Origin of the sequence: Paenibacillus antri (assembly GCF_005765165.1) — a bacterium.
Lineage (GTDB): Bacteria > Bacillota > Bacilli > Paenibacillales > YIM-B00363 > Paenibacillus_AE > Paenibacillus_AE antri.
Map to the genome: position 1 here is coordinate 112,281 of NZ_VCIW01000018.1, position 57,671 is coordinate 169,951.

52 protein-coding genes (2 of these 52 cut by a window edge) are annotated in these 57,671 nt (G+C 62.1%); 7 read left to right on the forward strand and 45 right to left on the reverse strand.

Annotated elements, in window-relative coordinates; all coding sequences use genetic code 11:
• The 4 genes in view from recG to FE782_RS23210 are tightly spaced (at most 31 nt apart) and all read right to left on the reverse strand, a layout consistent with a single transcriptional unit that may run on beyond the window.
• Positions 1-1,150: the 5' portion of an ATP-dependent DNA helicase RecG gene (gene recG, locus FE782_RS23195; RefSeq protein ID WP_138196729.1), read on the reverse strand. 902 nt of this gene lie to the left of the window's left edge; 1,150 of the gene's 2,052 nt are visible here — the first part of the coding sequence; it begins with the start codon at positions 1,148-1,150; its stop codon lies off the left edge, out of view.
• A complete protein-coding gene (locus tag FE782_RS23200) occupies positions 1,147-2,007 on the reverse strand; it encodes a DegV family protein (RefSeq protein ID WP_138196730.1) in 861 nt (286 codons plus the stop codon). Before FE782_RS23200 ends, recG begins: the two co-directional genes overlap by 4 nt.
• Positions 2,008-2,038: 31 nt before the next feature.
• Positions 2,039-3,790 (reverse strand): DAK2 domain-containing protein, encoded by a 1,752-nt coding sequence (locus FE782_RS23205; protein ID WP_138196731.1) that lies wholly within the window; start codon positions 3,788-3,790, stop codon positions 2,039-2,041.
• Positions 3,791-3,807: 17 nt separating this feature from the next.
• Positions 3,808-4,167, reverse strand: a complete 360-nt coding sequence (locus FE782_RS23210; protein ID WP_138196732.1) for an Asp23/Gls24 family envelope stress response protein — start codon at positions 4,165-4,167, stop codon at positions 3,808-3,810.
• 163 nt (positions 4,168-4,330) lie between these two features.
• Between FE782_RS23210 and rpmB the strand changes: the two genes are divergently transcribed.
• Complete coding sequence (rpmB, locus tag FE782_RS23215; RefSeq protein WP_138196733.1) at positions 4,331-4,519, forward strand: 50S ribosomal protein L28; 189 nt, start codon at positions 4,331-4,333, stop codon at positions 4,517-4,519.
• A 151-nt stretch (positions 4,520-4,670) separates the two neighbouring features.
• On the opposite strand, the gene spoVM is transcribed toward rpmB, so the two are convergent.
• The 17 genes from spoVM to FE782_RS23300 form a co-directional block, all read right to left on the reverse strand.
• Positions 4,671-4,751 carry a stage V sporulation protein SpoVM gene (gene spoVM, locus FE782_RS23220; RefSeq protein ID WP_138196790.1) on the reverse strand — a complete coding sequence of 27 codons (81 nt, stop codon included), beginning with the start codon at positions 4,749-4,751 and terminating at the stop codon, positions 4,671-4,673.
• Between the two features lie 129 nt (positions 4,752-4,880).
• Positions 4,881-5,543 (reverse strand): ribulose-phosphate 3-epimerase, encoded by a 663-nt coding sequence (gene rpe / locus FE782_RS23225; protein WP_138196734.1) that lies wholly within the window; start codon positions 5,541-5,543, stop codon positions 4,881-4,883.
• 1 nt (position 5,544) lies between these two features.
• Positions 5,545-6,453 (reverse strand): ribosome small subunit-dependent GTPase A, encoded by a 909-nt coding sequence (rsgA, locus tag FE782_RS23230; RefSeq protein WP_138196735.1) that lies wholly within the window; start codon positions 6,451-6,453, stop codon positions 5,545-5,547.
• A gap of 33 nt (positions 6,454-6,486) precedes the next feature.
• Positions 6,487-8,646 (reverse strand): Stk1 family PASTA domain-containing Ser/Thr kinase, encoded by a 2,160-nt coding sequence (gene pknB, locus FE782_RS23235; RefSeq protein WP_138196736.1) that lies wholly within the window; start codon positions 8,644-8,646, stop codon positions 6,487-6,489.
• A 27-nt stretch (positions 8,647-8,673) separates the two neighbouring features.
• Positions 8,674-9,411 carry a Stp1/IreP family PP2C-type Ser/Thr phosphatase gene (locus FE782_RS23240; RefSeq protein WP_138196737.1) on the reverse strand — a complete coding sequence of 246 codons (738 nt, stop codon included), beginning with the start codon at positions 9,409-9,411 and terminating at the stop codon, positions 8,674-8,676.
• Positions 9,412-9,416: 5 nt separating this feature from the next.
• Entirely contained in the window at positions 9,417-10,487 is a 1,071-nt protein-coding gene (gene rlmN, locus FE782_RS23245; RefSeq protein WP_138196738.1) for a dual-specificity RNA methyltransferase RlmN, read from the reverse strand.
• A 117-nt stretch (positions 10,488-10,604) separates the two neighbouring features.
• Positions 10,605-12,146: a 16S rRNA (cytosine(967)-C(5))-methyltransferase RsmB gene (rsmB, locus tag FE782_RS23250; RefSeq protein WP_238392626.1), complete on the reverse strand. Its 1,542-nt coding sequence runs from the start codon at positions 12,144-12,146 to the stop codon at positions 10,605-10,607.
• Positions 12,143-13,123: a methionyl-tRNA formyltransferase gene (fmt, locus tag FE782_RS32995; RefSeq protein ID WP_138196740.1), complete on the reverse strand. Its 981-nt coding sequence runs from the start codon at positions 13,121-13,123 to the stop codon at positions 12,143-12,145. Before fmt ends, rsmB begins: the two co-directional genes overlap by 4 nt.
• Positions 13,120-13,614 carry a peptide deformylase gene (gene def, locus FE782_RS23260; protein WP_138196741.1) on the reverse strand — a complete coding sequence of 165 codons (495 nt, stop codon included), beginning with the start codon at positions 13,612-13,614 and terminating at the stop codon, positions 13,120-13,122. Before def ends, fmt begins: the two co-directional genes overlap by 4 nt.
• 466 nt (positions 13,615-14,080) lie before the next feature.
• A complete protein-coding gene (gene priA, locus FE782_RS23265) occupies positions 14,081-16,543 on the reverse strand; it encodes a primosomal protein N' (RefSeq protein WP_138196742.1) in 2,463 nt (820 codons plus the stop codon).
• A complete protein-coding gene (coaBC, locus tag FE782_RS23270; protein WP_138196743.1) occupies positions 16,540-17,772 on the reverse strand; it encodes a bifunctional phosphopantothenoylcysteine decarboxylase/phosphopantothenate--cysteine ligase CoaBC in 1,233 nt (410 codons plus the stop codon). The genes priA and coaBC overlap by 4 nt, the downstream gene beginning before the upstream one ends.
• 35 nt (positions 17,773-17,807) lie before the next feature.
• Complete coding sequence (gene rpoZ, locus FE782_RS23275; RefSeq protein ID WP_138196744.1) at positions 17,808-18,041, reverse strand: DNA-directed RNA polymerase subunit omega; 234 nt, start codon at positions 18,039-18,041, stop codon at positions 17,808-17,810.
• 8 nt (positions 18,042-18,049) lie between these two features.
• Entirely contained in the window at positions 18,050-18,706 is a 657-nt protein-coding gene (gene gmk, locus FE782_RS23280) for a guanylate kinase (RefSeq protein ID WP_238392627.1), read from the reverse strand.
• A gap of 5 nt (positions 18,707-18,711) precedes the next feature.
• Positions 18,712-18,972: an extracellular matrix/biofilm regulator RemA gene (gene remA / locus FE782_RS23285; protein WP_138196745.1), complete on the reverse strand. Its 261-nt coding sequence runs from the start codon at positions 18,970-18,972 to the stop codon at positions 18,712-18,714.
• A 107-nt stretch (positions 18,973-19,079) separates the two neighbouring features.
• A complete protein-coding gene (locus FE782_RS23290) occupies positions 19,080-19,958 on the reverse strand; it encodes a YicC/YloC family endoribonuclease (protein ID WP_238392628.1) in 879 nt (292 codons plus the stop codon).
• Positions 19,959-19,984: 26 nt separating this feature from the next.
• Positions 19,985-21,901 (reverse strand): bifunctional homocysteine S-methyltransferase/methylenetetrahydrofolate reductase, encoded by a 1,917-nt coding sequence (locus tag FE782_RS23295; protein WP_138196746.1) that lies wholly within the window; start codon positions 21,899-21,901, stop codon positions 19,985-19,987.
• Positions 21,902-22,009: 108 nt separating this feature from the next.
• Positions 22,010-24,790 carry a calcium-translocating P-type ATPase, SERCA-type gene (locus FE782_RS23300; RefSeq protein ID WP_138196747.1) on the reverse strand — a complete coding sequence of 927 codons (2,781 nt, stop codon included), beginning with the start codon at positions 24,788-24,790 and terminating at the stop codon, positions 22,010-22,012.
• Between the two features lie 208 nt (positions 24,791-24,998).
• Here FE782_RS23300 and FE782_RS23305 point away from each other — a divergent pair, with 208 nt between their 5' ends.
• Positions 24,999-26,723 carry an Rqc2 family fibronectin-binding protein gene (locus FE782_RS23305; RefSeq protein ID WP_138196748.1) on the forward strand — a complete coding sequence of 575 codons (1,725 nt, stop codon included), beginning with the start codon at positions 24,999-25,001 and terminating at the stop codon, positions 26,721-26,723.
• 85 nt (positions 26,724-26,808) lie between these two features.
• Here FE782_RS23305 and FE782_RS23310 read toward each other — a convergent pair whose 3' ends face one another.
• The 7 genes from FE782_RS23310 to FE782_RS23340 all read right to left on the reverse strand — a co-directional run bounded on the left by FE782_RS23310 (position 26,809) and on the right by FE782_RS23340 (position 32,814).
• Complete coding sequence (locus FE782_RS23310; RefSeq protein WP_138196749.1) at positions 26,809-27,753, reverse strand: MerR family transcriptional regulator; 945 nt, start codon at positions 27,751-27,753, stop codon at positions 26,809-26,811.
• A 124-nt stretch (positions 27,754-27,877) separates the two neighbouring features.
• Entirely contained in the window at positions 27,878-29,185 is a 1,308-nt protein-coding gene (locus FE782_RS23315; protein ID WP_138196750.1) for a UDP-glucose dehydrogenase family protein, read from the reverse strand.
• Positions 29,186-29,189: 4 nt separating this feature from the next.
• Complete coding sequence (galU, locus tag FE782_RS23320) at positions 29,190-30,071, reverse strand: UTP--glucose-1-phosphate uridylyltransferase GalU (protein ID WP_138196751.1); 882 nt, start codon at positions 30,069-30,071, stop codon at positions 29,190-29,192.
• Entirely contained in the window at positions 30,061-30,951 is an 891-nt protein-coding gene (locus FE782_RS23325) for a PHP domain-containing protein (protein ID WP_138196752.1), read from the reverse strand. Before FE782_RS23325 ends, galU begins: the two co-directional genes overlap by 11 nt.
• A complete protein-coding gene (locus FE782_RS23330) occupies positions 30,942-31,853 on the reverse strand; it encodes a selenium metabolism-associated LysR family transcriptional regulator (protein ID WP_138196753.1) in 912 nt (303 codons plus the stop codon). The genes FE782_RS23325 and FE782_RS23330 overlap by 10 nt, the downstream gene beginning before the upstream one ends.
• A gap of 103 nt (positions 31,854-31,956) precedes the next feature.
• Positions 31,957-32,394 (reverse strand): hypothetical protein, encoded by a 438-nt coding sequence (locus FE782_RS23335; protein WP_138196754.1) that lies wholly within the window; start codon positions 32,392-32,394, stop codon positions 31,957-31,959.
• A 156-nt stretch (positions 32,395-32,550) separates the two neighbouring features.
• Positions 32,551-32,814, reverse strand: a complete 264-nt coding sequence (locus tag FE782_RS23340) for a YlbG family protein (RefSeq protein ID WP_138196755.1) — start codon at positions 32,812-32,814, stop codon at positions 32,551-32,553.
• 32 nt (positions 32,815-32,846) lie between these two features.
• Between FE782_RS23340 and FE782_RS23345 the strand changes: the two genes are divergently transcribed.
• Complete coding sequence (locus FE782_RS23345) at positions 32,847-33,854, forward strand: asparaginase (protein ID WP_138196756.1); 1,008 nt, start codon at positions 32,847-32,849, stop codon at positions 33,852-33,854.
• A gap of 85 nt (positions 33,855-33,939) precedes the next feature.
• On the opposite strand, the gene FE782_RS23350 is transcribed toward FE782_RS23345, so the two are convergent.
• The 5 genes from FE782_RS23350 to FE782_RS23370 all read right to left on the reverse strand — a co-directional run bounded on the left by FE782_RS23350 (position 33,940) and on the right by FE782_RS23370 (position 39,711).
• Complete coding sequence (locus FE782_RS23350) at positions 33,940-34,383, reverse strand: YlbF/YmcA family competence regulator (protein WP_138196757.1); 444 nt, start codon at positions 34,381-34,383, stop codon at positions 33,940-33,942.
• Positions 34,384-34,452: 69 nt separating this feature from the next.
• Positions 34,453-36,252 carry a helicase-associated domain-containing protein gene (locus FE782_RS23355; RefSeq protein ID WP_138196758.1) on the reverse strand — a complete coding sequence of 600 codons (1,800 nt, stop codon included), beginning with the start codon at positions 36,250-36,252 and terminating at the stop codon, positions 34,453-34,455.
• Positions 36,249-37,973 carry a DNA repair helicase XPB gene (locus tag FE782_RS23360; protein WP_138196759.1) on the reverse strand — a complete coding sequence of 575 codons (1,725 nt, stop codon included), beginning with the start codon at positions 37,971-37,973 and terminating at the stop codon, positions 36,249-36,251. Before FE782_RS23360 ends, FE782_RS23355 begins: the two co-directional genes overlap by 4 nt.
• A gap of 80 nt (positions 37,974-38,053) precedes the next feature.
• Positions 38,054-38,512 (reverse strand): CBS domain-containing protein, encoded by a 459-nt coding sequence (locus FE782_RS23365; protein WP_202914590.1) that lies wholly within the window; start codon positions 38,510-38,512, stop codon positions 38,054-38,056.
• A gap of 47 nt (positions 38,513-38,559) precedes the next feature.
• Positions 38,560-39,711: a M20 metallopeptidase family protein gene (locus tag FE782_RS23370; RefSeq protein WP_138196760.1), complete on the reverse strand. Its 1,152-nt coding sequence runs from the start codon at positions 39,709-39,711 to the stop codon at positions 38,560-38,562.
• Positions 39,712-39,878: 167 nt separating this feature from the next.
• Between FE782_RS23370 and FE782_RS23375 the strand changes: the two genes are divergently transcribed.
• Both FE782_RS23375 and ftsW read left to right on the forward strand, forming a co-directional pair.
• Positions 39,879-40,223 (forward strand): YugN family protein, encoded by a 345-nt coding sequence (locus FE782_RS23375; RefSeq protein ID WP_138196761.1) that lies wholly within the window; start codon positions 39,879-39,881, stop codon positions 40,221-40,223.
• A 12-nt stretch (positions 40,224-40,235) separates the two neighbouring features.
• Entirely contained in the window at positions 40,236-41,453 is a 1,218-nt protein-coding gene (ftsW, locus tag FE782_RS23380) for a putative lipid II flippase FtsW (RefSeq protein WP_138196762.1), read from the forward strand.
• Positions 41,454-41,539: 86 nt separating this feature from the next.
• Here ftsW and FE782_RS23385 read toward each other — a convergent pair whose 3' ends face one another.
• The 5 genes from FE782_RS23385 to FE782_RS23405 all read right to left on the reverse strand — a co-directional run bounded on the left by FE782_RS23385 (position 41,540) and on the right by FE782_RS23405 (position 45,447).
• The gene (locus FE782_RS23385; protein ID WP_138196763.1) at positions 41,540-41,920 is read right to left on the reverse strand and encodes an Asp23/Gls24 family envelope stress response protein; all 381 of its coding nucleotides are present in this window, start codon (positions 41,918-41,920) and stop codon (positions 41,540-41,542) included.
• Between the two features lie 111 nt (positions 41,921-42,031).
• Positions 42,032-42,331 carry an Fpa/YlaN family protein gene (locus FE782_RS23390; protein WP_138196764.1) on the reverse strand — a complete coding sequence of 100 codons (300 nt, stop codon included), beginning with the start codon at positions 42,329-42,331 and terminating at the stop codon, positions 42,032-42,034.
• A gap of 155 nt (positions 42,332-42,486) precedes the next feature.
• Positions 42,487-42,726 carry an HPr family phosphocarrier protein gene (locus FE782_RS23395; RefSeq protein ID WP_138196765.1) on the reverse strand — a complete coding sequence of 80 codons (240 nt, stop codon included), beginning with the start codon at positions 42,724-42,726 and terminating at the stop codon, positions 42,487-42,489.
• Positions 42,727-42,796: 70 nt separating this feature from the next.
• Positions 42,797-43,912, reverse strand: coding sequence for an aminopeptidase (locus FE782_RS23400; RefSeq protein WP_138196766.1), 1,116 nt, complete (start codon positions 43,910-43,912; stop codon positions 42,797-42,799).
• A gap of 116 nt (positions 43,913-44,028) precedes the next feature.
• Positions 44,029-45,447 carry a sensor domain-containing diguanylate cyclase gene (locus tag FE782_RS23405; protein WP_138196767.1) on the reverse strand — a complete coding sequence of 473 codons (1,419 nt, stop codon included), beginning with the start codon at positions 45,445-45,447 and terminating at the stop codon, positions 44,029-44,031.
• Positions 45,448-45,813: 366 nt separating this feature from the next.
• Between FE782_RS23405 and rpsD the strand changes: the two genes are divergently transcribed.
• Both rpsD and FE782_RS23415 read left to right on the forward strand, forming a co-directional pair.
• A complete protein-coding gene (gene rpsD / locus FE782_RS23410; RefSeq protein WP_138196768.1) occupies positions 45,814-46,413 on the forward strand; it encodes a 30S ribosomal protein S4 in 600 nt (199 codons plus the stop codon).
• 265 nt (positions 46,414-46,678) lie between these two features.
• Entirely contained in the window at positions 46,679-49,765 is a 3,087-nt protein-coding gene (locus FE782_RS23415) for a transglycosylase domain-containing protein (RefSeq protein ID WP_138196769.1), read from the forward strand.
• A 473-nt stretch (positions 49,766-50,238) separates the two neighbouring features.
• Here FE782_RS23415 and FE782_RS23420 read toward each other — a convergent pair whose 3' ends face one another.
• The 7 genes from FE782_RS23420 to FE782_RS23450 all read right to left on the reverse strand — a co-directional run.
• Positions 50,239-50,940, reverse strand: coding sequence for a 5'-methylthioadenosine/adenosylhomocysteine nucleosidase (locus FE782_RS23420; RefSeq protein WP_138196770.1), 702 nt, complete (start codon positions 50,938-50,940; stop codon positions 50,239-50,241).
• A 36-nt stretch (positions 50,941-50,976) separates the two neighbouring features.
• Complete coding sequence (ccpA, locus tag FE782_RS23425; RefSeq protein ID WP_138196771.1) at positions 50,977-51,978, reverse strand: catabolite control protein A; 1,002 nt, start codon at positions 51,976-51,978, stop codon at positions 50,977-50,979.
• A gap of 215 nt (positions 51,979-52,193) precedes the next feature.
• Positions 52,194-52,601 (reverse strand): hypothetical protein, encoded by a 408-nt coding sequence (locus FE782_RS23430; RefSeq protein WP_138196772.1) that lies wholly within the window; start codon positions 52,599-52,601, stop codon positions 52,194-52,196.
• A 127-nt stretch (positions 52,602-52,728) separates the two neighbouring features.
• Positions 52,729-53,253, reverse strand: coding sequence for a type 1 glutamine amidotransferase domain-containing protein (locus FE782_RS23435; protein WP_202914591.1), 525 nt, complete (start codon positions 53,251-53,253; stop codon positions 52,729-52,731).
• A 38-nt stretch (positions 53,254-53,291) separates the two neighbouring features.
• On the reverse strand, positions 53,292-55,040 hold the full coding sequence (gene ptsP, locus FE782_RS23440) for a phosphoenolpyruvate--protein phosphotransferase (protein ID WP_138196773.1): 1,749 nt from the start codon (positions 55,038-55,040) through the stop codon (positions 53,292-53,294).
• Complete coding sequence (locus FE782_RS23445; protein WP_138196774.1) at positions 55,024-56,910, reverse strand: glucose PTS transporter subunit IIA; 1,887 nt, start codon at positions 56,908-56,910, stop codon at positions 55,024-55,026. Before FE782_RS23445 ends, ptsP begins: the two co-directional genes overlap by 17 nt.
• A gap of 109 nt (positions 56,911-57,019) precedes the next feature.
• Positions 57,020-57,671 carry the 3' portion of a hypothetical protein gene (locus FE782_RS23450; RefSeq protein WP_138196775.1) on the reverse strand. The gene runs 50 nt beyond the window's last position, so only the last 652 of its 702 coding nucleotides appear in the window; the start codon falls outside the window, past its right edge; its stop codon occupies positions 57,020-57,022.

Below are 57,671 nucleotides of genomic sequence, written 5' to 3' on the forward strand. Positions count from 1 at the left end.
CGAGCCCGAGTCCCCTAAAATACACGTCCTCCTGGATGAGCGCGTGCGTGCCGACGACGATGTCGACGAGTCCGCTCTGCAGGCTCGCGAGCACGTCGCGGCGCTCCCGCTCGCGGAGCGAGCCGATCAGGAGCCCGACCTCGATGCCGTACGGCTCGAATAAGCGCCGCAGCGACTTCGCGTGCTGCTCGGCCAAAATTTCGGTCGGCACCATCAAGGCTCCCTGCAAGCCGCCGCGAACGCAAGCGTACAGCGCCACGGCGGCGACGATCGTCTTGCCCGCGCCGACGTCGCCCTGCAGCAATCGGTTCATGCTGTGCGGCGACTCCAGATCCTTCAAAATTTCGGCGATAACCTTCTTCTGCGAATCGGTCAACTCGAACGGCAGCGCCCGCACGAAGCGCCGCACCTCCTCGCGGTCGAATCGGTGCGGGACGCCTTCCTTGCGCCGATTCGCCCAGGCGCGGTACGCCTGAATCTTGAGCTGGAACAAAAACAGCTCCTCGTAGACGAGGCGCCGCCGCGCGTCCGCGCCCGACACGGCGCCGCCCGGCTGGTGGATGCCGCGGACCGCGTCGCGCCGCGGCAGCAGCCGGTACTTCCGGACGAGCTCCGGCGGCAGCAGCTCCGGCATCGCGTCCCCGAACTGGTCGAGGGCCGTCGCAATCGTCTTGCGCATCCAAGGCTGCGTAATTTCGCCGCCGACGGCGTAGACCGGAATGACGGAGCCGGCCTTCTGCACCCGCGAATTCGGAAACTCCGTGCCGGATACCGTCAGCTGTTTGCGGGCCTTGTCCCATTTGCCGGTCAGCACCGCCTCCCCGCCGTACGGAAGCCGATCCTTCAGGTAATGCTGATTGAACCATACGGCGGTGAACAAAATCGAGCCGGAAGCCGCCTTGCACACCATGCGCGTCTTCTTGCCGAACCGCTGCACGTTCGGCTCGCTCATGACGACGGCGGACACCGTCGCCTTCTCCCCGTCCGGCGTCTCCTCCAGCGGGCGGATGCGGAAGTCTTCGTACCGGATCGGGAACGAATCGAGCAGCGCGCCGACGGAAAAAATCCCGAAGGAAGCAAGCTCTCGCGCCTTGGCTTCGCCAACGCCGCGCACTTGTTCCACCGGGATCGCGTACAAATCTTGCGTCATGCTTCCGCAGGCGTGACGAACAGTCCGAGCGTGCCCGGACCGACATGCGTGCCGATGACGGGACCGAGCTCGAAATACGACACGTCTTTCACGTCGAACCGCTCCTTCAGCACGCCCTCGAACTCCTCCGCCCCGGCGCGCGCGTTCGCGTGCACGAACATCACGTCGATCGACTTGCCGTCGAACTTCTCTTGCAGCAGCTCGACGATCCGCCCCATCGCCTTCCGGCTGCCCCGCACCTTGTCGACCGGGAAGATGACGCCTTCCTCCGGATCTATCGACAAGATCGGCTTAATGTTAAGCAGCGAGCCGAACACGGCGGACGCCTTCCCGATCCGGCCGTTCCGGTGCAGGTACTCCAGCGTGTCCACGAGGAAGTACAGCTGCGTCTGCTCCTTCAAGCTCCGGATGCGAGCGAGGATGGCCTCGACGTCCGCTCCGTTCGCGGCCGCCTCCGCCGCCGCGATCGCGAGCATGCCGAAGCCGAGCGACGCGCTCTTCGAATCGACGATATGAATGTTCGGGTCCCCGCCGAGCAGCGACTTCGCGAGCACGGCGGACTGGTACGTCCCGCTGAAGGCCGAAGACAAATGGATGGAGATGATGACGGTACCCGGCTCCTCCAGCAGTTTCTTATAGACGTCTACGAAGTCGACCGGCGACGGCTGAGACGTCGTCGGCATCTCTTTCGTACCGGCCAGCTTCACGAAGAAGTCGCTCGACGCGAGGGTCACCGAATCCAAGAACGTCTCGTTGCCGAAGTGCACCTTCAGCGGCACCATCTCGATGCCGAGCCGCTCCCGGACGTCTTTCGGCAAATCGGACGTGCTGTCCACGACGATGCGCACTTTGCCCATACAGATCACCTCGTTTAAAAATTGGATACCGTTATTCCGCGGAGAAGAGGTATGCGTACACGGGCTGTCCGCCCGGAAGCAGTTCGACTTCTACGTCGGGGTACTGTTCTTCGAAAAAGCCGCGAAGACGGTTCGTCACCGCGTCGTCCGCCGATTCGCCGACGTAGACGGAGACGATCTCCTCCCCGTCGCTCAGCATGGAGCGCAGCAGCTCGGTGCACGTCTCGTACGGGTCGTCGTTCGACGCGACGATCTTGCCGTCCAAGATGCCGATATGATCGCCTTCCTTGATGTCGACGCCGTCGATGGACGTATCGCGCACGGCGAACGTCACCTGGCCGGACTTCACGCGCTTCGCGGCGGAGGACATCGCCTCGCCGTTCCGTTCGAAGTCGGCGCCCTCTTGGAATGCGAGCACCGCGGCGATGCCCTGCTGGATCGTCTTCGTCGGCACGACGATCACTTGCTTCTCGGCGATGTCTTTCGCCTGGTTCGCCGCCATCACGATATTGGAGTTGTTCGGCAGCACGAACACGCGGTCCGACGGCACGCTGTCGATCGCGTTCAAGATGTCTTCCGTGCTCGGGTTCATCGTCTGCCCGCCGGACAATACGAAGTCGACGCCGAGACTCGCGAAGATGTCGCTTAGTCCTTCGCCCGCCGCGACGGCGATCATGGCGAACGGCTTGCGCGGCGTCTCGACCGCGGCCATCGCCGGCTCGGCGTCCGTGATGACGTCGGTTTCGTAATCCTGCGACAAAATATGGCTGTGCTGCTCGCGCATGTTCTCGATCTTAATGCGCGTCAGATCGCCGAATTGCTGCGCGTACGTCATGACCTCGCCCGGATGCTCCGCGTGAATATGAATCTTTACGAGGTCGTCGTCCGCGACGACGAGCAGCGAATCGCCCATGCCTTCGAGCTTCTCGCGGAACCCGGGCTCTTCGAAGACGACGCCCGGAATTTTCCCGCCCGGCGTCAGCCGCACGATAAATTCCGTACAGTAGCCGTGTTCGATCGATTCCGTCTCGATGTGCGCCTGAACCGGGGCATGCTTCTCCGCGGCGCGACGCGCCTGCTCGATCGACTCCGGCGGAATGACGGAGTAATCGGTCTTCGGCCCCCCGGCCGCGACCGGCTCGACGATCGAGGCCGCCGCCGGAACTTCGCCGGACAGGACGGCATAGAAGCCCTCGTATACGAATACGAGACCTTGGCCGCCGGAATCGACGACGCCGACCTGCTTCAGCACCGGAAGCAAGTCCGGCGTGCGGGCGAGGGCGAGCTTCGCCGCCTCCAGCGTGTCCCGCATGACGGCGACGACGTCTCCGCCGCGGCGCGCGCTTTGGATCGCCGCCTTCGCGGCTTCCTTCGACACGGTCAGAATCGTGCCTTCGACAGGCCGTACGACGGCGGCGTACGCCGTCTCCACGCCTTGCTGCAGCGCTTGCGCGAATTGCGCGGCATCCGCCTTCTCGAGCGTAGCGACGCTCTTCGAGAAGCCGCGGAACAGCTGCGACAGGATGACGCCCGAATTGCCGCGCGCGCCCATCAGCAGCCCCTTGGCCATGACCTCGGCCGATCGGCCGAGGTGAGGAGAAGTCCTCTTCTTGAGTTCGTCCACTCCGGAGGTGAGAGTTAGATTCATGTTGGTGCCTGTGTCCCCGTCGGGAACGGGGAAGACGTTCAGGGCGTTCACTCGCTGCACGTTCGCGTGTAATCGTTCGGCTGCGGCCAACGCCATGGACGTAAACTCCGCTCCGTCAATAAAGCGCTTACTCAATTCGACATTCTCCTTCCTTATGATGAAACGCGAACTCCTTGAACGAAAATGTTGACGAAGTCGACATGCAGGCCGACGATATCGTTCAACACGTATTTCACTTTCGATTGAATGTTATGCGCCACTTCGGAAATCTTCGTACCGTAACTGACGATAATATACAAGTCGATATGCACGACATCCGCTTCGCGTCGCACGTCGACGCCTCGTCCGAGATTGTCGCGGCGAAGCAGTTCGGCGATGCCGTCTTTCAGCTTGTTCTTGGAGGCCATTCCTACAAGTCCATAACATTCCAGAGCCGCGGAGCCGGCGATCGTCGCGATGACTTCGTCGGTGACGTACACTTTCCCTCTTTCCGTGTCCAATTGAATGGGCATCTATAACCTCTCCTTCATGGTATGTAATATTATGGACTAAACCTCATTGTACTATATTAGACCAAAGAAATAAATGCAATCCCCCAACAACTTCGCGTTGACTGGCGCCCATGCCATATGCTATATTAATAACTATGTTTGCCACGGAAGGGTGGTGTCTGCAATGTCCAGAGTATGCTATATTACCGGCAAGAAGCCGGGGTCCGGCAACCACGTATCGCACGCGAACAACCGCAACCGCCGTTCGTGGGGCGTGAACGTCCAGAAGGTACGGATTCTTGTGAACGGGAAGCCGAAGCGCGTGTACGTGAGCACTCGTGCGCTGAAATCGGGGTTAATCACCCGCGTATAATTTCAAACACGCCGCTGACAAGAGGAGGATGCTTACGCATCCTCCTCTTCTTGTCGTATGTATCGCTGCTTGTTTCTTTTCGAAAAGGACAAAAAGCACCGTTCAGGTGCTTTCATCGATGTTCCCCAAATGGCGCCCACGGAAACCCTTGTCAGTTTTTGTTAAAAGCGTTTAACAAAGTTTTCACGAATCCGCCTAAGAATTTAGGTAGTTTGATTGTATAAAACTTCATCTCTACCCCTCCTCGCAAAGTTTCCGCCGCTCACGATTCCGTACGTTCCCCACTACAAGCCTTATAGCCCTATTGTATTCAGGGATTCCGGAAATGTGCCTACTTTCCTTCCGAGGGACAAAAATTTGTTCAGAGGGCCGCGTCGGCGCGCAGCTCGGCCATCGCCTTCGCGCGATCGCGCACGCCGAAGACGGAGCTTCCCGCGACGAGCACCGAGGCTCCCGCCTCCGTGACGAGGCGCGCCGTGCCTTGCGCGATGCCGCCGTCTACTTGAATGGCTACGCGGCCGTCCAAGCCGTCCTCGCGGATCCATTCGCGGAGCGCCGCGATCTTCTTCAGCGTCGAAGGGATGAACGCCTGACCGCCGAAGCCGGGATTCACCGTCATGACGAGCACGAGATCGATGTCCGCCAATACCGGCCGCACCCATTCCGCGGGCGTCGCCGGGTTCAATGCGACGCCGGCCTTCACGCCGCGCGCCTTGATCGTTTGAATCGTCCGATGCAGATGCGCGCATGCCTCGACATGCACGGTCACGCCGTCCGCGCCCGCGTCCACGAACGCGTCGACGTACGCTTCGGGCTTCTCGATCATCAGATGCACGTCCATGAACAGCGACGTGCGCGGCCGAAGCGCTTCGACCACGAGCGGGCCGAACGTAATGTTCGGCACGAATTTGCCGTCCATTACGTCCAGATGCAGCCAATCCGCGCCGCCTTGCTCGATATCCCGCACTTCCTCCGCGAGCGTCGCGAAGTTGGCGGCGAGCAGCGATGGAGCGATGATCGCCATATCAATACCTCCGTTTTCTATCCCGGATCTCGACCGCGAACGCAGCGTAATGCTCGTACCGCCGCTTGTCCGCTTCGCCGGACGCTACCGCTTCCAGGACGCGGCAGCCCGGTTCTTTCAGGTGGAGGCAGCCGCGGAACTTGCAGCCGTTCGACAGCTCCGCGAACTCCGGGAACGCCTCCGTCAACGCCTCGGGCTCCATCTCGGGAAACTCGAGCGTCGAAAATCCGGGCGTGTCCGCGAGCATGCCGCGCGCTCCGACGCGGAACAGCTCCACGTGGCGGGTCGTATGCTTGCCTCGTCCCAGCTTCTCGCTGATCTCGTTCGTCGCGAGCAGCAGCCCCGGCGCGAGCCGATTGAGCAGCGAAGACTTGCCGACGCCGGACTGACCCGCGATGACCGTGATGCGGCCTTCCAGCTCGCCGAGCAGGCCCGCGATCCCCTCGCCTCCGCGAGAGCTCGTCAAATAGACGGGATAGCCGATGCGCTCGTACGTCGCCCGCAGCTCGGCGATCTCCGCCTTGAGATCGGCCGCCTCCGGCTTCTCCAATAAATCCGCCTTCGTGAAACAGAGGATCGAACGCAAGCCGGCCAGCTCGGACAACGCTAAAAATTTGTCGAGCAGCGACCGGTTGATGTCCGGCCGCGTCACCGCGAAGACGATCAGCGCCGTGTCCACGTTGGCGATCGGCGGGCGCACGAGCTCCGTCGACCGAGGCGCAAGCTCGACGACCGTGCCTTCGCCGGAGCCGTCGACCTTCGCCTCGAAGCGGACGCGGTCGCCGACGAGCGGCGACACCCCCTGCTTCTTAAACAACCCCCGCGCCCGGCAGGCGACGACGTCGCCGCCGTCGTCCGGCTGCACGTAATAAAATCCGCTGAGCGCCTTCACAATCAAGCCATCCTGCATGCGTTCCGCTTGCCTCCCGCTAGAAACTTAAGTTTATAGGCCTTCGACGGTCTGTTCCGTCCCGTCCGACGGGCTCTGGCCTTCCTCGTCTCCCGGTTCGCCGTCGACCGGCTCCGCGGGTTCCTCCTCGAACGCCTCCGGCTCTTCCTGACGCGGCGCGTTCGCCGAACCGCCGCTTTCTTCCGCTTGCCTGTGCGTCCAAGTATATTGATCGAGCTTCGCATCGTCCAGGAACACTTCGATCGATGCGTTCTTGCTCGGCGACGTAACGACCTCGAAGGTGAACGACTGTTCGGACGACACCTTCTGATTTACCGCCTCGACGCGTTCGCCCATAGCGTCGGTGACGAGAATGCGAACGGCGCTCTCGGCGCCTTGCTCCTTCGGTCCGATGACGACGGTATACGTCGTCGCGCGAGCCTCCTTCGGCAGCCCATCGCTGATATAAATCATGATGCCTTCGCCCGGCGGCTTCACCGGGTCGCCCGGCTGATACGGGAATTGCTTGAACACGCGGCCCTTCTCGAAGTAGGCGGGCTCGCGGACGATGTTTTTCTCCAGCAGTTCAAGGCCCGCGCGCTCCAGCATCGCCTGCGCTTCTTGCGCGGTCAGTCCGAGCAGCTCCGGCATGTCGGTCTCTTCGCGCCCCCGGCTGACGACGACGCGCACCGACGTATCGAGCGGATCGATCGGCTGCAGCGCCGGCGGGAATTGCTCGATGATGCCGCCCGCGCCTTCCTTGTCGCTGAAGTCAGCGTCGAATTGGACGCTCTCGTCGGGAATGCCGAGCTCCTCGAGGGCGGCTCTCGCCTCCGCCTCCGTCAGGCCGACGAGCGCCGGCATCTCGACCATCTCGATCCCCTTGCTGACGTACAAGCGGATCGGCATCGTTCCCTTCACCTTCTCGCCCGCCTTCGTCTGCGAGATAACGTAATCGAGCGGCACTTCGCGATTGTATTCGTAGACGATCGGATCCTCTACGACGAGTCCGGCCGCCTCGATCTCGGTTATCGCCCGCTCGAGCGGCAGCCCTTCGACGAGCGGCACCTCGACGGTCGGGATGACGAAGATCTCCTGTACCTTGTTCACGCCCCACCATGCGCCGCCGAGCAGCACGAGCAGGATGCCGAACCAGACGAGCGGCTTCACCCAAGGATTCCCTCTGCGCTCCTCTTCCTCTTCGTCCACGTAGCTGCCGTCCCGCCATACCGGCGCGCCGGACGCGCTTTGAGAGGCTTCGCCGCTTCCGGCTCCGTCCAGCGCTCCCGGACGACCCGCAGGCTTCATGTCGCCGCGGATGGCCGGAATGACCCGCGTCGCCTCCGCGTCGTCTTCCGCGTCGCTGGCGTATGTCCACTTCGGCTCGTCCCTACGCTCGGGCGCGAGGCACGTTTCCAAGTCCCGCAGCATCTCTCCGGCCGAGACGTATCGCTCTTCCGGCCGTTTGCGAAGCGACTTAAGGATCACGTTTTCCACGCTTTGGGGAATCATCGGATTGACGGCCCGCGGTTCCTCGACGGGCTCCTGCAGATGCTTCAACGCGACGCTGATCGGGCTTTCTCCGATGAACGGAAGTCTCGCCGTCAGCATCTGGTACAAGACGATACCGAGGGAATACAAGTCCGACTTCTCCCCCGCGGTCACGCCCTTGGCGTGCTCCGGCGAGAAATAGTGAACCGAACCGATGACGGAGCCCGTCTGCGTAATCGTCGACGTCGTGATCGCCCGCGCGATGCCGAAGTCGGTCACCTTCACGCGGCCGTTCTTGCCGATCAATATGTTATGAGGCTTAATGTCCCGATGGATAATGCCGTTCGCATGCGCATGCTCGAGTGCGTCGCAAATTTGCGTCGCGATATGTACGGCTTCCGCGGTTTGCAGCGGAGCCTGCGCCTTGATGATATCGTTCAGGTTGGAGCCTTCGATATACTCCATAACGATGAAATGCGTCTCTTCGTCTTGCCCGACGTCGTAGATGCTTACGACGTTCGGATGGGACAACGACGCGGCGGATTGCGCCTCTCTCCGGAAGCGACGGATGAACTCCTCGTCGTGTACGTATTGCTGACGGAGCACCTTGACCGCCACGTGCCGATTCAGCAGCGTGTCCCTCGCCTTGTACACCAAGGCCATGCCCCCGCCTCCGACGCGTTCGATCAATTCGTATCGCCCCGATAAAGTCGTTCCGTTCATCCGCTTCTCTCCCCTTTCGTCTCGGCGTTATGAACCATTTTCGATCAGCACCACCGATATATTATCGTCTCCGCCCGCGTTCAGCGCGTACTCGACGAGGCGGTCCACCTTCTCGCTCAGCGTTCCTTCTCCGCGCACCGTGCGCGTCATCTCCGATTCCGGCACCAGATTCGAGAGCCCGTCGCTGCACAGCAGCAACAGATCCCCCGCCGACCACGGCAAAAAGACAAGGTCGACGTCCACGTCCGCCTCCGTGCCGAGCGCTCTCGTAATCACGTTGCGGCGCGGATGTACCGCGGCCTCGTCCGGCGTCAGCTGTCCGGTCTTCACGAGCTCGTTGACGAGCGTATGGTCTTCGGTGATTTGCGAAACCGTCTCATGATTTATGTAGTAAGCCCTTGAATCGCCGATATGACCGATCAATACGCGGGAGGCGTCGGCGAGCGCCGCCGTGACCGTCGTGCCCATCCCCCGATAATGCTCTTTCCCCGAAGCGACTTCGAATACTTTGGCGTTCGCCTCGCGAATCGCGTCGACGAGACGCGCCTTCCGTTCGGCGTCGTCGAGCTCGCCCGAGACGCGTACGAGCGCGCTCTCCAATAGCTCGATCGTAATTTGGCTGGCCGTGTCTCCGGCTTGATGGCCGCCCATGCCGTCGGCGACGATGGCGAGCGTGCAGCCCGCCACCCCGTCCTTCACGACGATCCGATCTTCGTTGACCGACCGCACGCGGCCGACATCGGTTTTATACGCTGTTTTCAACATCAGATTCACCTCGCGGTCGACTCCATATGCTTCGCCCGCAGCTGGCCGCAGGCGGCTGCGATATCGTGCCCCTGCTCCCTGCGGATCGTCGTGTTCACCTGTTTCGACTCCAGAATGCGTTTGAATTCGAAAATGTGCTCCTTCGGCGTACGAACGTAATCGCGCTCCGGCACGTAGTTGACCGGAATGAGGTTGACGTGGCACAACATTCCCTTCAGCACGGCGCCCAATTCCTCGGCGTGTTCCGGCTGATCGTTGACGCCGTTGATAAGCGCGTACTCGAACGTAATGCGGCGGCCCGTCTTCTCGATGTAATACCGGCAGGCGTCCATGACGTCCGCGAACGGGAACCGCCGGTTGACCGGCATCAACTTCGAACGCAGCGCGTCGTTCGGCGCGTGAATCGAAATCGCGAGGTTGATCTGCGTATTCCAATCGGCGAACTCGCGAATTTGCGGCACGATGCCGCTCGTCGACACGGTGACGTGACGTTGGCCGATCTTCATGCCTTTGTCGTGCACCATGAGCGCGAGGAACGTCTTCGTAGCTTCGTAGTTTTCGAACGGCTCGCCCGAACCCATCACGACGATGCTGCTGATTCGCTCGTTCGTCGCGTCGAGCAGTCGCTGGGCGTACACGACCTGCGCCACGATCTCGCCCGCGTACAGATTGCGCTTCAGCCCGCCGAGCGTCGACGCGCAGAACGTGCAGCCGATCCGGCAGCCGACCTGCGTCGTCACGCAGATGCTGATGCCGTAATTATGCCGCATGACGACCGTCTCGATCGCATGATTGTCGTAGAGGCCGAACAGAAACTTAATCGTGCCGTCCTTCGACTCCAGCTTCGTGATTTCGTTCAGCGTGACGAATTGGTAACTCGCCTTCAGCTTCTCCCGAAGCTCCTTCGATAGATTCGACATGTCGTCGAAGTCGACGACCCGCTTGCCGTAGAGCCAGTCGAAAATTTGTCCCGCGCGGAACGCCGGCTCGCCCTGCGATTTCAACCAGTCCTGCAACGCTTCCAGCGTCAGGTCGTAGATGAAAGGTTTCTCCGGCAGCTGTATCTCTTTTTTCATAGGTATCCCTGCTTTCTGCCGTCTCGGGCCGACGGGCGCCAGCCTATTCCGCGGCGCCCTCCGCCGAAACTCTTCTTTCTATTGTAAACGTTCGTCCGCCTTTTTAACACATCTCTTCTAGGACGAGCGAGAGGATGATCGGATCAGCCTAGCCATAAAGAACCCGTCGGAGCCGAAATCGGCGGGAGTCACGAGCAGCCGTCCGGGACCCGCGGCGCATCTGACGGCCGTCTCCCTTGCGATGCCCGGCGGCATCGTCGGATCCGGCGCATAATCCGGATGCGCGGCGAGAAACGCGTCGATCTGCGCTTCGTTCTCGCTCGGCTCCAGCGTGCACGTGCTGTAGACGAGAATGCCGCCCGGCTTCAGCAGCTTCGAGACGGAGGCGAGAATCGCGCGCTGCGTCTCGACGATGCTCGCGACGTCCTCCGGCGTCTTCGTCCACTTAATGTCCGGCTTGCGCCTTATGACGCCGAAGCCGGAGCAAGGCGCATCGAGCAGGATGCGGTCGAACGAGCCTTCCTCGAACCGCTCGTGCAATTTGGCGGCGTCCGCGACGACCGTATGGACGCTGGCGAGCCCTAACCGGCTCGCCGCTCCGTCGATGAGCTCCTTCTTATGCGGATGGATGTCGCAGGCGACGATCTCGCCCTTATCCTCCATCCGTTCCGCGAGCTGCGTCGTCTTCCCGCCGGGCGCCGCGCAGCAGTCGAGCACGCGCATGCCCGGCGCCGGATCGAGAAGCGCGGCGACGAGCATCGAGCTTTCGTCCTGCACGGTGCACAGTCCGGCCTTGAACGCTTCGGTGAACGCCAGGTTGCCGCCGTTCGCCGAGACGACGCCGTCTTCGCTCACCAGGGACGGCACCGCTTCGACGCCTTCCGCCGCCAGCTTCGCGATCAAGCCGTCGCGATCGATCCGAAGCGGGTTCACCCGCGCGCTCGCCTTCGGCGGCTCGTTGTTCGCCGCGGCGATGCGTTCGGCGGTCTCCTCGCCGAACGCGCGAACCCATTCGCGCACGAGCCATTCCGGATGCGAATGCTCGAACGCGATGCGCTCGACCGCGCTCGCGCCGGTCGGCGGTGTCGGCCGCCCGGGGTTCGCAGCGAGCTTGCGCAGCACGGCGTTCACCAGGCCGGATACGCCTTGGTGGCCCCGCCGCTTCGCGATGGCGACCGCCTCGCTCACGGCGGCATGCGGCGGCACGCGGTCGAGGAAGAGCAATTGGTACGCGCTGAGCCGCAGCAAGCTGCGGACCCAAGGCTGCAGCTTTTTCGCGCCTTTGGCAAGATGAGTATCGAGCACCGTATCGATCGTGTTTCGGCGCTGGATCGTGCCGTACACGAGCTCCGTGGCGAGACCCGCCTCCCGGGGATCGAGCTTCGTACGATTGAGCGCCGCATTAAGCGCCAGATTGCTGTACGCGCCTTCCTGTTCGACGGCGGTCAGCGCTTCGAGCGCCAGCTCGCGGGCGCCGAGCGGCTTCCGGCCGGACGGCGGCTTGGCGCGTGGGCCGGGCTTCGAGCCGGGTTTGGATCCAGGCTTCGTTCCGGGTTTCGCCCCTGCTTTCGATCCCGTTGCCGATGCCGTTCCGCTTCCCGCTCCGGCGTTCGCCCCGGCGCGAACGCCGGCGGTCGGTCCCGTCTTCGGCCCGGTCATCGAGCCGCCTCCCCTTGCGACGCTTCCGGCGATTCGCCGAGCGTATCGCCCTTCTTCATCTGGCCGTTCCGCGCGAACTCGGACACCGGCAGCGCCTTCTTGCCCGCCGGCTGCACCTCGGTGGCGACGAACACGCCGTCGCCGGTCGCGATCGCGAGGCCGTCCGCGCCGACGCCGATCACCGTGCCGGGCGCCGCGCCGGCGGCTCGTCCCGGATCCGGACGCGCCGCCTTCCATACCTTAAAGACGTCGCCGTTCCAGAACGTGAAGGCGCCCGGACGCGGCGACAGACCGCGAAGCTGATCGTAGATCGCCGAGGCGGGGCGCGTCCAGTCGATACGCTCGTCTTCGCGCGACAAGTTCGGCGAATACGTCGCTTCGGCCTCGTTCTGCGGCGTGCGGGGAGCGGTCCCGTCCAAAACCGCCGGCACCGTCTCGAGCAGCAGCTTCGCGCCGACGACGCTCAAGCGCTCGAAGACGAGACCTGCGTCATCGTCCGGCCCGATCGACAGCTCGGCCTTCGAGATCATGTCTCCGGTATCCAAGCCCTCGGCCATGTACATGATCGTCACGCCGGTGACGGTCTCGCCGTTCATGATCGCCCGCTGGATCGGCGCGCCGCCCCGGTATTTCGGCAGCAGCGAGCCGTGTACGTTGATGCAGCCGAAGCGCGGCATCGACAGCACCGACTTCGGCAAAATTTGCCCGTACGCGGCCGTCACGATCAGGTCCGGCGCGTACGCCGCCAGCTCCGCGACGGCTTCCGGCGCCCGCAGCTTCGCCGGCTGCAGCACGGGCAAGCCGAGGCGAAGCGCTTCTTCCTTCACGGGCGTCGGCGTCATCGTCTTCTTGCGCCCGACCGGCCGGTCGGGCTGCGTGACGACCGCCTTGACGTTATATCCTGCATCGATTAACGCACGAAGGGACGGCACGGCAAAGTCCGGCGTCCCCATAAATACGATATTCGCGTTCTTCATACGACGTCGTCATCCTCTTCGTCTTCGTCCGGCTTCGGCTCGTAGACGCGCTCGGCGATGTCGATGTACAAGACGCCGTTCAGGTGGTCGATCTCGTGTTGGAACGCGCGAGAAAGGAAGCCGTCCGCCTCGATCGCGATCTCGTTCCCGTTGCGGTCGAGTCCCTTGACCTTCAGGCGGTCCTTGCGCCGAACGTCGCCCTGCAGGCCGGGAATGCTGAGGCAGCCTTCCGGACCGAGCTGCTCGCCGCCCGCCTCGACGATCTCCGGATTGACCATTTCGATCAATCCATGATCGTCGCCGACGTCGATGACGATAACGCGCTTGGAGATGCCGATCTGCGGCGCCGCGAGACCGACGCCGGGCGCGTCGTACATCGTCTCGGCCATGTCGGTCAACAGTTTCTGAATATTCGGCGTTACCTTCGGCACCGGCTTCGCGACTTCGCGAAGGACCGGGTCCGGATGCTTGACGATGATGCGAATCGCCATATAGGTTCGTACCCCTTTCGATGAAACCCCGTCTGATGTGTGACCGATGATCCGGCTCGCGCCGCCCTATCGGTTTGTACTTTCTATATCGAAAACACCCGTCTCGACACGCGACTCCGAACGCCATGCCGTTGCGAACAGCGGCTCAGCCGTTGTCGGAGGTTCTACGACTATCCACGCTCTCACGGCCACCCGCGGCGCTGCAGTCGGAGGTTCTCCGACTATCCATGCTCTCACGGCCACCCGCGGCGCTGCAGTCGGAGGTTCTCCGACTATCCACGCTCGCGCGGCCACCCGCGGCGCTGCAGTCGGAGGTTCTCCGACTATCCACGCTCGCGCGGCCACCCCCGGAGCTGCAGTCGGAGGTTCTACGACTATCCACGCTCGCGCGGCCACCTGCGGCGCTGCAGTCGGAGGTTCTCCGACTATCCACGCTCTCACGGCCTCCGACGTCGACATATCCCCCTTATAACAGAACTTGAGGATCCACGTCGAGCTGGATGCTTAATTTAGACTTGCGGACGTCGTCCGAGAGCGCGTCCGCCGACGCGCGCAACGCATCGGCCACGTTCGTTTCTCCCCGATATTTTACCATGCATTGGAACCGATATCTATCTTTCAGTTTCGGGATCGGCGACGGCACGGGACCGAGCAGCTCCGGCTCCTCGCCGGCGCCCCGAAGCTCCGCGAAGCGCTTCTTCAGCTCGCCCGCGAACCGTTCGCTCGATGTCACGAGCCGCGAGATGTCCTCATGCGCCAGCGTCGCGAGCGCGAGCCGGCAATACGGCGGATAACCGAGCTCCCGACGCGAGATGAGCTCGCGTCGAGCGAAGCCGCGGAAGTCGTGATGCTGGGCGAACTGAATGCTGTAATGCTCCGGGGTATACGTCTGTACGACGACCTCGCCCGGCAGCTGATGCCGCCCGGCGCGGCCCGCCACCTGCGTCAGCAGCTGGAACGTCCGCTCCGCCGCCCGGAAGTCCGGCAGCCGCAGTACCGTATCCGCGCTGATGACGCCGACGAGCGTCACGAACGGGAAGTCGAGCCCCTTCGCCACCATTTGCGTGCCGAGCAGCACGTCCGCCTTCCGTTCGCGGAAGTCCGCGAGCAGCTTCTCGTGCGCGCCTTTGGTCGAGGTCGTGTCGACGTCCATCCGGATCGTGCGAATGCCCGGGAACAGCTTCGCGAGCTCCTCCTCGACGCGTTGCGTGCCCGCCCCGAAGTGGCGGATGTGCTCGCTCTCGCAGCTCGGGCAGCGCGTCGCCTCTCGTTCCGTGTACCCGCAGTAGTGACAGCGGGAATGCCTTCCGGAACGGTGGTACGTCAGTGTAATGTCGCAATGCGGACACTGCGCCGTGAACCCGCAGGAGCGGCACATGACGAACGTCGAGTAACCGCGGCGGTTCAGCAGCAGCACCGATTGCTCGCCGCGTTCGAGTCGCGTCGCGAGCGCTTCGCGAAGCCTCGCGCTGAACATCGAACGGTTACCGTCCCGCAGCTCTTGCCGCATATCGACGATGTCGACGCGCGGCATCGCTTGCCCGAAGGCGCGGTCCGGCATCTCAAGCAGCGTATAGACGCCGCGATGCGCGGCGAGATACGTCTCGAGCGCCGGCGTCGCCGAGCCGAGCACGACGGCCGCGCCGTGACGCGAAGCGCGCTCGAGCGCGACGTCGCGGGCGTGGTATTTCGGCGATTCCTCTTGTTTATAGGAAGATTCATGTTCTTCGTCGATAATAATGAGGCCGACGTTCGTGAACGGGGCGAAGATGGCCGACCGCGCGCCGATGGCGATCTTCACGCGGCGGCGAGCGATCTTGCGCCACTCGTCGTAGCGCTCTCCGGCCGACAGCCGGCTGTGCATGACGGCGACCTCGTCGCCGAACCGCCCCTTGAACGCGTTCACCGTCTGCGGCGTCAACGATATTTCCGGCACGAGCAGAATCGCCTCGCGGCCGGCTTCCAGACACGCCTGCATCGCCTGCAGGTACACCTCGGTCTTCCCGCTGCCGGTGACGCCGTGCAGCAGGAACGGCGCATACGTCTTCGCTTCGATCGCGCGCCGAATCGGCGACAGCGCCGCCGCCTGCGTCTCCGTCAGAGGCAGCGGCCGGGACGCCTCGAACCGGCGATCCGCATACGGATCTCGCGACAGCTCTTTCGCTTCGACGACGCAAAACCCCTTCGACTCAAGCGCCTTCACCGCTGCGGGACCGATGCCGCTATCGCGCGCCAGCTCCGCGAGCAGCGGCGGTTCCCCGCCTTCGTCCGCGAGCGACGCCAATCTGTCGAGCAGCTCCGCCTGCTTCGGCGCGCGCCGCCTCGCCGCGTCCGCGGCGGCCGTCAACGCTTCCGCGGAAGCGGACGGGCGCACGCACAGCTGCACCTTCATGCCTAAGCGGTCCTTCACTTCCTTCGATTCCGTCAGCAGCCCGAGCAGGATGGCCGACGTCAGCAGCTCCGCCCGGTCGGCGAACGCCTGCAGCAGCGACTTCTCCGGAACGCGTCCGCGCCGATCGACGTAAGCGAGAAGCTCCCGCAGCGATTCCGGCACGTCCGGAGACGACGGCGGGACGGCCGCTTCGAACACGGTTTCCGTCTTCGTCTTGAGCGCGCTAGGCAGCAACGCCGTAAGCGCCGTATATTGCGGACACAAGTACTTCCGGCTGAGCCAGCCGGCCAAATCCAACAATTCTTCCGTCACGACCGGGGCCGCGTCCAACACGCTCTTCAGCGGCTTCAGCCGCGAAGGGTCCATATCGGACGTCTCTTCGACGGCCAAGACGAAGCCGTTCAGCGTGCGCGGGCCGAACGGCACCGCGGCGCGCACCCCGGGCCGCACGAGAGGCGCGAGCTTGTCCGGCACCGCATAATCGAAAGGCCGGTCCGTATCCCGGGCCGGCGCATCGACGATCACTTTAGCTATCATAGTCCCGTCCCCCGCGCTTCCGCGCGAGCCTTATACGCGTCGTACGCGATCGCAAGCAGCCGATCGGCCACCGCCCGCTTCGATTGCAGCGGCAGGTCCTCGACGAGTCCTTCCGCCGTATAGACGGACACCGCGTTCGTATCGTGGCCGAAGCCGACGTTCGGCTTCGACACGTCGTTCCCCGCGATGAAGTCCGCCTGCTTCCTTGCGGCTTTCCCCATCGCGTGCTTCGCGAGGTCGTTCGTCTCCGCGGCGAAGCCGACGAGCACTTGGCCCGGCGCTTTGCGTTCGCCGAGCGCCTTCAAGATGTCGGGCGTCCGTTCGAGCTCGAGCGACAGCGTCGCTTCGGTCTTCTTCAGCTTGCGCGCCGCCGTCTGCGCCGGCCGGTAATCCGCCACCGCGGCCGCCTTCACGACGATGTCCGCCTCCGCGAACCGCGACAGGACGGCATCGTACATCTGCTGCGCGGATTCGACCCGGACGAGCTCGACGCCCCCCGGCGGCGCGACGTCCGCGCGTCCCGCGACGAGCGTCACCTTCGCTCCGAGGTCCCGAGCCGCCTCCGCCACGGCGAAGCCCATCTTGCCGGACGAATCGTTCGTCAGGTAGCGGACCGGATCGATCCGCTCCACCGTGGCGCCGGCCGTGACGAGCACGCGCACGCCTTCCATCGCCCGGCGACGGCCGAGCCGCTCGATCAGCCGATCCACGATTTCCTCCGGCTCCGCCATGCGTCCCTTGCCCGTGTATCCGCAGGCGAGAAACCCTTCGCCCGGCTCCACGAACGTGAAGCCTCGCGCCCGCAGCGTCTCCATATGCGATTGCACGACCGGATTCGCGTACATATGCACGTTCATCGCCGGAGCGATCAAGACGGGCGCTCGGTTCCCGATCGCCAGCAGCGTCGTCGACAGCATGTCATCGCCGAGGCCGAGCGCCAGCTTCGCCAGGCTGTTCGCCGTCGCGGGCGCGATGACGACCGCGTCGGCGCGATCGGCAAGGTCGATGTGCGAGATGACCGAAGCGTCGTCTTCGTCGAACGTATCGACGATGACCCGATTTCTCGTAATCGCCTGGAACGTCAACGGCGCGATGAATTTCGCGGCGGACGCGGTCAGCACGACGTGCGTCTTCGCGCCGGCCTGCGTGAGCTTGCTGGCGACCGCCGCCGCTTTATATGCCGCGATGCCTCCCGTAACGCCGAGGAGGACCGTCTTCCCCTGTAGCATGCCGTTCCCCTCCGTAAAGAAAAAAATAACAACCGCTAGGGTTGTTGTTTTGAATCGTCGAGAGCCGTTTCTTTAGAAGTCTTCTCGTATGTGATGTACTCGTTATGAATCTCTTCGAGGGCGACGCCCACCTGCTTATGCGACTTCGGATTGCGAAGGTCGGACTTCGCTCCTTCGCGCAGCGCTCTCGCGCGCTTCGACGCGGCGACGACGAGCAAGTACTTGCTGCCGGCTTTCTCGACCAGCTTGTCTATAGACGGATATAACATGTGTAGGTTTACACTCCATTCAGCCATTTTTGAATTGCGGGGAACAACCGCTCCCGCTTGCAGTGCTCCGCCGCGATGATGCTCTGGACGCGATTGCACGCGGTCTCGAGCACGTCGTTCACGACGGCGTAATCGTAATGCTCCATCAGCTTAAGCTCTTCGGCGGCCGCCGCCATGCGGGAACGGATCGAGCTTTCGCTCTCCGTGCCGCGGCCGACGATGCGCTTCTGCAGCTCTTCGAGCGAAGGCGGCAGAACGAAGATGAAGATGGCTTCCGGGAACCGTTCCTTCACCTGCATCGCGCCCTGCACGTCGATCTCGAGGATGATGTCCTTCCCTTGATCGATCGTCTGCTGCACGAACGACTTCGGCGTGCCGTAATAGTTGCCGACGTATTCGGCCCACTCCAACAATTCCCCGGCTTCGATCATCGCCCGGAACTGTTCGTGGGTTTTGAAAAAGTAATTGACTCCGTCGATCTCGCCTTCCCGAGGCTTCCGGGTCGTGGCAGAGACGGAGTAGACGAGCTCCGGCGACAATGCGCGAAGCCGATTGCACAGCGTTCCCTTGCCTACGCCGGACGGGCCGGATAGGACGAGAAGCAAGCCCTTGGTCATGAAGCGTTCCTCGACTTTGGTTAGGGTGGTCGTTACGGTATGGGTCATCGCGTTCACTCGTCGTTGTCTTCGTCTTTGTTGGACAACCGATGCGCGACCGTCTCCGGCTGCACCGCGGACAAGATGACGTGATCGCTGTCCGTGATGATGACGGCGCGCGTTCGGCGGCCGTACGTCGCGTCGATCAGCATATGCCGGTCACGCGCCTCTTGGATGATGCGCTTGATCGGTGCCGATTCGGGACTGACGATGGAGATGATGCGATTGGCGGAGACGATGTTGCCGAATCCGATGTTGATGAGTTTGATTGCCATACTGTGGTTTCCCCCTAGCGCCTCTTAATAGGCATTGTAACCCTCGCCGCTCCCCGCCATACGGCATGCCGAAGACGGGACGATATCTATATGTATGATAAAACGGATTACTCGAAATTTTGCGATTGCTCCCGGAGCTTCTCTAGCTCGGCTTTCACGTCGACGGCGAGCGCCGACAACGCGGCGTGGTTCGCCTTGGACCCGATCGTGTTCGCCTCGCGGTTCATCTCTTGCAGCAGAAAATCCAGTTTCCTTCCGACGGGCTCGCCGGAGGTCAGCAGCTCGGCGAATTGCGCCGCGTGGCTGCCAAGCCGGGTCAGCTCCTCGTCGATCGCGCTTCGCTCCGCGAAATACGCGATCTCCGCGGCCAGCCGCTGCTCGTCGACGGGCGCAGCCCCGAGCGCCGACGCGATGCGCTCGCGCAGCCGCTCGCGGTACTCGTCCGCGACGGCCGGAGCCAAGGCGCGCATCCGTTCGACCGCCGCTCCTACCGCGGTCAGCTTGCCCGCGGCGTCTTCGGCCAAGTAGCGTCCTTCCGCCTCGCGCATGGCGACGAGCTGCGCGAGCGCGCTCTCGGCGCATTCGAGCAGCCGGTCGCCGGCGTCGTCCGGCGGCGCGTCCTCCGCCACCCTCCAGACGCCCGGCGCCGCGAGCAGCTCGCGCGCGGACGGACGGCCGTCCGAAAGGCTGAACCGTTCCGCCAGCTGCCGGGCGGCGTCGACGTAAGCGGAGGCGAGCGCCCAATCGACGGCCGCTTGCCGCGGCGCGTCCGCGGCCCGCTCCACCGTCACGCTGACGTCCACGCGGCCGCGCTTGACGCGGGCGAGAACGAGACGCCGCAGGCGATCCTCCATATGGGACCACTCCCGCGGCAGTCGGCACGCCACTTCCGAATATCGATGGTTCACGGATCTCATATCGACCGTGAACGTAAGGTTTCCTGCGCTTCTGGAATCGTGTCCATAGCCGGTCATGCTTCGCAACACAGCTTCGCACGCTCCGTTTCTCTATATTACTTCATTTCCCTAGTGGGTACAAGTGGAAAACGGCTCTCCGCCCGCTCCCGCACGTACTTCGTCAGTTCGACCGTCATCTCGTACGCCATGAACGGCGTTATGAGATAGATGCCCTGGAACCGCTCCATCGCGACGTCGAGCAGCTCCTTCGAGATGCCGAGCGACGCCTGCCGCCCCGCCTCGCCTTCGAGCCCCGCCATCCGGCGGCGGACGTCGTCGGACAACGTGATGCCGGGCACCTCGTTATGCAAATATTCGGCGTTGCGGCCGCTCGTGAACGGCATAATGCCCAGGAAGATCGGGAAGTCGAGATGCTTCGTCGCTTCGTGCAGCTTCACGATCAGCTCCGGATCGTACACCGGCTGCGTCATCGCGTAATCGGCGCCGGCCTCGATTTTCTTCTCGAGCCGCTCGACCGCCTTATGCAGATGCTTCACGTTCGGATTGAGCGCCGTGCCGACGAGGAAGTTCGCCTTCTCCTTCATCGGCTTGCCGGAGAACGCAAGTCCGTCGTTCATTTGTTTAATCATCTTAATAATTTGAAAACTCGTCACGTCGTATACCGAGCTGGCGCCCGGAAGGTCGCCGAATCGCGCCGGGTCGCCCGTAATGGCGAGCACGTGATCGATGCCGGTCGCGTGAAGCCCCATCAAGTGCGACTGCGTGCCGATCAGGTTGCGGTCGCGGCAGGCGATGTGGACGAGCGGACGCGCGCCGAGGCGTTCCTTGATCAAGAACGCGAGCGCGCTGTTGCTCATTCGCGTCATCGCGAGCGAGTTGTCCGCCATCGTAATCGCGTCCGCGCCGGCGCTATGGAGCGCTTCCGCGCCTTTCATGAACTTGTCGATGTTCAGGTCCCGCGGCGGATCGAGCTCGACGATGACCGTATGGCGCTCCTTCACCATGTCCAGGATCGTCGGTTCGCGGCGCGGCGGCTCCGGCGGCTCCGCAGGCTCCCGCACCGACACTGTCTCCCGCGCGGGCGGCGCGGCTTCGGCCGACGTCTCGTCCGAAGGCGAGAACGTCGCAAGCGCCTTCGCCACGGCGGCGATATGCGCCGGCGTCGTGCCGCAGCAGCCGCCTACGATGCGTGCGCCGAGCCGCGCGAGCGTCAGCGCGCTCTCCCCGAAATAGTCCGGCCCCGCCGGATACGAGAACGTGCCGTCGACATACGCCGGCAGCCCCGCATTCGGGAAAATCGACAACGGGACGTCCCCGCGCCGCGTAAGCCGCTCGAGCGCTCGGATGATGCCGTACGGACCGCTGTGGCAATTGAGGCCCACGACGTCCGCCCCGGCGCCCTGCAATCTGGCGAACGCGTCGTCGAGCGATCGGCCGTCAGGGGCCGAGCCGCCGGCTTCGATCGCGAGCTGGCAGATGACGGGCTTGTCCGTCAGCCGTCTCGCGACGAGAACGGCCATCTCCGCGTCGTTCGCGTCGGAGAACGTCTCGAGCAGCAGCGCGTCGACCCCTTCCGTCAGCAGCGCGGACATCTGCTCCGCGTACGCCGCTTCCGCTTCCTCGTCCGTCACCGGCACGCGGTGCGCGGGTCTCGCGGAGCCGACGGAGCCCGCGACGTACGCGTCGGCGCCGACCGCGCCTCTCGCAAGGGCGACGCCGGCGCGGTTCAGCGCCTCGACGTCGCCTTCGAGACCGTGGCGCGCAAGCTTGTACCGATTCGCCGCGAACGTGTTCGTCTCGATGAGCCGAGCGCCCGCCTCGTAATATTGCCGGTGCACGTCCCGGATGACCTCGGGCCGCGTGTCGTTCAGCTCCTCCGCGCAGACGCCGATCGGCACGCCGAGCTGATACAAATACGTGCCCATCGCGCCGTCGCCGACGATCGCTTGCTTTATGAGAATATCGCGAAGGTCCGGCTTCCCGCCGTCCCCGCGTCGTTCGTTACGAAACATGACATCTCTCTCCCCCGTTGCAGCCCATAAAGAAAAAGCCCCTCTTCGAGGCATGAAATTGGTTAGCCAATATCATACCGCAAAAAGGGGCTCCGCGCACCGTTTTTATCAAGCGGCGGATCGAGCGCCTCCGTCGTATCGGATCGTGCGCTTCTTCTTCGGCGCCGAAATCAGGCTGCCGATGCCGAAGAACAGCGTCGGGATCGCCGCGAAGACGAGCACGAGAATCCAATCCGTCAGGCCGAGCGCCATCGTCTTGAAGATCGGCTGCAGCGGCTCGACATAGAGCACGCCGAGCATCAGGACGATGGACGAAACGACCGCCAGCACGAGCGCTTTATTTTCGAACAGATTTCTGTGGAAGATGGACCGAGAGCTCCGGCAGTCGAACACGTGAATGAGCTGCGCCATGACGAGCGTCGCGAACGCGACCGTCTGCGCGTGCGTGAGCGTCGCCGCGTCGTCGCCTTGCTGCAGCACGAGCCAGAACGGTATGAGCGTGCAGACGCCGATCAGGAAGCCGCGAGAGATGATTTTCCAACCGAGCCTTCTTGCGAAAATGTTCTCCGACCTGCCGCGCGGCTTGTGCTCCATCAAATCCCGCTCCGGCTGGTCGACGCCGAGCGCCATCGCCGGCAGTCCGTCCGTGACGAGGTTGACCCACAAAATCATGATCGGAAGCAGCGGCAGCGGCATGCCGAGCATCATCGCGATGAACATGACGAGAATTTCGCCGACGTTCGACGCGAGCAGGTAGCGGATAAACTTGCGAATATTTTCGTAGATGCCCCGCCCTTCCTCGATCGCCGCGACGATCGTCGCGAAGTTGTCGTCGGAGAGGATGAGCGCGGACGCCTCCTTCGACACGTCCGTGCCGGAGATGCCCATCGCGATGCCGATGTCGGCCGCCTTGATCGCCGGCGCGTCGTTGACGCCGTCGCCCGTCATCGCCACGACGTGGCCGCGCTCCTGAAGCGCCTTGACGATGCGAAGCTTATGCTCCGGCGACACGCGGGCGTACACGTAAATATCGTCGACGACCTTCAGCAGCTGTTGGTCGCTCATCGCCGCGAGCTGCATGCCGGTCACGGTGCGGCCGCCCTTCGGAAGCATCCCGAGCTGCCCCGCGATCGCTTCGGCGGTCGTCAGATGGTCGCCCGTGATCATCACCGTCTTGATGCCCGCCTTGCGGCACTTCTGAATCGCTTCGCGCACTTCCTTGCGCGGCGGATCGATCATGCCGGTCAAACCCGCGAACACGAGCCCGCGCTCCGCCTCCTCCGCGCTGTCCGCCGTCTCGTTCGGCTTCAGATCGCGGTACGCGAGGCCGAGCACGCGCAGCGCGTCGCCGGCGAACGCTTCGTTCGCCTCCATCACCTTCTGCTTCAGCGTCGAGGTGAAGGGCACGAGCTTGCCGTCCCACAGAATGTAGCTGCAGCGCTCGATCAGTACGTCCGGCGCGCCCTTCGCGCAGACGAGCCGGCCGCCCTGATGCTCGACGACGACGGACATGCGCTTGCGCTCCGAATCGAACGGGTATTCCGAGATACGTCTGTACAAGCCCGCGAGGCTGGCGCGGGTCATGCCGGCCTTCGCGCCCAGCACGGTGAGCGCCCCTTCCGTCGGATCGCCCTTGATCGACCAGATCGGCTTCGCCGGCTCCTTCGAACGCTTCTTCTTCCCTTGCGGCTCCGCCTCCTCCTGCACGAGATCCGCGTCGTTGCACAGCACCCCGACTTGGAGCAGACGGCGCAGCGCTTGATCGTCCTTCACGCCCGTCTTCGCGCCGCGCTCGACGATATCCCCCGCCGGCTCGTAGCCTTCGCCCGACACGTCGAGCAGCCGGCCGCCGACCCATAGGCGCGTGACGGTCATCTTGTTTTGCGTCAGCGTGCCCGTCTTGTCGGAGCAGATGACCGACGCGCAGCCGAGCGTCTCGACCGACGGAAGCTTGCGGACGATCGCCTTGCGCTTGATCATGCGTTGGACGCCGAGCGCGAGCGCGACGGTCACGATCGCGGGCAGCCCCTCCGGAATCGCCGCCACCGCGAGCGACACGCCGGCGAGGAACATGCCGTACATCGGTTGACCGTGCATAATGCCGGCGACGACGACGAGCACGGTCAGGACGAGCGCGACGCCGATCAAAATTTTCCCGAACTGCTCGAGGCGGCGCTGCAGCGGCGTCTCCGCTTCCTCGGTGTTGTTGATCAGGTCCGCGATCTTGCCCATCTCGGTGCGCATGCCCGTGCGGACGACGACGCCGCGGGCGGTGCCCATCGTTATCATCGTGCCGAGGAAGCCCATGTTGCGCTGGTCGCCGAGCGGCACGTCGTCTTCCGGGATCGCCGCGGCCGACTTCGAGACCGGTACCGATTCGCCGGTCAGCGCGGACTCTTCCGCGTACACGCTGTTCGCTTCAAGGAAGCGGACGTCCGCCGGCACGCGGTCCCCGCTCTCGAGGGCGACGATGTCGCCGGGCACGAGCTCCTTCGCCGGCACGACGACCCATTCCCCGTCGCGCAGCGTCTTCGCCGTCGGGGCGGACAGCTCCTTCAAGGCACGCAAGGATCGCTCGGCGCGGAATTCTTGGATGAAGCCGAGCACGCCGTTGATGACGATAATGGCCAGAATCGTGACCGCGTCCAAATATTCGCCCAGCAAACCGGAAATGAGCGTCGCCCCCATCAGGACGAGTACCATGAAATCCTTGAACTGGTTCAGAAACAGCGTCAGCGGCGACAGTCTCGCCCCTTCGCTCAACTCGTTGGGGCCGGCCTCCTCCAGCCGCCGTTTCGCTTCGCTCTCGGATAACCCTCGTTCCGGGTCGAGGCCGTGGGCTTCCAGCAGCGCTTCCGTCTCCAGTTGATACCACGATTGTTGACTCATACCCCCGTTTTCCCTCCCTCGCAATGAAAGACTTGTACTAGGTACAATGTATTCGGGGAGGGACGAGAATATCCCACTTGTCCGCGAGTTCGACGCGGCGCCGCCTCGGAACGAACCGAGATTGCCTTCGCGGCCCGGAAAAACATATAATTTCTATGGATGACTTCATGCGATGTTCTTAGCGCAAGTAGAGGAGAGAACTTACCCAATGGCTTTCGACGGACTCGTCGTACGGGCGGTCGTGCAGCAATTGCAGCCGTTCGTCGGCGGCAGAATTCATAAAATTCATCAGCCGAACGAGCATGACCTCGTCTTTACGATTCGCGGCCAAGGCGTGACGCGGAAGCTGCTGCTGTCGGCCAATCCGACCTACCCCCGCTTCCACTTGACCGATCGTTCGTACCAAAACCCGCTCGAGGCGCCGATGTTCTGCATGCTGCTTCGCAAGTATTGCGAGAACGGCGTCGTCGAAGCGATCGAGCAGCTCGGCATGGAGCGGATCGTGCACTTCCGCGTCCGGCAGCGCGACGAGCTCGGAGATTTGAGCGTCAAGCGGATCGTGTTCGAGCTTATGGGCCGCCACAGCAACATCATTCTGATGGATCCGGAGACGAATACGGTGCTTGAAGCCGCCCATCGCGTGACGCCGGCCATCAGCGCGCACCGCATCGTCGCCCCCGGCAGCGCGTACGTTCCGCCGCCGGAGCAGGAGAAGCGCGATCCGCTCGCGGACGGCGTTTCGGACGTCGCGGCGGCGCTCGCGGAAGCGGCCGGACATCCGGAAGCCGCGGCGAAGCGGCTCGTGGAGACGTATTCGGGCATCAGTCCGATCGCCGCGCGAGCGATCGTCGGCGGCGCCCCGAATCCGGCGGCGGCGTTCGCGGAGGCGATGGCGCGCATCGGACGGCACGAATACGAGCCGAATATCGTGGAAGATGCGGTTCGAGGCAAGTCGTCGTTCTCGGTCGTGCCGCTGCCCGTCCCCGAAGGCGGAACGCGCGAGACGTTCGACGACGTCAGCGGTTGCCTGGACCGGTTTTACGGCGATAAGGCGGAGCGGGACCTCGTCAAGCAGCGAACGCACGACCTGATGCGACTGCTCGTTAACGAGCGAAACAAAAACGAGAAGAAGCTAGAGAAGCTGCAAGAGACGATCGACGAGGCGCGGGACGCCGACAAATACCGCATCTACGGCGAGCTGCTGAACGCGTATATGCACACCTTCGAGAAGGGCGACGCCTCCGTCGAGGTAGCGAACTACTACGACGAGGATCAGCGAACCGTCGCCGTCCCGCTCGATCCGCTGCTCACGCCTTCGGAGAATGCGCAGCGGTATTTCCGCAAGTACCAGAAGATGAAAAACTCGCTCGGCGTCGTCGAGGAACAGATGGCGCAGGCGCGCGAAGAAATCCGGTACATGGACATCTTGCTGCAGCAGCTCGAAGGCGCGTCGATCGCGGACATCGAGGAGATCCGCTCCGAGCTCGTCGAAGGGGGCTACTTGCGCCGCCGCGGCGGCGCCGGCAAGGATGGCAAGCGCGGGCGCAAGAACGATAAGCCGGCGATCCACGCGTACCGCTCGTCCGAAGGCATTCCCTTATACGTCGGACGGAACAACATGCAGAACGATTACATTACGAACCGGCTCGCGCACCCGAACGACACGTGGCTCCACGCGAAGGATATGCCCGGGTCCCACGTCGTCATCCGGTCCGATGCGTTCGGCGACGCCACCTTGGCCGAGGCGGCCAATCTCGCGGCGTATTACAGCAAGGGCAAGCAATCGTCCCTCGTGCCGGTCGACTATACGCTCGTGCGCCACGTGAAGAAGCCGTCCGGCGCGAAGCCCGGCTTCGTCATTTACGAAAAGCAGAAGACGCTTTTCGTTACGCCGGACGAGCGGAAGCTCCGCGAGCTCCCGCCGCTGAAGTAACCCGCTGCGCCCGCATCATCGAAGAAGGCTGTCCCGTCGCCGTCGAACCGAAATTCGACAAGCGCGAGACAGCCTTCTTTTTGGATTATGTCGGGAGCATCGCCCGGATTTTGGCTGCGGTTTCCTTGGCGTCGCCCGCCAATAAATATACGTTGCGCGTTCCCGACAGGACGGCGTCCTCCTCGATCGCGCGCCCGCCGACGAACACCTTCGTTTGCCGGTTCCCCGCCGAGATGTCTTCGTCCAACTGCCGGAAGAACGGGAGCGAGTCGTTAAAGACGTGCGGCGTGGACACCCCGAACGCGAACGCTCGAGGCGCGGACTCGCGCAAACAGTCGAGAATGCCCTTCTCGGACGGGGCCGCTCCCAAGTACACGTTCCGGAACCCTTGCTGCATGGCGTAAAATCCGAAATACAAAACGCCGATTTCGTGCCGCTCGTACGGAGCGCAAGCGGTCACGACAAGCGGCTGGATCGGCGATGCGTTGTACAAATTCTTCATGGCGAGCAGTCGGTCGCGAACGAAGTGGCTGCCGAAATGCTCTTGAAATTCCGACGCCCGCCCGCGTTCCCACATCTCGCCGAGCTCGACGAGGGTCGGCTGCAGCACCTGAAGCAGGACATAGTCGACCTGATGCAGCGCCATCAACTGATCGAACAGCTGTTGGCTGGACCGATAATCCATCTGAAGGAAATACGACAGAAATTGCCGGCGATACGCTTCGGACCGCAACCCGGAAGTAGACGGCGCGGCGGCTTGCGGTCCCGCTTCGGCGACGTCGCCCCACGGTACCGCGAGCAGACCGGTCGACTGGAACTCCTGAACGGCGAGACCGATGGGCACGCCCGCATCGACGCGGCTCTTCAACCAGAGGAACGTATCCACATGCTCCTTGGTATACCCCCGATATCCGTTCGGAAAACGAGCCGGCGAAACGACCCCGTACCGTTCCTCCCACTTGCGAATCAACTGCGTGGACAAGCCCGTCCGCAAGGATACTTCTTTAATTGTATGCAGCCGCTTGTTCATACGCCCCTCCGGAGTGCTTAGTGCCGGCTTCAGCCTCCGTAAACCGGAATTGCCCTATGACATTATAAAAATTGTCAAACGTTATACAACTTGTCCATTTCGCCCGAAGGACATACCCTTCGGACTACGATTTTCCGATGCCGAAGTACCGGAAGCCCTGTGCGCGCATCGCCGCGGCGTCGAAGACGTTCCGCCCGTCGAAGACGAGCGGACGGCGGAGCGCCGCCTTCGCGCGATCGAGATCGAGCGTCTTCACCTGCGCCCACTCGGTCACGACCAGCATGGCGTCGGCGTCCCGCAGCGCCTCGTACGGATCGTCCGCGATCGGCACGCCGGGCAGCAGCTTCGCCGCCTTCGGGCCGCTGACGGGATCGTACGCCCGAATCGACGCCCCGTATTGCCGCAGCATGGCGATAATATCGAGCGACGGCGCGTCTCGAAGATCGTCCGTGTTCGGCTTGAAGCTGAGTCCCATGACGGCTAACGTCTTTCCGGCGAGCTCCCCGTCGAACGCGGCCCGCACCTTGCGCACGAACCGCTGCCGCTGCAGCTGATTCACTTCGACGACCGCGCGCATGATCTTGAAGTCGTAGTCGACGTTCTCCGCGATGAACAGCTGCGCCCGGGTGTCCTTCGGCAGGCAGAAGCCGCCGTACCCGATGCCCGCGTTCAGGAAGGAGGGGCCGATCCGCTTATCCATTCCCATGCCCTGCGCGACCATGCCGATGTCGGCGCCGACCTTCTCGCATAAATTCGCCATCTCGTTAATGAACGAAATTTTCGTCGCGAGGAACGAATTCGACGCGTACTTGATCAGCTCGGCGCTCTCGCGATTCGTCATCAGCACGGGCGCGTCGAACGGCGCGAGCGCCTCGCGGAGCCGCTCCCCCGCCGCCGGGGACGCCGCCCCGATCACGATTCGATCCATATGGAACGTATCATGTACGGCGGACCCTTCGCGCAGAAATTCCGGATTCGAGACGACGTCGAACCGGACGCCGCTTCGCGCCTTCGAGCGAAGCAGCGCCTCGGCCATCGCGCCGGTGCCGACGGGCACCGTGCTCTTGATGACGACGATCTTGTCGTCCGCCGACGACTCGGCGATGGCCTCCATCGCCGACTTGATCTGCGACATGTCGACGTCGCCGTTATCGAGCGAGGGCGTGCCGACCGCGACGAACAACAGCTCGCACGCGCTCGCGGCGGCCGCCGTCTCCGTCTCGAACGTCAGCCGCCCCGCGGCGGCGTTGCGGCGGACGAGGTCCTCGAGTCCTGCCTCGTAGATGGGCATTTCGCCGCGGCGAAGCGCGGCGATCTTGCGCTCGTCCCGGTCCACGCAGACGACGCGATGCCCGACCTCGGCGAAGCAGGCGGCCGAGACGAGCCCGACGTACCCGGCGCCGAGAACGCCGACAGCGATCGGCTCTCCCATGACGTTACGCCTCCCAGCCGCGAACGAGATCGATCAAATACGACTTGACCTCGGGTCCCAAATCGGGGCGCCGCAGCGCGAATTCGATCGTCGCCTCGATATAACCGAACTTGTCGCCGACGTCGTACCGCTTGCCCTGTACCGTGTACGCCATCATGCGCTTCCGGCGGTTCAACTCGCGGAGCGCGTCCGTCAGCTGAATTTCCCCGCCGCGGCCCGGCGGCTGCTTCTCGAGAATGTCGAAGATGCCCGGCTCGATGACGTAGCGTCCGATCACCGCGAGATTCGACGGCGCCTGGTCCCGATCCGGCTTCTCGACCAAATCCGCGATATGCGACGTGTGCGGCGAGCCGGCCACGCCCCCGTCCGGCGACACGATGCCGTACTTCTCGACCTCTTCCCACGGCACCTCCTGCACCGCCAGCACCGAAGCCTGATGCTCCTCGTACAGATGCAGCATCTGCCTTAGCGCAAGCGGATCCGACTCGATGATGTCGTCGCCGAGCAGCACCGCGAACGGCTCGTCGCCGATGAACGTCCGGGCGCACAGCACCGCGTGCCCGAGTCCGAGCGGCTGCTTCTGTCTTATGTAATGAATATCGACCATCTGCGAGATGTCGCGCACTTGGCGGAGCATCTCTTCCTTGCCTTGCTCCTCTAACATGAGCTCCAGCTCGACCGACTTGTCGAAGTGGTCCTCGATCGCCCGCTTGTTGCGTCCGGTCACGATAATAATGTCCGTAATGCCGGCCTCGATCGCTTCCTCGACGATGTATTGAATCGCGGGCTTATCCACGATCGGAAGCATCTCCTTCGGCTGAGCCTTCGTCGCGGGTAGAAATCGGGTGCCGAGCCCCGCCGCCGGAATGATTGCCTTACGAATCATTGCGATTCCCTCTCTTCTCCTTGATCTGCTGCAGCCGTTCGACGACGTCTTTCGGAGTTCTCCGGTCGCCGAGCATCGCATGGAACGGAACGCCGTCCCGTACGCCGTGAAAATCCGAGCCTCCCGTGCAGGGCAGGCCGTACCTCCGAGCCAATCCTCGGAAAAAGTTCTCCTGCGCTTCGTCATGATCGGCATGCGCCGCTTCGATGCCGTCCAGCGCGCCGATCCGGACCAGCCGGTCGATCAACGCTTCGGCGTCGCGGTACAGCCCGGGATGCGCCAAGACGACGACGCCTCCGGCGTCCCGAATCCACGCCGCGGCCGTCTCCGGCGCGACCCGCTCCGCCGTGACGTACGCTTTCCCGCCTTCGCCGATCCAGACGTCGAACGCTTCCTTGACGTCGGCGACGTAGCCCTTGCGAACGAGCAGCTCCGCGATATGCGGCCGGGCGACGGTCGCGTCGCCGCTAGACCGCCGCGACGCGGCGAGCTTCTCGGCTTCCGCGAGCGTCACGTCGAAGCCGTGACGCCTAAGCGCTTCCATCATCGCTTCGTTGCGGCCGCGCCGAACGTCCCGGTTCGAGGCCAGCCTCGCGGCGAACGCCGCGTCGGCCGGATCGACCCATAACCCCAACACATGGACGTCTCCGCCGTCTCCTTGCGCGCTGATCTCCACGCCGACGACGACGTCGACGCCCCGCTCCCGCCCGGCCGCCGCGGCTTCGGCCGCGCCCGCGACCGTGTCGTGATCCGTCACCGCGACGCCCGCCAGCCCCTGCGCGGCGGCGAGCGCGACGCTCTCCGCAGGGGTCAGCATGCCGTCGGAAGCCGTCGTGTGCGTATGAAGATCGTAGCCTGACTCCCTTCCCGTTACAGCCATTGGCTCAAATCCTTTTCCCGTAAAAATGATAAGAACGTCACCGCCGAGATCGGGAGCAGATTCGACTTCGAATACGTCGCGTAAAACTGGCGTTCGAAGCGAATGCCCCGGATCGGCACGAGCCGGAGCACGCCGAGCGTCAGCTCGTGCTTCACCGACGTCTGGGATAAGAACGTAATGCCGAGCCCCGCCTCGACCGCCGACTTCACGGCGCCCGTGCTGCCGAGCTCCATGACGATCTTCATATTCTCTTCGTTAATCCCCTTGCGCGACAGTTCTTCCTCCATCACCTGCCTCGTGCCGGAGCCTCGTTCCCGTAATATAAATGGATGCCGCAATACATCTTCCATCGTGACGTCTTCCGACTCCGTCAGCGGATGGCCGTTCGGAACGATCAGCTTCAGCTCGTCGCTTAGCACCGGCTCCGTATGGACGTCGGGATGCACGACCTGCGCTTCGATCAAGCCGAACGTCAGCTGATGCTTCAAAATTTCCTCCAAGATTTGCGTCGAGTTCATGACCTTCAGCTGGATCGCGATGTTCGGATACGCTTGATTGAACGGTCCGAGAAGACGCGGCAAGATGTATTCCCCGACCGTGAGACTCGCGCCGAGCAGCAGTCGTCCTTGGAGCATGTGCGTGAAGCGCGACATCGCTTGATCGGTTTCCTTAACTAAGTCTATGCTCCGCTTCGCATAAACCATGAGCGCTTTGCCCGCTTCGGTCAGTTCGATTTTTTTCGTCGAACGGACGAAGAGCTTCGTGCCGAAGTATTCCTCGAGCGCTTGAATTTGCATCGTTACCGCAGGCTGCGTCATATGCAGCGCCTGCGCCGCGGCGGAAAAACTTCCACGGTCGGCCACCGTGTAGAAAATATGCAATTGGTGGAAGTTAAGCGCCATTGTGCGATGGACCCCCGTGCCTGAAATTCAATCATTTCCCATTATACACGAAAAGAGCGCGGCGTTCCTACGCCTCGCTCTTCCGCATCTCGATTCGATTCGATTATCGCCGCTTCCGGCTGTTCTTGATCAAGGTCATCCGGCGCGAATGCCGCAGCCATGAATAATACGTACGCAGATCGCGGAGCTCCATCGTCTCCGACATGCGCCCGAGGAACGTCACTACGATCATCTTATGGAGCGGGTTGCCGACGAGGTCCCGATGCTTGTCGGATTGCGAAAATTCCGCCACGAATACGAGGTCGTCCTCCACCGTATAGACGTCTTGCTCGTTGCGGTAATACGATTTAACCGTGCCGTTCTTCAGGTGCTCCCAAAGAAACGCGCAGATGTCGTCGGTGCCTGTTTTTTCGGACTCGACACGATCCAGCCAACGCGCCTTGGCATGGTTGGTGACGATGATATCCGCGACTTTTTTATCCGCCAGCTGTACGTAGAACGATTCATAGGTGCTGTAACGATCCATCTTTTTGTCTTTCATCCGTCATTCCCTCCATTCCATGGGCCGCCGAGCAAATGTTAACGACGTTTATATCTTTATATTACAGTACCTTACGGGAATTTCCAGACATTTTGAAACGCATAAAAAAATGCCCTCCAACGGAAAGAGGGCATTGCAAAAATTTCAAAAATATGTCTAGTAAGAGTAAAACCTCGTTTTATCCGGCATATTACTGTTGTATTCCGTTCGAATCTCGCTCCGGTACGACCTCTCCACTTTCTTAACGTAGGGCAGACGTTGTATACTTTTCATCGTCTCCTCCGCGCGATCGCTGTTCACGTAGATGACCGCATAGTTCATTTTGCGAGAAACATAGTGGAGCGAGCCGTATTTATCCAGGTTTCTGGCCGGTTTGGCGTCGTGGAGCCAGACGATATATCCAGTGCGTTCAGCGATCAAGAGGATCCCTCTTTCGTAAGGAGAATTGACGTATGCATACTCAATCGATTCCGCTCGTATCCGTCACCCGAGGCGGCCTCGTCGAATGCGTCCATCGCGGGCACGTCGCCGTCGTCGACGACGGCGGACGTCTGCTCCGGTCGGCGGGCGACCCGCGGCACCTCACGTACGCCCGCTCTTCCGCCAAGCTGCTTCAGGCGATTCCGGTCGTCGCCTCCGGCGCCGTCGACCGCTACGGGCTCGACGCCCGGGAGATCGCGCTGCTCTGCGCTTCTCACAGCGGAGAAGAAGCTCACGTCGAAGCGGTGTACCGCATTCTCGGCAAGCTCGGCATCGGCGAAGACGCGCTGCTCTGCGGCGCGCATCCGCCGTACCATAAGCCGTCCGCGAACGCGCTGCGCCGCGCGGGCGTCTCGCCGAAGGCTGTGCATAACAACTGCTCCGGCAAGCACGCCGGCATGTTGACGCTGGCGAAGCATCTCGGCGCGACGCTGCACGACTACAAGTCGCCGGACCATCCGGTGCAGCGGGCGATGCTTGCCTCGTACGCGGCGTTCGCCGGCGTGCCCGCGGCGTCCGTCGCGCTGGGCGTCGACGGCTGCGGCGTGCCGGTGTACGGCGCGCCGCTGTCGGCGCTGGCGCTCGCGTACGCGCGGCTTGCGGCGCCGACCGGCGCCGCCCCCGAAGCGGACGCCCGCCGGACGGTCGTCGAAGCGGTACGGGCGCATCCGGAGATGCTCGCCGGCACCGACCGGTACGACACGGCGCTCATCCGCGTCACGAACGGCCGCGTCGTCGGCAAGATGGGCGCCGAGGGCGTCTTCGCCGTCGCCGCGCCGGGCGAAGGGCTCGGCCTCGCCGTCAAGATCGAGGATGGGGCGCAGCGCGCCTTGTACCCGGCCGTCACCGAAGCGCTGCTCCAGCTCGGTTGGATCGACGCCGCGGCCGGAGCCGAGCTCGCCGAGTACCATACGCCGGCGATCCGCAACTGGGGCGGCGACGTAGTCGGCGCGGTCCTGCCGTCGTTCCGCCTCGAGTAGGCAAGCTCCCCGCTATGTAGACGGGCGCCTCAAGCAAGTGGCTTGGGGCGCCTTCCGTCGTTAGGTTCGGACCTCCGGAGCGACCTTACCCGCAGCCGCAGCTGCCGCCCGAACCGCAGCTCCCGCCGTGCTTCGGGAGCGGGTCGTTGCTCGGCACCTTGATCGACTCCGACACGGCGTGCGCGATGACGACGGAGACGTCGTACAACAGCGTGTCGAGCGCTTTCTCGGCGCGCTTGAACTCCCGCGCCGACTCGATTCCCTCCATCTCGGCCTCCACCGCTTTCACCGCGTCGAGCGCCTCGTGGTAGTTCGGATGATAATGTCCGAACCGCTCGCATTCCTCGAACCGTTCCTTGGCCTTAGACATCTTCCGAAGCAGCGCCTTCACTTCGGGATCTTGCTCCATGCGTTCTTTCCAATATAGAAAATCGGCCATCTCCTTCGAACGCAGCATCGCGTCCGACAGATCGCACGTCTTCGACAGCAGCAAGGAAAAATCCAGTGCCTCGCGTTCCGTCACACTCACGGATTTCCACCTCGTCTATATTCGTTTGATATATACGAGTTCTATCATAACATGAACCCGCGCCGCGGACTAGGCTTGTTCGGGAACGAGCAGCTGCGCTTCGCCGCAGGCGGACGACGCGACGGTCGCCTCCTCGCCGTCGATGTACCCCTGCACGATCCAATCGGCCCCTACGGGCGTCACCCGCTTCGGCACGAGCTCGACCTCCCGTCCGTCCATGACGAGTCGGACCGACGTTCGCGCATCGATCGCCGTCTCCATCAGATCGCGGACGGTAGAGGCGTGGTACTTCCGCATCGATCGCAGCCACGCCTGCGGCGCGGCGGACAGCCGTTCGCGAAGCGGCTTCGTGCCCGAGGGCGCCGGATCGAGCGGGAACAGCGCGGCGTTGCGGCGCGAATGGACGATGCCGCCGGCGCTCGCGGCCGGCGCGGCCGCGCGCCCTCGAGCCGGCGCTTCGCCGGCGTCCTCGGCGCTCGATGCCGCCTCAGCGGCGGGGCCGCCCGCGCGAAGCGAGAAGCCTTGCCGCTTCAGCGCGTCGGCGAGCGTCTTCGTCATCGAGCGGCGCACGATGAAATCCAGCTCCCCGATGTGCGCGACGAAGCATTCGGACAGCGACGGCTCGCTCTTCAGGTACGCGGCGTCCTCCGCGTTGCGGCACCGCAGCAGCGTCACGTCCTCGAGCGTCAGCGCGCCGTACGCGGCGCTCCATTGGCGCAGCGCCGCTTCCACGGGCTCCGGCACGCCGTACCGGGCGCCGCTCCGGACGACCTCGAGCAGCGCTTCGGCGTCGCGGCCGGAGCCGAGCGCCCGCTCCCAGCTCGCCTTCGTGATGCGGTATCGATCGACCGCGTCGCCCCCGGCGTACTCCGCGCAAGCTTCCAACTCCCAACGGGCTCGGAACGGCGCCGTCGGCGGCACGATCAACTCGAAGTCCGGCTGCGCGTACCAGCCCGTCTCCTCTTCGTCGACGTCGAGCGGCGCCGTCATTCTCGCGGCGAGTCCCTCGCTCGTACTGCCGAGCTCCGCGAACCCGAAGGCGGCGAGCGGCCGCAGCCAATAGCGGGACAACGCTTCGCGCGCCTCGTCCTCCGTTCGTCCGCCCGTCGGCACGCCGGCCGCGAGCAAACCGTCGGCCACGCGGTCGACCGCGTACCAGCGGCCAGGGGTCATGCGACGGAGCGCCGCCCCGCCGTGCTGCAGCCAGACGTCGGTCGGCGTATAGACGTCCCACCACAGCGCCCGGAGCTCGCCCTCGATGTCCGGCAGCGGCTTCGCCAGCCACGCGTCGACGCGTTCCCGGTCGAGCTCCAACGCCGAAGCTCCGTTCCGGACGAGCCCGAGGCGAAGCGCGGCGTCGTACAGCACCGCAAGCGGCTTGCCGAGCTTATCCTGATGCAAATACGCGATGTCGAGACCTGCGAGCGCTTCCTCGGCGACGTCGATCCGAGACGCGAGACGCATCGCGTCCTTCTTCGCGAACGTGCCCTTCTGCGTCAGGCCGATCCCGACGTTCGCGACGTCCGCGAGGAAGAAGAGCAGCAGCTTCGCGAAGCCCGCCTTCGGCTCGTAATTCGGCTCGACCGCGGCGTCGTCGAGTTGGCACGGTTCGCCGACGGCCGGCAAGTAATAGCCCTGCCAATCCGCGAACAGCCCCGGGGCGAGCGCGTGAATCGTCTCCCCCCATGCCTTCCGGCGCGTCTCGACGATGCCGCGCGCGCGAAGCCGCTCGAGGCCGAGCTCGGCCTCGAAGCCCGACACGCGCCCCGGGAAGGCGCGCTCGAGCGCTTCCGCGCCGAACGGCTCCTCCCCGAACCGCAGCACGATCATCTCCAGCGTCTTACGCTCGACGGTCGTCAATTCGTTCATCCCGCTTGCTCTCCTTCCTCCGGCGTCGCGCTCAAGCCGTCCGCCCGCCGTTCGTCCCAGCCGACGCTGCGGTACCGATAGCCTTGCTCGACTAAGAACATCTGCCGTTTCATCGCGAACTCCAGCTCCTTCGTCCCTTCGGAGACGAGCGCGTAGAAGTGCGCCTCGTTATTCCCTTCCTTCGGCCGAAGCACTCGCCCGAGCCGCTGCGCCTCTTCCTGCCGGGAGCCGAAGCTGCCCGACACCTGAATCGCGACGGCCGCATCCGGCAAGTCGACCGCGAAATTCGCGACCTTGGACACGATCAGCACGCCGATCTCGCCCTTGCGGAACGCCGCGTACAGCCGTTCCCGTTCCGCGTTCGGCGTCTCGCCCGTCACGACCGGGCAGCCCAGCTCTTCCGACAGCGCGCCGAGCTGATCCAAATATTGCCCGATCACGAGCGTCGGGTTGCCCCGATGCTCGTCCAGCAGCTGCCGCGCGACGTCCAGCTTGGCGGGATTCTCCCCGGCGATGCGATGCTGCTCCCGCGCGCCGCTCTTCCGGTACGCCTCCAGCGTTTCGCCGCTCATCGGCACGCGCACCTCGGTGCAGTCGACCGTCGCGATCCACCCCTGCGCCTCGAGCCGCTTCCACGGCACCTCGTAGCGCTTCGGGCCGACCAAGGAGAAGACGTCCTCCTCGCGTCCGTCCTCCCGCACGAGCGTCGCCGTGAGGCCGAGACGCCGCGTCGCCTGGATGTCCGCGGTCGCGCGGAACACCGGCGCGGGCAGCAGATGCACCTCGTCGTAGACGATGAGTCCCCACGACCGTTCGCCGAACAGCTTCATGTGCGAAAATTCCCCGTCCTTCGATTTGCGGTGCGTCAGCATCTGGTACGTCGCGATCGTAATCGGCCGCACTTCCTTGCGGTCGGCGCCGTATTCGCCGATGTCGTCCTCCGTCAGCGTCGTCTTGTCGAGCAGCTCTTGGCGCCACTGCTTGACCGACGTCGAGTTCGTCGTCAGGATCAGCGTCGCCCGTCCGAGCTTCGCCATCGCGCCGATGCCGATCACCGTCTTGCCCGCCCCGCACGGCAGCACGAGCACGCCGCTGCCGCCCGCCGCCGCGCCGCCGCGGTAGAACGCCTCGACCGCCTCCTCTTGATAATCCCGCAGGCCGAACGGCTTGCCCGAGGCGCGAAGCGACGGCCGCAGCGCGATCGGCACCGGCTCGCCGTCTTGATAGCCGGCGACGTCGACGACCGGATACCCGAGCCGCATGAGCTCCTGCTTGACCGAGCCCCGCTCGGTCAGCCGCACGGCGATCGTGTGGCGGTGATCCATCGGGCTCGGCTCCCAGTACGACCGCAGCGAATCGTAGGCGGATATCGCCTTGAGCACCTCCGGATCGTCGCAGCGCAGCATCAGCTGCTTCCCTTCCCGCTCGATCCGGACGAGTCCGTACCGGTTGACGTACGCCCGAATATCTTTGACCACGGCGGCCGGAACGCCGAACTTCGCGTACGCGGTCAGCGTCTCGACGATGCTCTCCGCCGTCGCGCCGGCCGACGCCGCGTTCCAGAGCGACAGCGGCGTAATCCGATACGTATGTAACCCGTCCGGGCTTTTGCGAAGGTCGGCGAACGAAGACAGCTTCGGGCGAACCTCGTCGGCCTTCGGATGTCTGGTTTCGAGCAGCACGGTGAAATCGCTCTGCACGATGATCGGTTTATCCTTCATGAAGCGCCCTCCTTCCGACGGGAACGAATAGCAAAAAATCCGTTTTCCCGAAGGAAAACGGAGCCGCAACGTATCCGCATCTAATTTACGCCGATCGTTTGCTTGTGTTTTTCGGAAATTTCGCTGAGCGCGTGTCCCGCTTCTTCCTCCAGCTTGGAATTGACGGCGAGGTCCCCGATCGCCACGACGCCGATCAATTGGTTGTTTTCGACGACCGGCAGGCGGCGGATTTGGTTTTTCGCCATCAGCTTGGCCGCTTCGTCGACCGTCATGGTCGGCGGCACCGAGATGACGATCTGATCGCTCATGACTTCCTTCACTTCCGTAGACCCGGAGTGCTTCTCCGCATAGCCGCGCACGACCAAGTCGCGGTCGGTCACGACGCCGACGAGCTGCTTGCCTTCCACGACCGGAATGAAGCCGATGTCGTGCTGTTTCATTTTCAACGCGATTTCGTAAATGTTATCCTTCAAGGTGACCGTGACGATTTCGGTTTCCATAATATCTTTGACGGTTTTCAATGTCGTTGTAGAGCTCATGGTCATCCCTCCTCCCCCATAGCGTATCCGGGCGGAGGAGAAACCATTCACCGGCGCGTAGCCAAATCGTACAGCAAGTCGACGCTCGTCTCGAGCGCGCGCTCGTCGATGTCGAAGAGAGGATGGTGATGCGGCGCTTTCACTTGGTCGTTGCCGGCGCCGACGAACAGGAAGCAGCCCGGCACCTTCTCCAAATAAAACGAGAAGTCCTCGCCCGCCATCATCGGTTGGCACACGCTGACGCGATCCTCGCCGAGCCTCTCGCGCGCCAGCGACAGCACCCGTTCCGTCGGCTCCGCGTGATTGACGACCGGCGGATATCCGAACTTGTAATCGAGCTCGTATTCCGCGCCGTACATCCGGCACGTCGCGTCGAGCACCTGCTCGAGACGTTCTTTCAAGTAGACGCGCGTCTGCGGCGTCATCGTGCGGACGGTCCCCTCCATGCGGCAATCCGAGGCGATGACGTTGAACGTCGTTCCGGCATGGAACGAACCGATCGAGATGACATGCGGCAAAATCGGATCGCTATTGCGGCTGACGATCGATTGCGCGTTCACGACGAAGTGGGCGCCGATCGTCACGGCGTCGACCGCTTGATGCGGCAGCCCGCCGTGTCCGCCCTTGCCGACGATGCGCGCCGAGAATTCGTCGGACGCCGCCATGATCGGACCCGCCGCGGTATGAACCGTGCAAGCCGGGAACTGCGACCATAAGTGAATGCCGTAAATTTCGTCGACGCCGTCGAGCGCGCCGTCTCGAATCATCGCCTGCGCGCCGCCCGGCGGAATTTCTTCGGCCGGCTGGAACAGCAGCCGAACCGAGCCGGTCCAAGAGTCGCTCGTCTCCGCCAGCCGTTCCGCGGCGCCGAGCAGCGCGGACGTGTGCCCGTCGTGGCCGCAGGCGTGCATGACGCCCGGCACGGTCGAAGCGTATTCCGTCCGCTTCTGATCTTGGATCGGAAGCGCGTCCATGTCGGCGCGCAGCGCGATGCGCTTGCCCGGTCCCCGGCCGCCGTCCATGTCGGCCACGACGCCGTGCCCGCCGACGCCGGTCCGTACGCTCCATCCCATCCGCCGCAGCTCGCCCGCGACGAAGGCGGCGGTTTCCTTTTCCTCATAAGATACTTCAGGGTGCCGGTGCAGATGGCGCCTCCATGCGATTACCTTGTCCATCGTTTCTTTGCGCGTACCGTTCATGCTCGTCCGTCTCCTTCCGGGGTTCCGATTCCACGTTAGTTCCTATATTAACAGAATTGTGCTTTTCATCGTTCAAATAAGGTTGCGTTCCATGGTTTATTCATAATATCATGAGGTTGTCGCTTTCCGCGACCTTGATGCGTATTAGGTAACAGGAGGAATGCAAGTTGATTATCGACGACAGCGGGTTGAAAGGCCTTCAAGCGGAGCTCGCCGATCTGGACGAATCGTCCGAGAAGCTCGGCTTCGTCCGTTGGCAATGGGAATATTACCGCGCCACGTACGATCTGAAGATCGAAGACCAACCGAACCGGGAAGACTATTTCCTGCGCATTAACACGAGAGCGGTCGAAGGCAAGCTGGAAAATCCGTCCGCCGTGCTCGCCGTGGAGGACGTCTATATCGGACGGGCTTCGTTCCCTCACGGTCTCGATTACGAATCCCCGATTCCGGACGCGATTCTGAAGAGCGCAAAGCAGAAGCTGGCGGCGTTGAAGCAGCTTCTCGCCTAACGGGAGCGACGGATGGAGCGCAGAGGAACGCCTGACTTCTTCTTGCTGCTGATGACCGTCCTTCTCGTCGGCTTCGGGATCGTCATGGTGTTCAGCGCCAGCGGACCCGAAGCCGCGACGCAATACGGAGACGCCCTCTGGTATACGAAGAAGCAGATCATGGCGGCGGCCCTCGGCGCGATTCTGATGCTCGCGTTCATGAACATTCCGTACTTGAAGTGGAAGCGGTTATACCTCCCCTTCTTCATCGGCGTGTTGGGCTTGCTTCTATTCGTGCTGACGCAGCCCGCGGGGGACAAGCCTCGCAGCTGGATCGACCTCGGCGTCATGTCCGTCCAGCCCGCGGAGTTCGCGAAGTTGGCGATTATCGTATACCTCGCGACGATCATCACGCGCAAGGGCGAGAAATTCGAACGGTTCCGCAACGGACTGCTGCCGGTCGCGCTCATGGTCGGCATCGTCGGCGGTCTGATCATGCTTCAGCCCGACTTCGGCTCCACCGTCGTCTTTCTGTTCTGCAGCGCGATCGTCATCGTCGCGGGCGGCGCGAACATGAAACACCTGTTTCTCGGGCTGATCGCGTTGGCCGTCGCCGGAACGTTGTTTTTCGGCGGCCAGCTCCTGAACCGCGGAGACGACGGCTCGGGGCGGGAGTATCAATTCAAGCGGATCGAATGTTATTTGGACCCTTGGCAGGATACGCAGAACTGGTGCTGGCAGCAGGTGCAGGCCGAGATGGCGTTCGGGCACGGCGGCGTCGCGGGCGCGGGCTTCGGGCAGAGCGTGCAGAAGCTGTTCTACTTGCCCGAGGCGCAGAACGACTTCATCTTCGCCATAATCGGCGAGGAGCTCGGTTTTCTGGGCGTGACCTTGTTTTTATTGTTATACCTAGCCTTCCTATGGAGGGGCATTATCGTGTCGCTGCGCTGCTCCGACCCGTTCGGCACTTTGATCGGCATCGGCATCGTCGGCATGTTCGGCATTCAGGCGTTCATCAACATCGGGGGCGTCACGCGCACCATTCCGATGACCGGGATCACGCTGCCGTTCATCTCGGCGGGGGGCTCCTCCCTGCTCGTCAGCCTGATGAGCATGGGCTTGCTCCTAAGCATCTCCCGAGATACCGGCCAGGTCCGCGACAAGTCGTCTTCGTCCAAGCCCGGGGAACGCCGCAAGCCGATGAAGAAAGCGTCGTCCCGCGTGCCGGAGCACGTTCCGATGATTCGATGATAACTCCAACGTACGAAAAGAAAAGCTGCCGGATCGGCAGCTTTTCTCGTTGTCCTCGTATTCGGCCATTCATCGGATCCGGCGATTTATCGTACCCGCATGGGCGGCGGCGCTTCTTCCGGTTCTTCGTCGGGCAATTGGACGCCTTCCACCTTCACGTTCACTTCGACGACCGTAAGGCCCGTCATCGTCTGTACGGCTTCCCGTACGCGCTCCTGGAGCTGCCAGCAAACATCGTGTATGGCGACGCCGTAATGCACGATCACCCTCAGGTCGACCGCCGCTTCCCGTTCGCCGACCTCCACGGATACGCCTCTCTGGGCGTTCTTCCCGGACAATCGCTTCGCCCATCCTTCCGAAATGCCGCCGGACATCGCCGCAATCCCCGGCGTATCGAGCGCGGCCAACCCCGCCACCGTGGCGACGACGTCGTCCGAAATCCGAATGATCCCGTTACCGTCCGTCATGGCAACCCCACCTCTTCCCGTTAGCTGTATTTCCATTGTAAAGGGTTTCCGGGCGGCCTGCAACCGACCTTTACGGAAACAAAAAAACGGCCCCTGTCCGGGACCGATTCGTTACGAGCTCGCGTTTTGGTTAATGGCCAACGCCTCGTACAGCTGCGCCAAATTGCGTTCCAGCTTCGCGAGCAGCTGCTTGCCGTCCGCTTCCTCCAGAAGTCCGGCGCGCACGGCGAAATCGATCTCTCTCGAGAGGCCGTACATCTGCGTGTCCAACACTTCCTCGTACAACGGGCACTTGCGCGTCGCCAAGTTTTCCATCTGTACCTGAATGAGCGTCTCTATCTTATTCGCATCCTCTTGCAGCAACTGCATCGCCTTGTGCGAGAGTTCGAGCAATAAATCCGAAGATGACATGGCCTGATTTCCCCCTACCGGCACCGATGATACTCTAATATTAATTGAAAACGGCGGGACATACAAGTTGGGAAGAGATGCTACTCTTCGAAAAGGCGAAAACGACCGCCTGCCGGGAACGGCCTGCGGTCGTCGATTCTTCGTCGCTTCTTGTCTTACGCCTTAATGCTGAGACCGTGCTTGGCGAATACTTCGATCATCGCCTTCTTCGCGTCCTCTTCGTCGGGACCGTGCACGTGCAGCTCGTAGTCGTTATCCGACACCAACGTCGTGAACAATCCGAGGATGCTCTTCACGTCTATGTACTTGTTATCGAATTGCAGAACGATGGACGATTTAAACTTTCCAGCGGTTTGTGCGATGTCTACGATTGCAGCGTTCTTGTTATTCGTCAACGTCGTCGCCTCCCATAATGTGACAGCTTTCCTTTATCATACTGCCGCCCTGCGCAGGAATCAAGAGGCTTTATTTCAAGCGCTCCGGATTGAGGCCTTCCAGCTCCGGAACTACGAATCGTCCGTCCTTGCGGATCAACCGATCGTCGAACCAAATTTCGCCGCCGCCGTACTCCGGCCGCTGAATCAGCACCAGGTCCCAGTGGATCGAAGAGCGGTTGCCGTTGTCGGCTTCCTCGTACGCTTGGCCCGGGGTGAAGTGGAGGCTCCCGTCGATCTTCTCGTCGAACAGCGTATCCTTCATCGGGTGCTGAATGTACGGGTTGAAGCCGATGCTGAACTCCCCGATATGGCGCGCGCCTTCGTCGTTGTCGAGAATGTCGTTCAGCTTCTTCGTGTCGTTGCTCGTCGCTTCTACGATCTTGCCGTTCTCGAAGCGGAAGAAGATGTTCTCGAACGTAATGCCCGAGTAGACGCTCGGCGTGTTGTATTGAATGGTGCCGTTGACCGAATCGCGAACCGGCGCCGTGTAGAGCTCCCCGTCCGGCAAGTTCTTGTCGCCGACGCACTTCACGTTCGGAATGCCCTTGATGGAGAACGTCAGGTCGGTGCCCGGCGAGACGATGCGAACTTTATCCGTCTTGCTCATCAGCTCGGACAGCGGATCCATCGCCTTCGACATCTTCTCGTAGTCGAGCGTGCAGACGTCGAAGTAGAAATCTTCGAACGCATCCGTGTTCATGCCCGCCTGCTGCGCCATCGCCGGACTCGGGTACCGCATCACGACCCAACGCGTCTTCCGAACCCGCTGATCGAGATGCACCGGCTTGTAATACGTCTTCTCGTACAAACCTAATTGTCCGTCCGGAAGGCCGGACAGCTCGCTCGCGTTCTCCCCGGAACGAATGGCGATATATACGTCCATGTCTTTCATGCGCGCCAGATCGAGCTCCGCCCAATGCTCCAGGTTTTCCTTCGTCATCGACTTCAGCATCGTCCGCTGCACCGCGCGATCCGTCAACTGCACGTACGGATGGCCGCCGGCCGCGTGCACCTCGTCGATCACGCTCTTCAGCAGCTCGCGCTCCGGGCCGATCATCTCGATCAATACCCGCTCGCCCTTCTGCACCCGCGTGGAGTAGTTCACGATCGTCTTCGCAAGTTTTATAATTCTAGGGTCTTTCAAGAGAGGTTCCTCCTTCGGCAGTCGCAAGGCCCGAGGGCCCATACGGCTTCCATTGTAGCATAGCCGTTTTCCCCCTTACAAACCGGAAAGGGAAGCCCCTGAAGCGGACCTCCCCGTCACCCTACGCGGTATTGATTTTTCCCGTTGTGCTTGGCGGAATAGAGCGCCATGTCGGCTTTGTAAAACAGCGTCTCGACGCTCACCTTCTCGTCCGAGCGGCTCCATTCCGCGATGCCGCACGAGACGGTGACGGACGGGTCGGTCTCGCGTTCGACGCGGCTGCGGATGCGCTCCGCCACCCGCTCCGTCTGCTCGAGCGTCAGCTGCGGCAAGTAGATGGCGAGTTCTTCGCCGCCCCATCTCGCCGCGATGTCGGTATCCCGGATGCAGGAGCGCACGATCGCGCTCACTTGCCGTAAGATCTGGTCGCCGATCTGATGGCCGAACGTGTCGTTCACCTGCTTGAAGTTGTCGATGTCGACGACGATCAGCGATCCCCGCGCGTCCTTCTGCTGCATCGAGTGCACTTGTTCGTCCAAATAACGGCGCGCGTAAAGTCCCGTCAAGTTATCGGTGATCACCATCCGGTTCAGCTCGGCGTGCAGCTGCGCCTTCATGATCGCGAGTCCGATATGCCCGGCCAGGAGCAGCAACAGTTTATAATTTTCGTACGTGAAATAATTCGGTTCCGCATGCGTCACGAGCACCGCCCCGACGACTTCCTCGTTTACGAGGATCGGGGAGGCGATCAGCGAGCGCGACCCCGTCGAGTTCATCAGCTTCGATTCGATGCGCGCGTTATGCGAGTAATCGGACACGATGACCGGTTCCTTCGTGCGATGCAGCAAACCGACGAAGCCGTAATCGATCTCGAACGTATCGCTGAGCATCTCGCTCAGGTTCGTCGCCTGCACGACGAAGGCGCCCTCCTTGCGGTCGAGCTCCAGGATGCATGCGAAGTCGGCTTGGAAGACGTCGATCAGTTCCTTGCAGGCGTATTGGAAGATGTCCGACACCCTGAGGCTCTGATTGAGGCGCTTCGTGATTTCGTTAATCAGGCGCAGCTCCGTCACGAGCAGATTCGACTGCTCGTACAGCCTGGCGTTCTCGAACGCCGCGCCCGCCGTCTCTCCGATGCCGACCAACAAGTCGATGTCCGGCCGGTCGAGCGGCTTCGAGTCCGCCCTTACCTCCAGAACGCCGTAGACGCCTTGCTTTCCGATGAGCGGCACCGCCGCCGCGAACGTCGGGATTCCGCGCTCGTCCGCATCGCCGGCCGGGTAGCCGAGGACGGGCTTGCCCTCCATGAACGCCCGCGTGCACAGATCGTTCCCGTCATGCCGGAAGACGAGCGGCAGGATCGGAATATCGGAAGGCGTCGTGTCTTGAGACATATATACTTGAGAGACGGCGAACGGGAAGTGCCCTTGGAGCGACGACACGATATGCTTTAATACGCCGTCCGTCGTCTGCTGCAGAAACAACGTGCGGCTTAAATCGAACATGGATCGATAGAAACTCTCGCTTCCTCCCATCCGCCTTGCCTCCTCGCCTTGCCGATAAGAACCTTCGCAGCCTTTATCTCTTTCTCTCAATATTGTACTATATTTTCGCGACGGGTTACATAGAACGAGTCCGAAAAACCGATTTTTCGCCTGACTTGTATTTCCCTTGACATCATCGATTCTATTCACGTAGAATATATAGTCGAGTACGTAAATCGGACCCCTTCGCGGTACCCTTTCCTGAACGCCTTACCGAGCCAGCGGCTGAACTCGCTCGATAAGCGCATTTCGCGCGCGCGTGCAGGCGCTAAGTGCCGGAACGATTGCGGAAGCCTATATGAACAATCAAGGTTTCTAACCCCAATAATTTTCCAAGACAAAGGAGCAACACGAACTATGGCACGTTATACAGGCCCCAAGTTTAAATTGAGCCGCCGCCTCGGCATTTCCCTTAGCGGAACAGGCAAAGAATTGAAGCGTCCGTTCCCTCCGGGACAACACGGTCCGGGACAACGGAAGAAAGTCAGCGGCTACGGCGTTCAATTGATGGAGAAGCAGAAGCTCCGCCACATGTACGGCTTGAACGAGAAGCAATTCGCGAACTTGTTCGAGAAAGCTTCCAAGATGGCAGGCATCACAGGCGAAAACTTCATGATTCTTCTCGAGAGCCGCCTGGACAACCTCGTGTACCGTCTCGGCTTCGCGAACTCCCGCGCGGGCGCTCGCCAGCTCGTCTCCCACGGTCACGTTACGGTGAACGGCAAGAAAGTCGACGTAGCTTCCTACCTCGTGCAGACGGGCGACGTCATCGGCCTTCGCGAGAGAAGCCGCAGCCTCTCTTCCGTGAAGGAAGCGATCGCGAACCGCAACTTCTTGCCGAACTACCTCGAATTCAACGATGCGGCTGTCGAAGGCAAATTCGCCCGCATTCCGGAGCGTTCCGAGCTTCCGCAAGAAATCGACGAGAAGCAAATCGTCGAGTTCTACAGCCGTTAATTTTCGAAAACCGGCCCCGCCGTCGCGGGCGCCGGTTTTTTTTCTGCGCTCGCCCCTCCTCCCCGCCGCATCCGTCCTCGTCGATTCTTCCGCTTCTTCCCCCTATGTTTGAAAATGCCCCGCCGTCCTAGGTCCGTTCGCCCCTTTCAATCCCGCGATCCTATGGTATTTTAGAAGTGTCCGGTCGACAAGCCGGATGCGAACGGTGACCAATCCTGCCGTACTATGTTATAATGTGGGTGGAATTTGGGGAGGTACAATACATATGTCCGATACGAACGAGAAGTTTCCGGGGGCCGAACAAGCCGAGCCGGCGACGCCCAAGAAGAAGCGCAAGCGAATGCCCGTCGCGGCGAGAGTCGCCCTCTCCGCCGTCAAGTGGACGTTCCTGCTCGGCGTCGTAGGCGCCGTCACCGCCGGAGCGGCCGTCACCGGTTACGTCTCCGCCCTGGTGCGCGACGACGAGGTCCGCAGCCGGGAGACGATCCTCGAAGAGATGCAGCATAACTCCGAAACCGGATTCGTCTATTTCCGCGACGGAACGATCATCGGCCAGCTTCGCACGGAGGAAGACCGTCGATTGATCGAATACGAGGATATCCCTCAGATCGTGGAAGACGCCGTGCTCGCGACCGAGGACGAGGATTTCTACAACCATATCGGCGTCGACTTCATGAGCCTCGCCCGCGCGGTGAAGGAGAAGGTGCTGAACGAAGAAGTGCAGACCGGCGGCAGCACGATCACGCAGCAGGTCGCGCGCCGCGTGTTCCTGAACTTGGACCGTACCGACAGCCGGAAGTTCAAAGAAATTTTCCTCGCGCTGCGGCTCGAGCGGTTCATGACGAAGGAAGACATCTTGGCCGCCTATTTGAACAAGATTCCGTTCGGCAACGGAGCCTCCGGGTACCAGGTGTACGGAATCAAGGCGGCCGCCACCGGCATTTTCGATAAAGACCTCGACGACTTGAACATCGCGCAAGCCGCTTACTTGGCCGGTCTGCCGCAATCGCCTTCGACGTATTCCGCGTTTACCGGGAAGGGCGAATTCGACGAAGAAGGCTTTAAGGAAGCGAGAGAGCGTCAAGAGCTCGTGCTGCATCATATGAAGCGGACCGGCAAAATCACGGACGCGCAGTACGAAGAAGCGCTCGCTTTCGACATCAAGGCCAGCCTCGCGAAGCCGAAGAAGAAAGCTTATTCCACATACCCGTATTTGATGCTGGAAGCCGAGCGCCAAGCCGCCGAGACGCTGCTTCGCCAGAGCAATCCGGAGCTCGGTCCGGAAGACATGCGAAAGCCCGAATATCAGGAAGCTCTGAAGGACGCGCGGGAGATGCTGCTGCGCGGCGGGTATAAGATCTACACGACGATCGACAAGACGGTGTACGAAGCGATGCACCGCGTCTCGGAAAATCCGGAGATGTTCACCAAGGATCACGAGAAGAAGGGCGTCGAACAAGTCGGGGGCATTCTGCTCGACAACGACACCGGCGCCATTCTCGGCATGATCGAAGGACGCGACTTCTACTTGGAGCAGCTCAACCATGCGACGCAGATGCAGCGCCAGCCGGGCTCCGCGATGAAGCCGATCGCCGCCTACTTGCCGGCGATCGAGTCGGGCGCCATTCAACCGGCGTCCATTATCGACGACGTGCCGCTCATTTTGCCGGACGGCCAGAAGGGCGTGCACATCCCGAAAAATCACGACGGCCGCTACCACGGGCTGCTGACCGCTCGGGAAGCGTTGAACCAATCGTGGAACATTCCCGCGATCAAGCTGTTCCTCTATGACGTCACGATCGATAAGGCGTGGGAATTCGCGAAGAAGCTCGGCATCTCCTCGCTGACCGAGAGCGACTACCATGCAAGCACCGGCGTCATCGGCGGCCTGCAGTACGGCGTGTCGGTCGAGGAGCTGACGAACGCCTACTCGACGATCGCCAACAAGGGGCTGTACGCCGACGCGTATTTCGTCGAGAAGATCACCGACTCGGCCGATAACGTCGTCTACAAGCATGAACCGAAACCGGAGCGCGTCTTCTCGGAACAGACCGCTTATCTGATGACGGATATGATGCGAACGGTCATCACGAACGGGACGGCGTCGAGAGTCAAGAGCCGGTTCGAGCATGAAGACAAGGTGCCGATCGTCGGGAAGACGGGAACGACGTCGGACAACTACGACCTCTGGTTCGTAGGATACTCCCCCGACGTCACGCTCGGGATCTGGATCGGATACGATCAGCCTTCTACGTTGACGGAAGCGAATCGCGCGAAATACGTATGGGCGGACGTCATGAACGAGCTGGTCGCTTCGAAGTCGGACCTGTTCCAAACCGAGGCGTTCGAGAAGCCCGAAGGCATCGTCTCGAAGACGGTATCCCGCGTATCGGGCTTGCTTCCGAGCGAGCTTGTGACGCAGGAGAAATTGACCGTGACCGACATCTTCAACCGGGAGTATATCCCGACGAAGCAAGACGACGTGCTGGGCCTCGCCGACGTCGTGCTCGTGGACGGGAAGGCGTATACGCCGCAGCCCGGAACGCCGGCCGATATGGTCAAGAAGATGCGCGTCGTGCGCCGCGAGGAGCCGATCGGCGATCTGCTCAAGCGGATCGAAGAAGCGCTCGCGAAGCTGCCGGAGAAGAGCCGCCGGCCGATCGAATCGTACCGTCCGACGGACGGCTACGGCGACGCTCCGAGCGAGGTCGATCCTCGCTCGGAGAACGGTTTGCCGCCGGCGGCGCCTCCATGGGTAAAGCTGACGAAGACGGACAAGGGCGCGCAAGTGCAATTCGGCGCCAGCTATAACGGCGACGTCGCCGGATACCGCGTCTTCCGTTCCGTCGACGGCGGTCCGTTCCAGCCGCTTCCGGAGAAGACGATTCGCACCGGAGAGACGCTCAGCTTCGTCGATCAGACGAGCGCGGACCGCATCTACGGATACTACATCGTATCCGTCGACATCGCCGGGCGCGTCTCCGAGCCGAGCGAGGTCGTCTACACGGGCGATCCGTTCCCGCTGTCGCTCGGGGAAGGCGATGGCGCACCGCTCGAGCCGCTCCCCGGCGACGAGGCGGCCGACGCGCCGAAGGCGCCGGGCAAGCCGTCCGCGAAGACGCGGGACTTGGGCGTTCGTCTCGAGTGGACGCCCAGCGCCGCGGCGGATCAGGTCGACGAGTATCGCATCTACTACGCGCCCGAGGAAGGCGGACCATATAACCAGATCGGCGTCTCCGGCAGCGCGGAATTCGAATTCCTGTCGCTGACGACTGCCGGGTGGTACCGAGTGACGGCCGCGAACTCGGCCGGAGAGTCCCCTCCCTCCGCCGCGGTGCAATTCAAACCGTAATCCAACGAAGAAGAGGCTGTCCCAAAAGTGGGTAAAATCCATTTACGGGTAGCCATCCCCCTATGAAAAACTTGAAAACGGTCGGTCAGGATGGTCTATTCCTGATCGACCGTTTTCACTTTTTGGCTTATTGCTGTTCGCTTAAGGAGGTTACGGACGAGTGAAAGCCACCCGACCTCCAAGCTCTCTTTTGGCAAGCTTCGAAGATTCCAATTGGGTTTAATGACGACAGGCGGCTCATTCGGTTTTACAGAAGCGCGAGGGGAGCGGGGTATGGGTGGAGGATTTTACGTCTGCCTCTTGAACGTCGTGTTGTACCCTTCTAATCTCATCTAAAGAACACGACGTTCAGTGGCGGCCGGAACCCGTACCCCCTCCCGCTAAGAGCATGATTGTAAAAAGAAGGAGCCGCCCCTAAGTCATTTTACGACTTTTGGGACAGCCCCTTTCAATTCACGATCGTTTCCGATTCGTTACATGACGCCGAGCATCCGTTCCACGATCGCCGCCGACCGCTCCGCCGCCAGCTTCGTGAATTCGGGGAAATTCACGTGGGCCGAGCCGTCCGCTTTATCCGACATCGATCGAAGCACGACGAATGGCGTGCCGTTCATTCGACATACTTGCGCGACCGCCGCTCCCTCCATCTCGACGCATGCGCCTTGATGCTCGCGATACAGTCCCGCGACGACGTCTCGATTCGCGACGAATTGGTCGCCGGACAGAATGCGTCCCGTGCGCGTCAGGCCGGGATACAAGCTCTCTCCGGCCGCGACCGCCGCTTCGACGAGCGTCGGGTCCGCCGGAAACACCGACTCCCCTGCGTACGGGATGACGCCCTTCTCGAAGCCGAGCGGCGTCACGTCCATATCGTGCTGCAACAAATCGGTGGACACGACGATGTCGCCGATATTCAGCTCCGGATGAACCGCGCCGGCCACTCCCGTAAACACGATCGCCTCGACGCCGAAGCCGTCGATTAAGAGCTGCGTGCAGACGGCGGCGTTCACCTTGCCGACCCCGCACTTGCACACGATGACGCGCTTGCCGTTCCATTCGCCTTCTCGGAAGCGGATGCCCGCCTTCACCGTCTCGACGTTCCCGTCCATGCGGAGCAAGAAGCGTTCCACCTCTTCGTCCATCGCGCCGATAATGCCTAATGTCTTATAGTCCACTTGTATATGTCCTCCTGGGCAAAAAAATAGGGCTCATTAGATATGAGCCACAGATTTACGCATAATCGTCTCGTGAGGCAAGACGACGACCGGGTTGGATACCGGCTCTTTCTTCATCAGCTTCGTCAACAACCGCATCGATACGGCGCCGATGTCGTACATCGGCTGCGCCACCGTGGACAGCTGCGGACGCACCATGGAAGCCATCCGGACGTTATCGACGGAGATGACCGCCATATCCTCCGGCACGCGGAGACCCGCGTCTTGAATCGCGTGAATGGCGCCGATCGCCATCTCGTCGGTCGCCGCGAAGATCGCCGTCGGCCGATCCGGCAGTTGGAGGAAATACTCCATCGTATCGAGCCCCGCTTCATAGCGGTAGTTGCCGACGCGAACGTGCGATTCCCGGAACGGGATGCCCGCTTCTTCGATCGCGCGCTTATACCCTTGATAACGCGCGAAGCCGTTCGACGGATCCTGCAAGCTGCCGCTGATCATGCCGATATTGCGATGGCCGTGCTCGATCAATACCTTCACGGCGTCGTAAGCGGCCGCTTCGTGATCGATGTCGACGGACGGAATGACGCGGTTCGCGTCGGTCGTCGCGCACAACACGATCGGTACCGACGTCCGGAACGCTTCGATATGCTCGTCCGTCACGACGCCGCCCATGAACAGCAGCCCGTCGACCTGTTTCTCCAACAGCGTGTTGATCACGCGGATTTCCTTGTCCTTCTTCTTGTCGGAGTTGCAGAGAATCATATTGTAGTGATACATGTTCGCGATATCTTCGATGCCGCGTACGACCTCGGAATACATCGTGTTCGAAATATCGGGAATCACGACGCCGACCGTCGTCGTCTTCTTGCTGGCCAATCCGCGGGCTACCGCATTCGGCCGGTACCCCAGCCTCTCGATCGCTTCGAACACTTTCTTCCGGGTTTGCGGCTTGACGTTCGGGTTGTTGTTCACAACGCGCGAGACCGTCGCCATCGACACCCCGGCTTCCCGAGCCACGTCGTAAATTGTCACTGTCACGAGCATTCTCTCCAATAATGAATATTTGTAGATATGAACAGCGGGTAGTAGACTATTCCTCGGTAACACGGAAACTCGAGATCCATTCAAACTGTAAATGGATATAATAAAATATGATACGACAATTTTTTACTTTACGCAACGATAGCGGCCGAAAGGCCCCGGAAAACAAAAAAACCTCCGAAGAGGTTTGGGGGAAATCGACGGGAAACGACCTACGTGGGGATGCTGGCCTTCGCGATTTGCGAGAGGCGGTCTTGAATTTCCTCCGACCACGGTTCGTCGCCGAGCGATTGCGCCAGAAGCATCAAGTCCAACAGTTGATTGACGCGTTCCTTCACGATTTGTTCCACCGGAACGTTCGCTCGTTCTCTCTTTGTCGCTTCGTGAAGCAGAAACGCCAGTTCATTCGACTCGTTAAAGCGAATATGTTGTTTTTCGGGATTACGGCCGAGTCGTCGAATCAACGAACTCAGCTCCTGTTTTACGTCCTGCAGCACTTCGCTGCGTTCGCAGCCGCCGCAAGAGTAAATCGGAACGTTCTCGATTTTCACTTTGTTCGAGAAGATGACCGTTCGCAGCCGAATGGACATCGTCTGTCCGCAGACGCAATATTTCTCCAATCCGAGCCCTCCTAAGAGCCATGGCAAACTCGCTCACGCTTTCGTGCCTCTTTACGTATTCGAGGAACGTCGCGCAACTCCTTCCGCCTCGCTCTTAGAAGTTCTTGGAATCGTTGCCCGCGCCGGATTACCGTTCCGCCAACGCGTCGCAGAACGCCTTGGCGTACGGCGGAAGATCCGGCGGACGGCGGCTCGAGACGATGTGCCCGTCGACGACGACGGCCTCGTCGCGCCAGATCGCTCCCGCGTTCTCCATATCGTCGCGGATGCCCGGCGTCGAGGTGACGTTCCGCCCGTTCAAAATTTTCGCGGAGACGAGCACCCAGCCCGCGTGGCAGATTTGACCGATCGGCCGCTTCAGTTCGTCCATCCGGCGCACCATCGCGAGCACTTCCGGATACCGGCGCAGCTTGTCGGGCGCCCAGCCGCCCGGCACTAACAGCCCGGCGAACTCGTCGATGTTCACGTCGTCGAACGCAACGTCGGACGTCGCGGGCACGCCGTATTTCCCGGTGTAGGCGAAGCCCTTCTTCGCGCCGGCCACGACGACCTCCGCCCCTTCCTCCCGAACGCGATAGATCGGGTACCACAACTCTAAATCCTCGAATTCCTCGTCTACGAGGCTAAGCACCTTTTTCCCGGATAACCGCATGATTTTTCTTCCTTTCCATTTCGAAAATGATCCCGCGCCTACGTCGCGCAACCGCAACCCATGCCGAGCCGTTCGAGCGCCTCTCGGATGTCTCGGCTCGTCTTGAGCTTCGACAGCTCGGCCCAGTGCGCCGCGGAACGGGCGGCGGACGCCTTCAGCAGCTCGCTCTTGAGCGGCAGCATCAAGCCCGACGCCATGCTCAGCTCTCTTACGCCTAACCCGAGCCAAATCGGCAGCGCGAGCGGATCGCCGGCCATCTCGCCGCAGACGCTGACGCCGATGCCCGCGTGCTGCGCCGCGGCGACCGTCGTCTGGATCATCCGGATGACGGCCGGGTGGAACGGATCGTACAACGATGCGACATGCTCGTTCAGACGGTCCGCCGCAAGAATGTACTGCGTCAGATCGTTCGTGCCGATGCTGAAGAAGTCGACCTCGGAAGCGAGCAGATCGGCGACGATCGCGGCGGCCGGCACCTCGACCATCATGCCCACGCGCATATGCTCGTCGTACGGCTGCCGCTCCGCGCGCAGCTCCGCCTTCGCTTCGTCGAAGATGCGTTTGGCCGCGCGGAATTGTTCGACCGACTGAATCATCGGGAACATGACGCGGACGGTGCCGCAGGCGCCCGCGCGGAGAATGGCCCGCAGCTGCGTCTTGAACGTGTGCGGCTGCGCCAGCGAAATCCGAATCGACCGGAAGCCCAGCACCGGATTCTCTTCTTCCGGAACGTTCGCGTATTCCAGCTGCTTGTCGCCCCCGACGTCGAGCGTCCGGATCGTCAGCGGTTTGCCTTCCAGCAAGGAGGCGGCTTGGCAATAAATCTCGTATTGCTCCTGCTCCGTCGGATACGTCTCCCGGTCCATGTAGATGAACTCGGTCCGGAACAACCCGACGCCTTCCGCGCCGCCCTCGAGCGCCGCCTCGAGATCGCGCAGCGACGCGATGTTGGCGAACAGCGACATGCGAAGGCCGTCCGTCGTCACGGTCGGCAGCGTCGCAAGCGACTGCAGGCGCTCCAGCACGCGAACCTCGCTCTCGCGCAGCTCCGAATACCGCTGGATTTCGGCATCCGGCGGATTGACGAGCACGATGCCCGCTTTGCCGTCGATCACGAGGACGTCGCCCGTCTGAATCGGCTCGACCAGCTTGCCCTCCAGCCCGAGGACGAGCGGAATGTTGAGCGCCCGCGCCATGATCGCGGTATGGGACGTGCTGCCCCCCGCCATCGTCACGATGCCGAGCACGTGATTCGGATTCAGGTGAACGAGCTGGGACGGCGACACTTCCTTCGCGACGAGGATGAACGGCTTGTTGTCCGTCGGCAGCTTCACGTCCGGCGTGCCGATCAAGTGCTTCAGGAGACGATTGCCGACGTCCTTGATGTCGAGCGCGCGCTCCTTCATATATTGATCGTCGAGCAGATCGAACATGTTGACGAATTTGTCGATGACTTCTTTCACCGCCACCTCCGCCGCCTTGTATTGCCGCTGGATGATGCCTTGGATCTCGTTCATGAAGACGGGATCGTCCAGTATGGCCAGGTGCGCGTCGAAGATGTTCGATTCCTGCTCGCCGATGTAACCCGAGATTTCCTGTTTGATCGACGTGATTTCTTGCTTGGAGTGGCGAATGCCCTCGTACAGCCGTTCGAATTCGGCCGCGAGATCGGTGACGTCCTTCTTGTTTTCGGGAACGTCCCACTCCCAATGCGGCAGAACGAAAGCTTTGCCGATCGCGATGCCGGACGAGGCACCCGTGCCCTGTAGGTTACGCGCGGTTGACATCGGACGGATCCTCCTTTAGCGTGACTGACATGACCGAAGCCTGACCCTTGCGAACGGCCTTGAACGGAGCGTAGCTCCACGACTTGACCCGCGCCGGATTCGTGACGACCATCGGCGTCGCGATCGACTTCGCGTGCTTGCGCAGCTTCGTCAGATCGAACGTGATCAGCAGCTGCCCCGGCTGCACCGTTTCGCCCTCGGTAACATGCGCCTCGAACGGTTCGTTCGGCACCTGCGACGAATCGATGCCGATATGGAGCAGCACTTCAAGCCCTTCCGCGGTGACGATGCCGATCGCGTGGGCCGTCGGGAACAGGGTGGATATCTTCCCGGCCACCGGCGCGACGAGCTCTCCGCGTTCCGGCAGGAAGGCGGCCCCGTCGCCGACGATCTTCCCGGCGAACACCGGATCGGGCACGTCCTCGAGCGGAATCATGCGTCCCGCGACCGGCGAGCGGAACGGGACGACGCGCGGATCCTTGCGGATCGTCTTCATGATTTCCTCGCGGATGAGCTCGGAGAACGTGCCGAAGACGACCTGCACGTTCCCTCCGCCGAGGGTGATGACGCCCGCCGCGCCGAGATGTCGCAGCGCTCCGACGTCCATCTCCCGATCGTTCGCGAGCGTTAAGCGCAGCCTCGTGATGCACGCCTCGATGCGGACGACGTTCTCCTTACCCCCGAGCGCCTGCAGGATGAGCGGCGCTCGGTACGGGATGTCCCCCGCCCAATCGTCCAGCGCCGATCCTTCTTCCCGGCCAGGAGTCGGAATCTGGAACCGGCGAATCGCCCAACGGAACAACAAATAATAACAGACCCCGTACGCGAGACCGATCGGCAGCAGCATCCAACTGTTCGTCGCGAGGTGGTTGTTAAGCAGGAAGTCGATCGCCCCGGCGGAGAAGGCGAAGCCGTGATGAATGTCGAGCGCGTACGTGATCCACATCGACAACCCGGACAGGATCGCGTGGATGACGAACAAATACGGCGCGACGAACAAGAACGCGAATTCGATCGGCTCCGTCACTCCGGTCAGGAACGAAGACAGCGCCGCGGTCAGGAACGTCGCCTTCACCTTGGGCTTCAAGTCTTCTCTCGCTTCATGGATGATCGCGAAAGCGATTGCAGGCAAAGCGAACATCATCGTCGGGTACAAGCCTGCCATAAAGATGCCGGCGGTCGGGTCTCCGGCGAAGAAGCGCGGCAGGTCGCCGTTCACGATGCTGCCGTCCAAGCGCTCGTACGTGCCGGTCTGGAACCATACGACGTTGTTCAAGATGTAATGCAAGCCCGACGGCACGAGCAATCGATGCATCATGCCGTAGAGGAACGCGCCGAAGCCGCCCATTCCGAGCAGCAAGCCGCTCAGCTCGCGAAGCCCCGTCTGAACGTAAGGACCGATCTGCACGACCAGCACCGAAAACAAGAACGAGGCGAAGCACATGATCAGCAGCACGAACCTCGGCCCGCCGAAAAATTGAATGTATTCCGGAAACCGAATTTCTTTGAATCGATGATATAACAACGCCGCCATAATGCCGATGACGATGCCGCTCGTGACGCCGAGCTCGAAGCCGGCCGGGATGAAAAATTGCGTCACCCGGTCGTATACGAAGTAGCCGACCAACGCCGACATGCCGGCGATGCCGGCGCTCTCCGATAAGCCGAGGGCGACCCCGACCGCGAAAATGTAAGGCAAATATGTAAAGACGGTCATGCCCGCGTATCTGAACAGATCGCTTAACTGATCGAACCCGACCGCTTCCCAAGGGATCGCGCCGAGCCGCAGCAGGATCGCGGCCGCGGGCAAGGCGATCATCGGCATCATCAGCGATCGGCCGAATTGCTGCAATATCCCCATCCAATTCACGCTCGGTCCGTCCCCCTTTCGTCTATTCGTAATGGTAATGAACCGCTTGTCTTTTGTCAAAGAGAAAAACGGCGGACGTCACCGTCCGCCGTTCGTCTTGTTGCCGGTATTAGAAATTGCGGTAAGGAGAGAAATTGCTTTGGTTTTGCATGATTTGGTTCGTCGGCGTGTTGACGTTGTACGTGCCTTGTACGCCGCTCAACGTGTTGATGCCTTGCGAACGACCCGTCGCGTACGTGCTTGCGCGCAAGGAATCTTCGCGCAAAGCCGCGTCATGGTCCGGACGGTTGCCGACGTAATTTTGCGTGTGGTAGCTGTTCGTTCCTTGGAAGCTCGACTGCATGCTTGGCTGGAACGAAGTCATCGAGCCGAAGCTTTGGCCTTGGTTCGATGCAAAGGAGCTCGGGGACTGGCTGTCTTCACGGAAGCTTCGATCGTGGTTCGGCTGGTTCCCTACATAGCTCGACGCGTGATAGCTGCCCGTCTGCATGCTCGGGGACTGGCTGTCCTCGCGGAAGCTTCGGTCGTGGTTCGGCTGGTTCCCCGCGTAGCTGGACGTGTGATAGCTCGAACCCCCGAATTGCGTCGTCTGTTGCGGTTGGTAGAACGACTGGACGGCGCCCGTCGGTTGGAACGTCTTCTGCAAGCCGCGGTATTGCGACTGCACTTGTTGGCCGAAACCTTGTTGCTGACCGAAGGATGGTTGCTGACTGAAAGATTGTTGCTGGCCGAAAGATGGTTGCTGACCGAAAGATGGTTGC

Excerpts from the sequence above, each read along its gene's own strand:
- FE782_RS23360 (WP_138196759.1), bottom strand. The coding sequence starts at position 37,973 with ATGAAGGATAAACCGATCATCGTGCAGAGCGATTTCACCGTGCTGCTC.
- FE782_RS23335 (WP_138196754.1), bottom strand. The coding sequence starts at position 32,394 with ATGAAAGACAAAAAGATGGATCGTTACAGCACCTATGAATCGTTCTAC.
- pknB (WP_138196736.1), bottom strand. The coding sequence starts at position 8,646 with ATGAACGGAACGACTTTATCGGGGCGATACGAATTGATCGAACGCGTC.
- FE782_RS23415 (WP_138196769.1), top strand. The coding sequence starts at position 46,679 with ATGTCCGATACGAACGAGAAGTTTCCGGGGGCCGAACAAGCCGAGCCG.
- FE782_RS23390 (WP_138196764.1), bottom strand. The coding sequence starts at position 42,331 with ATGTCATCTTCGGATTTATTGCTCGAACTCTCGCACAAGGCGATGCAG.
- FE782_RS23370 (WP_138196760.1), bottom strand. The coding sequence starts at position 39,711 with ATGAACGGTACGCGCAAAGAAACGATGGACAAGGTAATCGCATGGAGG.
- FE782_RS23210 (WP_138196732.1), bottom strand. The coding sequence starts at position 4,167 with ATGCCCATTCAATTGGACACGGAAAGAGGGAAAGTGTACGTCACCGAC.
- rpe (WP_138196734.1), bottom strand. The coding sequence starts at position 5,543 with ATGGCGATCATCGCTCCATCGCTGCTCGCCGCCAACTTCGCGACGCTC.
- FE782_RS23310 (WP_138196749.1), bottom strand. The coding sequence starts at position 27,753 with ATGAACAAGCGGCTGCATACAATTAAAGAAGTATCCTTGCGGACGGGC.
- FE782_RS23300 (WP_138196747.1), bottom strand. The coding sequence starts at position 24,790 with ATGAGTCAACAATCGTGGTATCAACTGGAGACGGAAGCGCTGCTGGAA.
- FE782_RS23325 (WP_138196752.1), bottom strand. The coding sequence starts at position 30,951 with ATGGCTGTAACGGGAAGGGAGTCAGGCTACGATCTTCATACGCACACG.
- FE782_RS23355 (WP_138196758.1), bottom strand. The coding sequence starts at position 36,252 with ATGAACGAATTGACGACCGTCGAGCGTAAGACGCTGGAGATGATCGTG.
- FE782_RS23305 (WP_138196748.1), top strand. The coding sequence starts at position 24,999 with ATGGCTTTCGACGGACTCGTCGTACGGGCGGTCGTGCAGCAATTGCAG.
- coaBC (WP_138196743.1), bottom strand. The coding sequence starts at position 17,772 with ATGCTACAGGGGAAGACGGTCCTCCTCGGCGTTACGGGAGGCATCGCG.
- FE782_RS23295 (WP_138196746.1), bottom strand. The coding sequence starts at position 21,901 with ATGTTTCGTAACGAACGACGCGGGGACGGCGGGAAGCCGGACCTTCGC.
- def (WP_138196741.1), bottom strand. The coding sequence starts at position 13,614 with ATGGCGATTCGCATCATCGTCAAGCATCCGGACCCGGTCCTTCGCGAA.
- rpoZ (WP_138196744.1), bottom strand. The coding sequence starts at position 18,041 with ATGTTATATCCGTCTATAGACAAGCTGGTCGAGAAAGCCGGCAGCAAG.
- ftsW (WP_138196762.1), top strand. The coding sequence starts at position 40,236 with ATGGAGCGCAGAGGAACGCCTGACTTCTTCTTGCTGCTGATGACCGTC.
- gmk (WP_238392627.1), bottom strand. The coding sequence starts at position 18,706 with ATGACCCATACCGTAACGACCACCCTAACCAAAGTCGAGGAACGCTTC.
- FE782_RS23365 (WP_202914590.1), bottom strand. The coding sequence starts at position 38,512 with ATGAGCTCTACAACGACATTGAAAACCGTCAAAGATATTATGGAAACC.
- rpsD (WP_138196768.1), top strand. The coding sequence starts at position 45,814 with ATGGCACGTTATACAGGCCCCAAGTTTAAATTGAGCCGCCGCCTCGGC.
- FE782_RS23315 (WP_138196750.1), bottom strand. The coding sequence starts at position 29,185 with ATGGGAGAGCCGATCGCTGTCGGCGTTCTCGGCGCCGGGTACGTCGGG.
- priA (WP_138196742.1), bottom strand. The coding sequence starts at position 16,543 with ATGATAGCTAAAGTGATCGTCGATGCGCCGGCCCGGGATACGGACCGG.
- remA (WP_138196745.1), bottom strand. The coding sequence starts at position 18,972 with ATGGCAATCAAACTCATCAACATCGGATTCGGCAACATCGTCTCCGCC.
- spoVM (WP_138196790.1), bottom strand. The coding sequence starts at position 4,751 with ATGAAGTTTTATACAATCAAACTACCTAAATTCTTAGGCGGATTCGTG.
- FE782_RS23240 (WP_138196737.1), bottom strand. The coding sequence starts at position 9,411 with ATGTTGAAAACAGCGTATAAAACCGATGTCGGCCGCGTGCGGTCGGTC.
- fmt (WP_138196740.1), bottom strand. The coding sequence starts at position 13,123 with ATGAAGAACGCGAATATCGTATTTATGGGGACGCCGGACTTTGCCGTG.
- FE782_RS23330 (WP_138196753.1), bottom strand. The coding sequence starts at position 31,853 with ATGGCGCTTAACTTCCACCAATTGCATATTTTCTACACGGTGGCCGAC.
- rsgA (WP_138196735.1), bottom strand. The coding sequence starts at position 6,453 with ATGCAGGATGGCTTGATTGTGAAGGCGCTCAGCGGATTTTATTACGTG.
- FE782_RS23200 (WP_138196730.1), bottom strand. The coding sequence starts at position 2,007 with ATGGGCAAAGTGCGCATCGTCGTGGACAGCACGTCCGATTTGCCGAAA.
- FE782_RS23405 (WP_138196767.1), bottom strand. The coding sequence starts at position 45,447 with ATGGGAGGAAGCGAGAGTTTCTATCGATCCATGTTCGATTTAAGCCGC.
- FE782_RS23345 (WP_138196756.1), top strand. The coding sequence starts at position 32,847 with ATGCATACTCAATCGATTCCGCTCGTATCCGTCACCCGAGGCGGCCTC.
- FE782_RS23385 (WP_138196763.1), bottom strand. The coding sequence starts at position 41,920 with ATGACGGACGGTAACGGGATCATTCGGATTTCGGACGACGTCGTCGCC.
- rsmB (WP_238392626.1), bottom strand. The coding sequence starts at position 12,146 with ATGACCGGGCCGAAGACGGGACCGACCGCCGGCGTTCGCGCCGGGGCG.
- galU (WP_138196751.1), bottom strand. The coding sequence starts at position 30,071 with ATGATTCGTAAGGCAATCATTCCGGCGGCGGGGCTCGGCACCCGATTT.
- ptsP (WP_138196773.1), bottom strand. The coding sequence starts at position 55,040 with ATGTCAACCGCGCGTAACCTACAGGGCACGGGTGCCTCGTCCGGCATC.
- FE782_RS23435 (WP_202914591.1), bottom strand. The coding sequence starts at position 53,253 with ATGCGGTTATCCGGGAAAAAGGTGCTTAGCCTCGTAGACGAGGAATTC.
- rlmN (WP_138196738.1), bottom strand. The coding sequence starts at position 10,487 with ATGAAAAAAGAGATACAGCTGCCGGAGAAACCTTTCATCTACGACCTG.
- rpmB (WP_138196733.1), top strand. The coding sequence starts at position 4,331 with ATGTCCAGAGTATGCTATATTACCGGCAAGAAGCCGGGGTCCGGCAAC.